General features: G+C 56.8%; 44 protein-coding genes and 1 tRNA gene. 23 read left to right on the forward strand and 22 right to left on the reverse strand.

The annotated features are described in order from the left end of the window. Positions 1-80 precede the first annotated feature (80 nt). On the forward strand, positions 81-1,037 hold the full coding sequence (locus tag Q0K10_RS08790; RefSeq protein ID WP_294505991.1) for an NAD(P)H-quinone oxidoreductase: 957 nt from the start codon (positions 81-83) through the stop codon (positions 1,035-1,037). A gap of 36 nt (positions 1,038-1,073) precedes the next feature. Here Q0K10_RS08790 and Q0K10_RS08795 read toward each other — a convergent pair whose 3' ends face one another. Beyond that, a complete protein-coding gene (locus Q0K10_RS08795) occupies positions 1,074-2,147 on the reverse strand; it encodes a substrate-binding domain-containing protein (protein WP_294505993.1) in 1,074 nt (357 codons plus the stop codon). Positions 2,148-2,323: 176 nt separating this feature from the next. On the opposite strand from Q0K10_RS08795, the gene Q0K10_RS08800 reads away from it, so the two are divergent. The 5 genes from Q0K10_RS08800 to Q0K10_RS08820 all read left to right on the forward strand — a co-directional run bounded on the left by Q0K10_RS08800 (position 2,324) and on the right by Q0K10_RS08820 (position 11,832). Continuing rightward, positions 2,324-3,043 (forward strand): prepilin-type N-terminal cleavage/methylation domain-containing protein, encoded by a 720-nt coding sequence (locus Q0K10_RS08800; RefSeq protein WP_294505995.1) that lies wholly within the window; start codon positions 2,324-2,326, stop codon positions 3,041-3,043. 18 nt (positions 3,044-3,061) lie between these two features. After that, the gene (locus Q0K10_RS08805; RefSeq protein ID WP_294505996.1) at positions 3,062-5,461 is read left to right on the forward strand and encodes a hypothetical protein; all 2,400 of its coding nucleotides are present in this window, start codon (positions 3,062-3,064) and stop codon (positions 5,459-5,461) included. 329 nt (positions 5,462-5,790) lie between these two features. Then, complete coding sequence (locus tag Q0K10_RS08810; RefSeq protein ID WP_294505998.1) at positions 5,791-6,921, forward strand: LacI family DNA-binding transcriptional regulator; 1,131 nt, start codon at positions 5,791-5,793, stop codon at positions 6,919-6,921. Positions 6,922-6,936: 15 nt separating this feature from the next. Then, positions 6,937-7,668, forward strand: coding sequence for a DUF1559 domain-containing protein (locus tag Q0K10_RS08815; RefSeq protein WP_294506000.1), 732 nt, complete (start codon positions 6,937-6,939; stop codon positions 7,666-7,668). Positions 7,669-7,725: 57 nt separating this feature from the next. Next, positions 7,726-11,832, forward strand: coding sequence for a glycoside hydrolase family 2 protein (locus Q0K10_RS08820; protein ID WP_294506002.1), 4,107 nt, complete (start codon positions 7,726-7,728; stop codon positions 11,830-11,832). Between the two features lie 73 nt (positions 11,833-11,905). On the opposite strand, the gene Q0K10_RS08825 is transcribed toward Q0K10_RS08820, so the two are convergent. Genes Q0K10_RS08825 through panD form a run of 3 tightly spaced genes read right to left on the reverse strand, consistent with a single transcriptional unit; the run spans position 11,906 to position 12,757 of the window. Further along, positions 11,906-12,154 carry a hypothetical protein gene (locus tag Q0K10_RS08825; RefSeq protein WP_294506003.1) on the reverse strand — a complete coding sequence of 83 codons (249 nt, stop codon included), beginning with the start codon at positions 12,152-12,154 and terminating at the stop codon, positions 11,906-11,908. Between the two features lie 45 nt (positions 12,155-12,199). Beyond that, a complete protein-coding gene (locus Q0K10_RS08830) occupies positions 12,200-12,370 on the reverse strand; it encodes a hypothetical protein (RefSeq protein WP_294506005.1) in 171 nt (56 codons plus the stop codon). Between the two features lie 18 nt (positions 12,371-12,388). Continuing rightward, the gene (gene panD, locus Q0K10_RS08835) at positions 12,389-12,757 is read right to left on the reverse strand and encodes an aspartate 1-decarboxylase (RefSeq protein WP_294506007.1); all 369 of its coding nucleotides are present in this window, start codon (positions 12,755-12,757) and stop codon (positions 12,389-12,391) included. Positions 12,758-12,988: 231 nt separating this feature from the next. Here panD and Q0K10_RS08840 point away from each other — a divergent pair, with 231 nt between their 5' ends. Continuing rightward, positions 12,989-13,609, forward strand: a complete 621-nt coding sequence (locus Q0K10_RS08840; RefSeq protein ID WP_294506009.1) for a MarC family protein — start codon at positions 12,989-12,991, stop codon at positions 13,607-13,609. 8 nt (positions 13,610-13,617) lie between these two features. Here Q0K10_RS08840 and Q0K10_RS08845 read toward each other — a convergent pair whose 3' ends face one another. Then, positions 13,618-14,373, reverse strand: a complete 756-nt coding sequence (locus Q0K10_RS08845) for an HD domain-containing protein (protein WP_294506011.1) — start codon at positions 14,371-14,373, stop codon at positions 13,618-13,620. 124 nt (positions 14,374-14,497) lie between these two features. On the opposite strand from Q0K10_RS08845, the gene lpxK reads away from it, so the two are divergent. The 4 genes from lpxK to trpS are packed head-to-tail and all read left to right on the forward strand — an operon-like array spanning position 14,498 to position 18,358. After that, positions 14,498-15,676, forward strand: coding sequence for a tetraacyldisaccharide 4'-kinase (gene lpxK / locus Q0K10_RS08850; protein WP_294506014.1), 1,179 nt, complete (start codon positions 14,498-14,500; stop codon positions 15,674-15,676). Between the two features lie 25 nt (positions 15,677-15,701). Beyond that, a complete protein-coding gene (gene galK, locus Q0K10_RS08855; protein ID WP_294506016.1) occupies positions 15,702-16,856 on the forward strand; it encodes a galactokinase in 1,155 nt (384 codons plus the stop codon). 42 nt (positions 16,857-16,898) lie between these two features. Beyond that, positions 16,899-17,348, forward strand: a complete 450-nt coding sequence (locus Q0K10_RS08860) for a hypothetical protein (RefSeq protein ID WP_294506019.1) — start codon at positions 16,899-16,901, stop codon at positions 17,346-17,348. Between the two features lie 44 nt (positions 17,349-17,392). Beyond that, complete coding sequence (trpS, locus tag Q0K10_RS08865) at positions 17,393-18,358, forward strand: tryptophan--tRNA ligase (RefSeq protein WP_294506021.1); 966 nt, start codon at positions 17,393-17,395, stop codon at positions 18,356-18,358. A gap of 89 nt (positions 18,359-18,447) precedes the next feature. Here the strand turns inward: trpS and Q0K10_RS08870 are convergent, their stop codons facing one another. The 4 genes from Q0K10_RS08870 to Q0K10_RS08885 form a co-directional block, all read right to left on the reverse strand. After that, complete coding sequence (locus Q0K10_RS08870; protein ID WP_294506023.1) at positions 18,448-19,299, reverse strand: sugar phosphate isomerase/epimerase; 852 nt, start codon at positions 19,297-19,299, stop codon at positions 18,448-18,450. 132 nt (positions 19,300-19,431) lie between these two features. Continuing rightward, positions 19,432-20,217: a hypothetical protein gene (locus Q0K10_RS08875; RefSeq protein ID WP_294506026.1), complete on the reverse strand. Its 786-nt coding sequence runs from the start codon at positions 20,215-20,217 to the stop codon at positions 19,432-19,434. A 101-nt stretch (positions 20,218-20,318) separates the two neighbouring features. After that, the gene (locus Q0K10_RS08880) at positions 20,319-21,797 is read right to left on the reverse strand and encodes an alpha-amylase family glycosyl hydrolase (protein ID WP_294506028.1); all 1,479 of its coding nucleotides are present in this window, start codon (positions 21,795-21,797) and stop codon (positions 20,319-20,321) included. A 23-nt stretch (positions 21,798-21,820) separates the two neighbouring features. Continuing rightward, positions 21,821-22,846, reverse strand: a complete 1,026-nt coding sequence (locus Q0K10_RS08885) for a prepilin-type N-terminal cleavage/methylation domain-containing protein (RefSeq protein WP_294506031.1) — start codon at positions 22,844-22,846, stop codon at positions 21,821-21,823. Between the two features lie 469 nt (positions 22,847-23,315). On the opposite strand from Q0K10_RS08885, the gene Q0K10_RS08890 reads away from it, so the two are divergent. Then, entirely contained in the window at positions 23,316-24,341 is a 1,026-nt protein-coding gene (locus tag Q0K10_RS08890; protein WP_294506034.1) for a LacI family DNA-binding transcriptional regulator, read from the forward strand. Between the two features lie 17 nt (positions 24,342-24,358). Here Q0K10_RS08890 and Q0K10_RS08895 read toward each other — a convergent pair whose 3' ends face one another. From Q0K10_RS08895 to Q0K10_RS08905, 3 genes are all read right to left on the reverse strand, one after another. Next, positions 24,359-25,252 (reverse strand): EamA family transporter, encoded by an 894-nt coding sequence (locus Q0K10_RS08895; protein ID WP_294506037.1) that lies wholly within the window; start codon positions 25,250-25,252, stop codon positions 24,359-24,361. Between the two features lie 72 nt (positions 25,253-25,324). Continuing rightward, positions 25,325-26,110 (reverse strand): sugar phosphate isomerase/epimerase, encoded by a 786-nt coding sequence (locus Q0K10_RS08900; protein WP_294506039.1) that lies wholly within the window; start codon positions 26,108-26,110, stop codon positions 25,325-25,327. A 33-nt stretch (positions 26,111-26,143) separates the two neighbouring features. Then, on the reverse strand, positions 26,144-27,202 hold the full coding sequence (locus Q0K10_RS08905) for a Gfo/Idh/MocA family oxidoreductase (protein ID WP_294506041.1): 1,059 nt from the start codon (positions 27,200-27,202) through the stop codon (positions 26,144-26,146). Between the two features lie 219 nt (positions 27,203-27,421). Here Q0K10_RS08905 and Q0K10_RS08910 point away from each other — a divergent pair, with 219 nt between their 5' ends. From Q0K10_RS08910 to Q0K10_RS08925, 4 genes are all read left to right on the forward strand, one after another. Continuing rightward, positions 27,422-28,522 (forward strand): LacI family DNA-binding transcriptional regulator, encoded by a 1,101-nt coding sequence (locus Q0K10_RS08910; protein ID WP_294506042.1) that lies wholly within the window; start codon positions 27,422-27,424, stop codon positions 28,520-28,522. Between the two features lie 255 nt (positions 28,523-28,777). Beyond that, positions 28,778-29,458, forward strand: coding sequence for a type II secretion system protein (locus tag Q0K10_RS08915; protein ID WP_294506044.1), 681 nt, complete (start codon positions 28,778-28,780; stop codon positions 29,456-29,458). A 27-nt stretch (positions 29,459-29,485) separates the two neighbouring features. Continuing rightward, entirely contained in the window at positions 29,486-30,580 is a 1,095-nt protein-coding gene (locus Q0K10_RS08920; RefSeq protein ID WP_294506045.1) for a LacI family DNA-binding transcriptional regulator, read from the forward strand. Positions 30,581-30,602: 22 nt separating this feature from the next. Next, a complete protein-coding gene (locus Q0K10_RS08925; RefSeq protein WP_294506047.1) occupies positions 30,603-34,289 on the forward strand; it encodes a hypothetical protein in 3,687 nt (1,228 codons plus the stop codon). A gap of 77 nt (positions 34,290-34,366) precedes the next feature. Here Q0K10_RS08925 and Q0K10_RS08930 read toward each other — a convergent pair whose 3' ends face one another. The 3 genes from Q0K10_RS08930 to Q0K10_RS08940 all read right to left on the reverse strand — a co-directional run bounded on the left by Q0K10_RS08930 (position 34,367) and on the right by Q0K10_RS08940 (position 37,954). Next, positions 34,367-35,494, reverse strand: a complete 1,128-nt coding sequence (locus Q0K10_RS08930; protein ID WP_294506049.1) for a glycoside hydrolase family 99-like domain-containing protein — start codon at positions 35,492-35,494, stop codon at positions 34,367-34,369. Between the two features lie 251 nt (positions 35,495-35,745). Next, on the reverse strand, positions 35,746-36,345 hold the full coding sequence (locus Q0K10_RS08935) for a sigma-70 family RNA polymerase sigma factor (RefSeq protein WP_294506052.1): 600 nt from the start codon (positions 36,343-36,345) through the stop codon (positions 35,746-35,748). A gap of 61 nt (positions 36,346-36,406) precedes the next feature. Next, positions 36,407-37,954 carry a protein kinase gene (locus Q0K10_RS08940; protein ID WP_294506054.1) on the reverse strand — a complete coding sequence of 516 codons (1,548 nt, stop codon included), beginning with the start codon at positions 37,952-37,954 and terminating at the stop codon, positions 36,407-36,409. Positions 37,955-39,028: 1,074 nt separating this feature from the next. On the opposite strand from Q0K10_RS08940, the gene Q0K10_RS08945 reads away from it, so the two are divergent. After that, the gene (locus tag Q0K10_RS08945) at positions 39,029-39,952 is read left to right on the forward strand and encodes a hypothetical protein (RefSeq protein WP_294506056.1); all 924 of its coding nucleotides are present in this window, start codon (positions 39,029-39,031) and stop codon (positions 39,950-39,952) included. On the opposite strand, the gene Q0K10_RS08950 is transcribed toward Q0K10_RS08945, so the two are convergent. Beyond that, a complete protein-coding gene (locus Q0K10_RS08950; protein WP_294506081.1) occupies positions 39,949-40,173 on the reverse strand; it encodes a hypothetical protein in 225 nt (74 codons plus the stop codon). The genes Q0K10_RS08945 and Q0K10_RS08950 overlap by 4 nt on opposite strands. Between Q0K10_RS08950 and Q0K10_RS08955 the strand changes: the two genes are divergently transcribed. Further along, positions 40,136-41,803 (forward strand): ABC transporter ATP-binding protein, encoded by a 1,668-nt coding sequence (locus Q0K10_RS08955; protein WP_294506058.1) that lies wholly within the window; start codon positions 40,136-40,138, stop codon positions 41,801-41,803. The genes Q0K10_RS08950 and Q0K10_RS08955 overlap by 38 nt on opposite strands. Then, positions 41,797-42,483 (forward strand): hypothetical protein, encoded by a 687-nt coding sequence (locus tag Q0K10_RS08960; protein WP_294506060.1) that lies wholly within the window; start codon positions 41,797-41,799, stop codon positions 42,481-42,483. Before Q0K10_RS08955 ends, Q0K10_RS08960 begins: the two co-directional genes overlap by 7 nt. A 351-nt stretch (positions 42,484-42,834) precedes the next feature. On the opposite strand, the gene Q0K10_RS08965 is transcribed toward Q0K10_RS08960, so the two are convergent. Next, positions 42,835-42,911, reverse strand: a tRNA-Thr gene (locus tag Q0K10_RS08965). Positions 42,912-43,157: 246 nt separating this feature from the next. On the opposite strand from Q0K10_RS08965, the gene Q0K10_RS08970 reads away from it, so the two are divergent. Then, positions 43,158-43,856 carry a type II secretion system protein gene (locus Q0K10_RS08970; protein WP_294506062.1) on the forward strand — a complete coding sequence of 233 codons (699 nt, stop codon included), beginning with the start codon at positions 43,158-43,160 and terminating at the stop codon, positions 43,854-43,856. A gap of 88 nt (positions 43,857-43,944) precedes the next feature. Here Q0K10_RS08970 and Q0K10_RS08975 read toward each other — a convergent pair whose 3' ends face one another. Beyond that, positions 43,945-45,243, reverse strand: a complete 1,299-nt coding sequence (locus Q0K10_RS08975; RefSeq protein ID WP_294506064.1) for an FAD-dependent oxidoreductase — start codon at positions 45,241-45,243, stop codon at positions 43,945-43,947. A gap of 12 nt (positions 45,244-45,255) precedes the next feature. Then, entirely contained in the window at positions 45,256-46,557 is a 1,302-nt protein-coding gene (locus tag Q0K10_RS08980) for an FAD-dependent oxidoreductase (RefSeq protein ID WP_294506065.1), read from the reverse strand. Between the two features lie 133 nt (positions 46,558-46,690). Between Q0K10_RS08980 and Q0K10_RS08985 the strand changes: the two genes are divergently transcribed. From Q0K10_RS08985 to Q0K10_RS08995, 3 genes are all read left to right on the forward strand, one after another. Then, on the forward strand, positions 46,691-47,551 hold the full coding sequence (locus Q0K10_RS08985) for a helix-turn-helix domain-containing protein (RefSeq protein WP_294506066.1): 861 nt from the start codon (positions 46,691-46,693) through the stop codon (positions 47,549-47,551). Positions 47,552-47,627: 76 nt separating this feature from the next. After that, positions 47,628-48,032, forward strand: a complete 405-nt coding sequence (locus tag Q0K10_RS08990) for a VOC family protein (protein WP_294506069.1) — start codon at positions 47,628-47,630, stop codon at positions 48,030-48,032. Between the two features lie 100 nt (positions 48,033-48,132). Next, positions 48,133-48,513, forward strand: a complete 381-nt coding sequence (locus Q0K10_RS08995) for a hypothetical protein (protein WP_294506071.1) — start codon at positions 48,133-48,135, stop codon at positions 48,511-48,513. A 290-nt stretch (positions 48,514-48,803) separates the two neighbouring features. Here the strand turns inward: Q0K10_RS08995 and Q0K10_RS09000 are convergent, their stop codons facing one another. The 3 genes from Q0K10_RS09000 to Q0K10_RS09010 form a co-directional block, all read right to left on the reverse strand. After that, positions 48,804-50,783, reverse strand: coding sequence for a polysaccharide lyase family 8 super-sandwich domain-containing protein (locus tag Q0K10_RS09000; protein ID WP_294506074.1), 1,980 nt, complete (start codon positions 50,781-50,783; stop codon positions 48,804-48,806). Positions 50,784-51,050: 267 nt separating this feature from the next. After that, positions 51,051-51,434, reverse strand: a complete 384-nt coding sequence (locus tag Q0K10_RS09005) for a hypothetical protein (protein WP_294506077.1) — start codon at positions 51,432-51,434, stop codon at positions 51,051-51,053. 49 nt (positions 51,435-51,483) lie between these two features. Further along, entirely contained in the window at positions 51,484-52,017 is a 534-nt protein-coding gene (locus tag Q0K10_RS09010; protein ID WP_294506079.1) for a hypothetical protein, read from the reverse strand. Between the last annotated feature and the right edge of the window lie 316 nt (positions 52,018-52,333).

Consider the following 52,333-nt stretch of genomic DNA (forward strand, 5'->3'; position numbering starts at 1 on the left):
GGATTTTACTCAATTCAAACTCGTAAAAAATTGAGTTTTTCCCGGCATCGAAGTGGAATTTTATCATAGGAGATGAATGAATGCATGCGATGGTTTTGAATGAGAAGCGGGAATTTGTCTGGAGCGAAGTTGCCGATCCGGTTCCGGGTGCGAACGATGTGGTGATCCGCATTCACGCGGCGGCGCTGAACCGGGCGGATCTGCTGCAGCGGGACGGGAACTACCCGCCGCCCCCGGGATGGCCGGAGTGGCCGGGGCTCGAAGTCGCCGGTGTGATCGAATCGGCGCCGGCGGTCTCCCGCTGGAAAAAAGGGGAACGGGTCTGCGCGCTGCTCGGCGGCGGCGGCTATGCGGAGAAGGTCGCGGTTCCGCAGGACATGGTTCTGCCGGTGCCGGAACATGTTTCCCTGGAAGAGGCGGCCGGAATTCCGGAAGTGTTTGCGACAGCGTTCCTGAATCTCACACTGATTGCGGAGATGAAGTCGGGGGATACGGTGTTCATCCAGGCCGGAGCGAGCGGACTCGGACTTGCGGCGATTCAGCTTGCAAAACGGTGTGGAGCGAAAGTCATCACGACCGTCGGCAGCGATGAGAAAGGGGAATTCGTCCGCAAACTCGGAGCGGACTGGATCGTGAACCGCCGGAAGGAGTCGCTCCCCGCGGTGCTCGAAGCGAATCCGCCGGACATCGCGCTCGACTGCGTGGCGGGACCGGGACTGGGCGAGTGCGTGGTCAAGATGGCGCGCGGCGGCCGCTGGATCGTGCTGGCGACACTCGGAGGAAAGCTGACGCAGATCGACATGGATCTCTTCTTCAAACGCGGAGTCCGGCTCATCGGCAGCACGCTGCGGAGCCGTTCGTCGGAAGAGAAGGCGCGGATTCTGGGGGAACTCGAACGGACGCTCTGGCCGGAATTTTCGGCGGGCCGCGTGAAATCGATTCTGCACAAGGTTCTGCCGATCTCGCAGGTCGAGGAGGCGCACCGGATCCTGCGCGATGGGGAAAACATCGGGAAAGTCGTCCTCACCGTGGAGTGAGGTTCCGTTCCGTCCCGGCTCTCACTGCCGCGGCGACTAAGTGCAAGTGAGAGCCGGAGGCTGAACCGAATTACGTTCATAGAGCCTCGGCGTCAGATTGACGTGGAAAACCCGGTTGGGATTCTCGATCATGTCGAGCAAAGTTTCCGAGACTGCCGCCGCCATTTCCGTGCTGCTGATGCCCACGGTGGTCAGCGGAGTCGGAAACTCCGCGTCGTCCGGGAGTTCCCCGCTGCACAGCAGACTCAGATCCTCCGGGATCGACCAGTTGGTTTCCCGGCACGCACGCAGCACGCCCGGAGCCGCCGTGTCATTGATGACGAAAAGCGCCGTGAATTCCAGTTTCGGCCGATCCAAATGGGGAAGCAACGTCTCGAACGCCATCTGCGGAGAAAATTCGCCACACTCCATCCGGCTGTCGATTATAACACAGGAAGCCCCGGCATTTTCAACGACGTGAACGAAGGAGTCGGCAATCATGGCAATCCCGTTCAGGCACGGTTCGCAAATCAATACGCCGAACCGGCGATGCCCCCTGTTCAACAGATATTCCGCGGCATACACTCCGCACATATGGTCATTCATGACGATCGAACTCAGCGGGAGTGACTCAAAATTTTTGGAAATGAAGAGCAATGGACGTGAATAATCCAGAAGGCCGCGAAACTCTTCCCTGGTGATATTTCTCGAAGGCGCCAAAATGGCGGCGGCATCACAATCGGCCTTCAACGCGCTGATGATGGAATTTGTCTCATAATGATACATCCGTTTCTGAAAATGCACTCCCCCCCGCCGACGGGAAAAATCCTCCATCCCCTGAATAAAAGCGGAAAGCCACTTGGACGGATACTCCGGAAGGCAGAGATGAACCAGTGCTCCCCGGCTGCGGCATAAAGTTCCGGTACTGTACACACCCCCCCGGGGAACAATCCGGATCAGATTTTCCTTCTCCAAACGATGCAGCGCGGCAAACACCACCCGGCGATTGACCGAATACTCCTCCTGGATCCGTCTCGTGGAGGGGAACAGCGAATCCTCCGGCATGTTTTCCAGAAGCGGGATCAATTTTCCGCAAAGCCGTTTCGCCTGAATCTCAATCTTTTCACGCATGACTTCCCCCTCTCTCGAACAACATAAGATAATCCGACAACGGGGATCTGTCAACTCGGAGCCGGACAGAAAAAAAGATTTATGTAACCAGGGATTGCTCCATCTGGTCACATATGGTATAATTACAGTACAGCGCAAGAAAACGGCTGCGGGCAAATATCAGGAAAGGGTTCGTTATGCACAGAAAATTTACATTAATCGAGCTTCTTGTTGTAATTGCGATCATCACAATTCTTGCTGCGATGCTGTTGCCGGCACTGCAACAGGCACGGGAAAGAGGATACGATGCCAATTGCCGGGGACAACTTCGGCAATGCATACTGGCTATGCAGCTTTATGCGGATCAGTACAACGACTGGATGTTCAGTCATATGAGTTACGGGAGCCAGACCATGCCGTGGGCGTATTTTCTGGTGCTGCAGGAAAAGTTTGCGCAGAAGAAGAATTTCGTCTGTCCCAGCCGCAAAGCCGGTCTGGAGGAGTCGAGCTGGTGGTTTTACAGTTACGGCTTTTACCGGAATGATGACAACTTTCAGAACGGACATTACTCCAGCTGGACCCCGCGCTGGGCTGCGCCGGGAACGGATCGTGGAGATTTCTGCGTAAAAGACATCGCCGGCGACAGCTGCTTCTACTCGATACGCAAGATGAAGCGGCTCTCTCAGATTGGCATGATTGCTGACAGCGGAAAGGAGAACCCGCTGTATTCCACCTGGGATTTTGTCGCCTGCGAATCCCCCGGAACCGTGGGGCACGTGTCCTTGACCCACAACTCCCGCTGCAACATGGCTTACGTCGACGGGCATGTTGGAAGCAACACCCTGACGGATTTGCGGAAGGATCATTTCACCTGGTTTTCCATCGACGGACGCCGGTGCTGGTTTTCATCACTTTAAGAGGAACAGGACACGACAATGCAGATCAACAGATGGCTTATTTTCATAATCGCAATTTCCGCGTTGATTGTTGAAACCAATGCGGCAACCATCACGGCAGAAGCGCCGGGAACCGTTTTCACCAACCGTGAGCCTCTCCGCTTTCAGCTGAATCAGAGACCTCCGGCTCCTCTCCGGTACGAAGTCAGGAATTTTCGGGGGAGGATTGTAACTGCCGGAGAATGGAGCGGAGAAGGTCATCTGGAGCTTGCGCCGCTTCCGCCGGGCTATTACGTTCTATCCACAGGAGAGAAAAACCGGGAATGCAGTTTCGTTGTAACCGTGGATCCGGCCGAACGAAAACCATCCGGAGAGAGCCCGTTTGCGCTCGATTCGGCTCAGAGCTGGCACGGAGGGGGCGTAAAAGGATACCCGCTCACGGCAGAACTCATGCGGCGCACCGGAACGTCAATGGCCCGGGAGCGCCTGAGCTGGGCCTCGGTGGGAAAAGATCCTCGAAGTGCAGACGGGAAGATCGGCAACTTCAACTGGTGGAGCTATGACATCAGCATTTCCGAGCAGGCAAAACGCGGCGTCAGAATCTGCAATGTATTTCATGACGCTCCGGCATGGAGCCGGACCGCTGGAGAGAGACTGCCGAACGACCTGCTTGCCCTCTACCGGTTCGGGAAAGCCGCTGCGACAAAATTCAAAGGACAGGTTCATGCGTGGGAATTCTGGAATGAACAGGACGCGGCACTGCTGCCGGCCTGGGATTACGCTTCCGGCTTGAAGGCGTTTTACTGCGGAGTCAAGGCCGCTGATCCGGAATTGCCGGTTTTACCCGGAGGTCTCGCGCACGTGCCTCCGATTCCAAGCAGCGAAGTTGTTTTGCAGAATGATGCCGGAGCCTATTTCGATATCTATAACATCCACGTTTACAAAGGGATTTCGGAATATCCGTCGGTCATAGGCGGTGTCCGCAGCATACTGGAAAAATATAACAGTGTGAAACCGATCTGGGTCACGGAAAACGGGACGAACATCGAAGGCGTGAGTGAAGCTGCCAGTTCCGTTCCCGGCTTTCGAGCCCATTCTCCGAGGCAGGAACTGCTCATTGCGGAGTTTATTCCGAAAACCAATCTGGCACTGCTGGCCGCCGGGGTTGCACGCAACTTTTTCTTTGTTCTGCCCCCTTATGAGGAACGCGAAGGCTCGAAGGACTGGGGGCTGCTGCGACGCGATTGGACGGCCAAACCGGGATATGCAGCATTCGCAAACCTGACCGCGCAACTTTCGGCCGCCCGGTTTCTCGGGGAATATTCCGCCGGATCCGGGATCCGGGCCTTTCTGTTCGAGCAGCCGGATGGCGGCAGAACGCTCGTTTACTGGAGCCTCTCGGAAGTGGATGACGGAAAATCCACTGGAGAATCGCGCGACTTCACTCTGCCCGTCACCGGCGGGGAAACGCTTTCTCAGTGCGACATTTTCGGAACACCGATGGAAATCCGGAAAACGCAGAGGAAACTCGAACTGACGGCAAAACGATATCCGGTCTATCTCTCCGGGCTGAAGGGAATCGAACCGACCATTCCGGTACCGGACAGGAAAATCCAGCCGGGCCCGGAAGTCGGTGACAAAAACATCGTGCTTCAGGTGCGTCTCTCGGATGATTTCACTGTTGCGGCCGGAGGCAGTTCCGTAGACCTCAAAACCACCCCTGCCCGCTTGACACTGGTGGCCTTCAATCTTTCCGACCGTGAAAAGAGCGGAATTCTCACGCTCACAGGCGGTGAGGTCTCAGGTCTGGAACAGAGGGTCCGTATTCCCGCATTTGGAAAATGTGAACTGCCGATTGCAATTACCCCCCGGATTCCGGAAGGGGCAAGCGGAGTTGATCTTGTTTTCTCCGGAACATTCGAGGACAGAGCAATCAGCCGTCTGACACTGCCGGTTCGCTCATTCAAAAAAATCATTGACACAGCCATGACCCGCTTGATGCCGCAGACGGGAGATCCGAGTTACTGGCGAGCCAACGCTTCGGCTCCCATGAAAATCACGCGCGACAAGAAGGAGGGAGCGGTCCGGTTCGAAACCCGTTTCCCCCATAAAACGGACTACTGGATCTATCCGGAATATCTCCTGAAATTGCCGGAAGAGTCCCTTGCCGGAGCGTACGCCATCGCGTTTGAGATCAAGGCTGACCCTGACGTGAAAATCAGCCAGTCTCTGTTGATGGTCGTTCCGCATGTGGAAAAGGAGGGAAATGCCGGAACCGTTTATCTGCCGTATTCTCCTCCGACCGCCGACTGGAAGGAGGTCATCGTTCCGCTGGAGGCAGTCGATCCGGCCGACATCAGGATGATCCGGCTCGGGATGAATACCGATGGCGACGCCACTTACTGGGTCCGGAACATGCGGATTTTATTCCTCAAATAAACCGTTTCCAGAGGCGATCAGGATTTCCCGGAGTTTACAGGGCTCTCCGGGGAAAAGCCATGAATCTTATCGAAATACGCGCTTCTCCTGCTGCGGGAAGCGCGTTCTTTTTCGTCGATACAAATGGATGAGGTCGGCTCGTTTCTGTCGCAGCGGCGGGAAACAAGCCGGTTCCGGGTTTTTCGTTCCTCCGGATATCTCATTGAGGAAACCTGTTTCCTGCGATGTGACTTTATTTTGTTTTTTTTGAATCCGCCTCTTGACATTGGATTTGATTTTTGGTATAATATATCAGGAAACAAGTTTCCGAAACGAGTGAAAGAGAGATTATGATAGCCAGAAAAAGTACGATTCGAGACGTTTCGCAGCTGGCGGGAGTGTCGATCAGCACCGTCTCGCGTGTACTGAACAACCGGGAGAAGGCGCGGACGATTCCTGCCGAGGTCCGCAAGCGCGTCCTTGTCTGCGCCGAGCAGCTGAACTATGTGCCGAACGCGAATGCGCGCCGGGTCTTCACCCATCGCGCCGGAATCATCGGGCTTCTCGTGCCGTCGCATACCCGGATGAACATGCACATCTTCGAGGACGGCCACCTGACCCGACTGATCAGCGGCGTTGAGGCCGGCATCGAAAACAGCGACTTCCGGCTGCTGCTGATCTTCAACGACAAGCGTTTCATGGACGACCGCGAATACATGTCGCTCATCCAGTCGCAGAACATCGACGGGCTGCTGGTGTGGGGCGCCCAGCCGAGCGAAACTTTCTGGCAGGAGCCGGTCGAGGCCGGGCTGCCGATCATGTTCGCCGTCACCGTTCCGGGACCGCTTGAACAGTACAACTACACCATCAACGCGACCCGGGCCGGAACCCGCAAGGCGCTGGAGCTTCTCGCGTCGCACGGACACCGCCGCATCCTGCAGCTGCATGAGACGCACAATGCGTTTCTCGAGCGGCAGATGGATGCGGGAATCGCGGATTTCCTGCGGGAGAGGCCCGGCATCACGATCGACGTGCAGGACATCCGGAGTTCCGGCGATGAGATCGCCGTGCCGCTGTTCCGGCGGCCGGGAGCTCCCACTGCGGTGCTCGCCTACAACTACTCCATGGGAGTTGAGGCGTACGGGCGGCTGGCGGAAGCCGGGATCAGGGTCCCGGATGAGATCGAAATCGTCTCCTGTTACAGTTATCAGAGCAGGAAAAGCTGGGTGTCCACCGTCGTGGTGGACGATTATGAGATCGGCCGCACGGCCGTGAAGAACCTGCAGAAGCTGATCGAATCGCCCGACCGCAGGCTTCAGGCGGAGATTCCATTTTCTTTTTTTTTCGGCCAGACCACCCGGAATGCCGCTGACGTACCGACCCCCGAACGCATCGGAGAAAAACAGCGCGGGAGCGTGACGGAATCCTCCGTCCCGCAACCGCTTCAAAGACCGTATTGTGCCCGAACATCCGAATCATAAAGAAAGGAACGGATCATGAGAAAACACACTTTCACCCTGATCGAACTGCTGGTCGTCATTGCGATCATCGCCATTCTCGCCGCCATGCTGCTGCCCGCGCTGAACCAGGCGCGCGAACGGGCCCGCAATGCGAGCTGCATGAACAACCTGAAGCAGTTGGGACAGGCCGGAATGCTTTACGCTTCGGACTACAACGATACGATCGTCCCGTCAATCGCCCCGGCCGACCAGGGCGACACCCCCAGATGGAAGAAGCCGAATTACTGGACCGCGCTGCTCGCTCCCTACATCAACGGCAGGCAGCCCAGACTGGGCGAAGATACATTCGAGGATATGAATGAACTCAAGGTCGCAATCTGCCCGTCCATGCCGACCCGGTTCGGCTACGGCCACAACAGCTGGTTTTTGAGCATCAAAGCCACGGCACACGCCGCGGTCGGTGCCGACAACAACAACAAATACGTCAAGTACGGCAGATTCAGCAAGGCCTCCTCTGTCGTGTTTCTCGCCGACAACCAGCTCAACTGCATGAAGGATTACGACTACAACGCCAAACCCGAGAACTGGAGCGCGCTCCTTGTCTGCGGGAGTATGGGATTCGTAGACTGGTGGCCGACGCTCGATTTCCGTCACAACATGACCGCCAACATCGTCTGGCTCGATGGCCACGTCGCTCCGATGCACAAGAATTCCGGCATCATCAATGGGACCGACTGTGACAGACTCTACTGGGGCAAACTGGACTGAAGCGGCTCCGCCGCGCAGCTTTCCGGCCGTTTCACTCATAACTTGCAGGGAGTATCCATGAATATCAGACAGATCCTGCCCGCTCTCGCGGGAATCGCCGTACTCTGCGGCCCGGTCCGTGCGGACATCGCTCCGTATCTTCCCCCGCCGCATGACTTCAGGCGGGCCGAAACCGTCAAGCCCGATCAAATCGAATTCAAGCTCGGCGGCGAGACCGTCAGGCCGGCCGATTTCGTCCGCAGCCGTTCCCTGAACGGCGAGTGGCGTTTCTCCGGCGTGACCAACTCCGCGACGCCGTTCCCGGCGGACGCCGATCTGAACACCGGCTTCATGAAGCCGGAATTCGACGCCTCCGGCTGGAGCACGATCAGGGTTCCGCTCGACTGGTTTGTGAAGTATCCGCAGGCCCGCAAGGAGTCCGAGCCGTATACGAAGGGCCTCTACCGCACCGAATTCGAGCTGACTCCCGCCGAACTTGAGAACCGCCGGGTCATCCTGAAATTCGACTGCGTCGGCTACGATGCGAAGGTGTTCCTGAACGGGAAGGAGATCGGCAGCCACCACGGCGATTTCACGCCGTTCGAAATCGACGCGACCGATGCCGCGAAGCCGGGCCGGAATGTTCTCGCGCTCCGCGTCTTCTCCGACTTCGGCCCCGCTTTCGGGAAAAAGACGAAAGCGACGCACGCTTACGGTGCCCAGTGGTGGATCGGCAACATCAAGGGCGGCATCTGGCAGAATGTCACGCTCTCGCTCGAGCCCGAGCTGCGGATCGCGAAGATCTTCATCACTCCCAGTCTCGCGATGGGCGGCATCGAGGCCGATTACACGATCATCAACCACACCGGAAAGGCCTGGGCCGGCACTCTCGACGGCATCGTCACCGATGCGATGAAAGAGTCCGCCAACGCCGTCGCCGGGAGCGTCTCCGGACGCCTCTCCCTGAAACCCGGCGTCAATACCGGGCGTATCGCCTTGAAACTCAACAACCCGCAGAAGTGGTCGGTGGAGCGCCCGTACCTCTATTTTCTGACGCTCGCGCTGCATGGCGGGAAAGGGGAGGCCGTTTCCGCCGCGAGCGCCCGCTTCGGTTACCGCGAATTCCATACGAAGAACGGCAGGTTCTATCTGAACGGCGAGGAGATCTATCTTTTCGGCGAGAACATCCCCTCCTGCAACTACGGCGGCTTCAACCGCACCGCCGAGGCGGAGGAGAAATCGCTGACCGATTTCATTCTCGGCTGCCGCAATCTCGGTTACGTCATTTTGCGCACCGCGCATATGCCGATCGTCCCGGTCGCGCTTGAGATCGCCGACGAGTGCGGCATGATGATCTTCAACGAGTGGGCCTGGAGCTTCACGACCCACCTCGACGTTCCGGAATTCGAAAAGCACAACATTCCGGAGCTGCGGGAATTCGTGGAGGCGACTTACAACCATCCGTCGGTCGCCATGTGGTCGCTCGGCAACGAGGTCGTCCACTCGAACCGGCCCGAAATCGCGCGGCAGATGGATCTTCAGGTCGAAACCGTCCGCGCCATGGACCGCCAGAAGCGGCCGATCAGCACATTTTCCGGACAGGCCGGCTGGGGCTCCTACGGCCGGACGAAGCTCGATACCGACGTCTGCGACCTGCACACCTATGTCGCCCTTTCGCGCCCGTGGACCGAGCGCGACAAGGAGGCTGATTTCATCTATAAGGGACTGCTCGAAATCTTCGGCGGCAAAAACGGCCGGCTCGAAAAACCGCTGATCGCCTGGGAAAACGTCGGTTTCTCGTGGGGCTTCCACGACGCTTCGAACAAGAATGCGAATTTCAAGCGCAACGACATCGATGAATATATGAAGTATGTGAACCGAGAATACAATTGGGGTCAGCCGTGCGGAATCGGCTTCACCGGCTGCATGAGCCTCGCCGAAGCGGTCGACCCAGCCGTGCGGTCGGATGTCCCGAAGTCGCGCTACGGACGGCGCATCTTCGAGCTCTACCGGCTCGATCGCCGCTTCATCGGTTTTGCGCCGTGGTTCAGCGACCCGACGCTCAAGACCGCAACGCTCTGGAACCAGCCGGTTCTGCCGACGCTGCACAATGAGATCGATCTGCCGCCGCGCAATCTGTTCGCGGGAGAAAGCCGGAAGTGGACGATGGAGATCGTCAACAATTCGAACCGCGCATACCGCAGCCTGACCCTTGAGGTCGCCCTCGCCGGGCCCGACGGCAAAACCGTTCCGGTCGCCTCGCTTCCGGCCGGAGAGCTCCCGGCCCAGCGGAACGCGAAACGCGAAGTCCAACTGACCATGCCTGAAACCGGAACCGGCTTTTACCAGCTCCGGCTCACATTGCTCGACAACGGCAAAGAGCTGGCCCGCAACTATTACGATCTCTATATCGACACTCCGGCATTGAGGAGCGAAAAGATCGAAGCGGTCCGCCCCGTGCTGGTTTATGACACCGGCGCGCCGAAAAACGTTGCCCGGCTCGCGGAGCAGCTGAAGGCGTTCGGCATGCCGTACACCGTCGTGCGCGACCTTAAAACGCTGAAGGCCCCGGCAACCCTCGTCATCCCGCCGGAAACCGAGACGCCGCAGCGTCTCGCACTCAGGAACGATCCGTACCTTTCGGCGTTCCTGAATGCGGGCGGGGTCGTGCTCCTTCTCGAGCAGAAGAACCTGTCGAGCGAGTTGCCGCTGGGGCTGCAGCTGTTCACCGACGAGAAGAGCTTCTGCGACCCGGTGATTCTGACCCATCCGGTTTTCGAAGGGCTTTCCGCCCGGAATTTCGACACCTGGAACAATCCGGATTTCGGCTATGTCGTTTCGAGTTGTTTCCTGCCGTTCACCGAAAATGCGCTCGCCGCCAAGGGGCCGAATCTCGGCAGCCGGAACGTCGGCATGGCGCTGCTCGAAGGCACAGTCGGCAAAGGGCGTCTGATCGCCTCTCAGCTGAATGCGTTCGCCGCGGCACAGCGCGACAGTTCCGCCGCCCGTTACCTGCGCAACCTCTTCCGTTACGCCGCCGGAACCGCGGAATTCCGGAAACAGACGCGGCCGCTGGTCGTCCCGGAGGGATTTTCCGCCAGCACCGCGCGGCTCGTGCCGATCGACCTGGCGCCGTACGCGAACCGCGGGTTCGCCGACGAGATTGAGAACGACGGCAAAGGGGGATGGTTCGATCAGGGCAGGAACGATTTCCGCACGATGCCGACGGGAAACGTGACGGCCGCCGGAATCCTGTTCCGGATCGTCGACCCCGCGAAGAACAACGGGAAAGGATGTCTCATCACGGCCGGATCGGCGCGCCCGGATTTCCCGCATGCGATCAAGGGGATCAAAGTGAACGGCAAATTTTCACGGCTCTTTTTCCTGCACACCGCCGCCTGGGGAGGCGCGGCCGACGCCGGACGTTACCGGATCAATTACGCCGACGGCAGCTCGGTTGAACTGCCTCTCGTCGGCAATCGGAACATCGGCGACTGGTGGAATCCCGCTCCTCTGGCCGAGGCCAGGGTCGGCGTCATGCGCAAGAACGCCGCCGGGAATAATATCGGAGCCTATGTCATGGAGTGGGAGAATCCGCATCCGGATGCGGTGATCGCGTCGATCGACTTTCTCTCTCCGCTCTATCGGGAACAGAATCACATCGACTGGCTGCCCGCCAATACGGCGTTTCCGGCGCTGATCGCCGTCACGGGCGAAACTGCGCATCCGTCTCCGGTCGATATCACCGGACGCGATTTTGTGAAATGCAGTCCCGCGAAAGAGAGCGGCTCGAAGATTCCCGGAAAAGTACAAAAACTGCGCGATGGATGGAACATCAAATTCCGTTCATCGCCGCCGGGAGAGGTCCCCGCCGCTTTCTTCGTCTTCTCCGAAAAGGCGATGTCCGGCCCCTACGATACGCTTGTTCTGCAAGTCCGGAGCCGCTGGGACGGGGAGGTCGAAGTCGTTCTGCCCGAGAAAGAGTGGCGGGGGCGTTACAGCGGCCGCATCGAGCTGTCCGGCGACGGCGAGCTGCACACCTGGCGGCTGCGGCTCGGCCGGGAGCTCAAAAAGTCCGGGCGGATCGCTCCCGATCAACTGCGTAACGAACTCTTCTTCTTCTACCGCGGCTCGACCGCACGCCCGGCTCAGGAGTTCACCGTCGAGGGGGCGAAACTCGAATAAGACGGTCGATCGGACACACAGAAACCGCGCACTCCCGCAAGGGGAATGCGCGGCTTTTTTTCCGGTGGAGCTGTCAGTTGTTGGTGCCGTAGTCGGCGCCGGTCTGGTCGAGCTCCTGGACGATTTCGATGCTCGACTTGCTCATCGAGTCGTCTTCCTGACCGCCGAGCGTAACCGTCACCCCCGTCACCATGCTGCGAAGCCGGTCGCTGAAGTTGGCCAGTACAAAAAGTGCCGCCAGCGCCACCACGACGATCAGAATCACATACTCGAGAACCGCCTGTCCGCGCTGTCTGCGCCGCCTGCCGCGAATGATATTCATTGCCCGCCTCCCTCTGGTTGTGGACGATTGCACACTCAACTTCTGTTACGGAAAATCGGCGCTCACAAGCTCGATCATCCGGCTGCCCTGATTCGAAAACGCCCCGACGAGCGCCAGCAGCGACAACGACAGGAACGTCAACAGCACGAGCATGATGACATATTCCAGAACCACCTGCCCCGTCTGCCTCGTCTGCCGTCCCCGCCGCAGCCGCATCGGACACCTCCGAAACGTTTATCTGCGCACCCCTTTGCGCATGATGATGTCGTTCTTTTCGTTCAGCACGATCACGGGGGGATCGATCTCCCGCGCCTCCTCCTCCGACATGAGCGAGAAGGCCATGACCGTGATCACGTCGCCGACCTTGCCATGATGCGCCGCCGGCCCGTTCAGGCAGAACGCCCGTTCCCCCGGGACGCCCGGAATCGCGTAGGTCTCCAGACGCGACCCGTTCGTGCGGTTCACCACTAAAATTTTCTCGTACGGCAGGATGCCCGCTTCGGCCAGATACTCCGGATCGATTTCGAGACTCCCCTCGTAATCGAGTTCACAGGCCGTCACCCGGGCAAAGTGAATTTTGCCGCTCAACATCAATTTCTGCATAATCAATAACCGGGTTTTTTATTTCTCATCCATCGTCACCCGGTTATTAATATACCACATTTCCGGAAATAATCACCCTGAAAACCGATTATTTCCGGTTTTTTACACAACTTCTCCGAACAAAACCGTCGAAAAAAATCCATTCCGGAGGTAAATTAAGCATGGAATCCCGAAGTTGTCAAATCAAATCGCCCAAAAAAACGGCACTTTGTCTGTGAGGAGGAATGCGCAATGGAGTGGACGAAAATTTTTGAAAACACACTTTATCTTCTCGCTTTGCTGAACCCCGCGAGCAAGGTGCTGTTTTTGTCGACCTACGAGCCGCCGCTGAATTCAAAACAGGTGTTCGAACTCTCCTGGAAATCCTCGCTGGCGGCGCTCGGAATCCTCGCGGCTTTCGCGATCATCGGGCAGTTTGTGCTCAAGGAGATCTTCCGGATCGACATGTATTCGTTGAAGATCACGGGGGGATTCGTGCTTTTCTTCGTCGGATGGACGGCGATTCAGCAGGGACGTTTCTTCCAGAAGCGGGACCATGATCTGCGCGAGGATTTCAACGAACTTTCGATCGTGCCATTGGCCGCGCCGCTGATCGCCGGACCCGGCACGATCACGGTGGCGATTTCGTTCGCGGCGGAGTATGGACACATCCCCTGCCTGACCGCGCTTGTGCTGGCGCTGACGGTGAATTTTGTTTTGATGCTCTTCTCGCTGCCGCTCGGGAGAGTGCTGCGATTTCTGCATCTTGTCGGTCCGCTGATCCGGATTACAGGCCTGATCGTCTCAGCGGTGGCGGTGCAGATGATCCTCGCCGGAGGGGCGGAGTGGCTGAAGTCGACCGGCTGTTTCTGACGCACGTTTCAGGCGGAGGTGAGGCGGCGGCGCGCATCGTCATGGAGCTGCCGGAACACTGGAGTCTGAGGAAGATGCGCCATGATCCGGTCGAGATAGCCGCGGCGCAGGAATTCTTCCCGGCTCCAGTTGAAATTCAGATCGTTCACCCACAGGAACTTCGACGCCACGAAGTCGCAGACGGTCCGCATATCGCGATGGCGCGGGCACTCCCCCCGCCGGATCGACTCAAGCACCAGCGCGGAGAGTTCCGGCTTTTCGGAGAGCCCGAAGACGATCGACTCATTCTCCGGATCCTCCAGATAGCCGAGCAGGATCGGGATGATGTCGAGTTTGTCGGCGTCCCGGATTGCGCGGGCGAGAAGATCGGTCCGCTCCGCCAGCCCCGGCGGAACCGCGAGCTTGTTGTGAATGCGGATCGCGGTCAGAATGGCGTCGCGCGCCTCCGGAGCAAATCCCTCCAGCCAGTCGCCGGAGGCGGCGAGTTCGGCAGACCGGTCGCCGTGGTCGAAACTCTCCGCATCGTTGAACGTCTGAAAACGCTGAAACTGCTCGAACCGGCTCAGGTCGTGCAGCAGCGCCGTGCGCAGGGCTTCGCACATCGCCTCCGGGGAGAACGACTCCGCCTCCGCGAGGCGGCGCATTTCGTTGCGAACCCGGAAGCTGTGCGCGAGTTTCAGCCGCAGATTGCGGTCGACCGCCTCTTCGCCGGTATAAAAACTCTGTGCATACGTCGCAAACTCCCGTTCCAACTTCGACAACATCTTCTTTTCCCCGCTTTCTGATGAATTCCCATTAATATAATTCAGGAAAGTGGAAGTGCCAGCTTGCATGCGGGGCAATTGTGCATTAATTTATAGAGCATAACTGTTTTTTTCAGGAGAGCGGATGCATTCCCGTTTCAAATTCAAGGGCGAGGATTTCGAGCAGTATTTTCTCGAACTCATGGACGGGCGGCGGAAAGCGTGGTACGATCGGGTGATGATCGACATTCTTTTCATCGCCTCGCGTTTCTATCGCATGGCCATTCAGTTCCGGATCTGGATGTACGACAAGCGCGTGATCCGGAATCATGCGCTGGGCTGCCTCGTTGTGAGCATCGGCAACCTCTCCTGCGGCGGCACGGGCAAAACGCCGGTGGTCGAGGTGTTCGCCAGAACCCTGAGCGAAAAGGGGCGCAAAGTCGCGATTCTGTCGCGCGGATACCGCAGCAAGAAGCGGTCGTTCCTCTTCCGGCTCATGCAGCGGTTCCGGTCACAGAAGATCGAGCTGCCGCCGAAGGTCGTCTCGGACGGCCACAATCTCCTGCTCGAATCGGACTACGCCGGGGACGAGCCGTTCATGCTCGCCTCGAATCTGAGCAAAGTTGCGGTGCTCGTCGACAAGGACCGGGTCAAATCAGGCCTCTACGCGGTCGAACAGTATCAGAGCGACGTCATCATCCTCGACGACGGCTTTCAGTACCTCATGCTCAAGCCGCACATCAACATCGTACTTGTCGACTCGACCGACCCGTTCGGGAACGGCAACACACTCCCGCGCGGAATCCTGCGTGAACCGATCAAGAACATCCGGAGGGCGGACTACATCTTTCTCACGAAATCCGACGGCAGTCACAAGATCAATCATCTGAAGAACTTCCTGCGGCGCCACACGCGCCGGGCCGAGATCATCGAGTGCTGTCACAAGCCGAAGCACCTCGTGAAGATGTTTTCCGGCAACCAGCAGGAGCCGCTCGAGAAACTGCGCGGAGCGAAGGTCGCGGCGCTCTCGGCCATCGCCAAGCCGGAGAGTTTCGAAAACTTCCTCCGCCAGCTCGGCGCGGAGCTCGTGCTCAAGGATCACTACGCCGATCACCACCGCTACACGCAGCAGGAGATCATCGACTTCATCAACCAGGCGAAGGCGGCGGGCGCGGATTTCATCGTGACCACCGAGAAGGACGCCGTGCGCATTCCGAAGATCGGCCGCTGTGACGTGCCGCTCTACTATCTGCGCATCGAGATCGACATCCTGAGCGGGCAGGAGAGCTTCGACCAGTGCATTTCCAGAATTTGTTTTCTATAAACCACAACCAACAGGAAATTTCATCATGCAGACTCTGATTGAGAAATTCGAGAAGTTCTACGGGAAGAAACCGACCGTCGCGGCGCAGGCGCCCGGGCGGCTCGAGATCCTCGGCAACCACACCGACTACAACCAGGGATTCGTGCTCTCCTGCGCGGTCGAGCAGAACACGAAGTTCGTGCTCGCCCCGGTCGACGGGAAACACTGCCGGATCAAGGACTTCCGCGACAACAGCGTACGGGAGTTCGACCTCGACAACATCGCGACCGCGATTCCGAAGGACTGGAGCAACTACATCAAGGGCGTGATCGTCGAACTCGAAAACCGCGGCATCAAGGTCGGCGCATTCGACGCGGGCATGGAGAGCACGGTTCCGCTCTCGGCGGGCATGTCGAGCTCGGCGGCGCTTGAGACCTCGGCCGGATTCGCGTTCGCGGAGGCGTTCGGCATCGAGCTCTCGAAAGCGGACTGGGCGCGGGTCGGACAGGGCGTTGAAAACAACTACATGGGGCTCAAGAGCGGGCTGCTCGACCAGTTCAGCTCGATCTTCGGCAAGAAGGATTCGATGATCCTCTCGGATTTCCGCACGGTCGAAGTGTTGCGCACAGTCGCGCTGCCGGCGGGATATTCGATCGTGGTCATCAACTCGATGGCGAAACACAACCTCGTCGACTCGGAGTACAACGTTCGCCGCCAGGATTGTGAATCGGCCGCGCACAAGCTCGCAGGAATGTACCCGGATGTGAAGACGCTGCGCGACGTCTCGCTCGAACAGCTCGAAGTCGCAAGACCGGTGCTGACCGAGCGGGAGTACCGCCGTGCGCTGCACGTGGTCGGGGAGTGCACGCGGGTCATGGAGGCGATCCGGCTGCTTGAGAAGAACGACGTCGTCGGATTCGGCCGTCTCTGGTTTGAGTCGCACGAGTCGAGCCGCGTGAATTTCGAGAACAGCACCGAGGAGCTCGATTATCTGGTCGAACTTGCGAAGTCGATTCCGGGCGGCCTCGGCGCGCGTCTCTCCGGCGGCGGCTTCGGCGGAATCACGATTCACCTCGTCAAAAGCGACGACGCCGAAGAGTACGCGAAGCGGGTCGTCGCCGGGTACAAGGCACGTACCGGCATCGACGCCGAGTACATCATCTGCGCGATCGGCGACGGAGCGAGCGCGCAGAAACTGTAATACAGAAACAAGGGAATACCACTGGAACCCGGGAGGAACCACATGATGAAAAACGTTGACTTCAATGCGATCGTATTCAAATTTGCGATTCCTCTGTTGCTCCTCCAACTGCCGGGAAGTTTGACATGGCTGAGAGATGGAGAGTGGAGAGTCATCGGCTGGATTTCATTTGCGCTGCTGGTGCTGCTGATTCCGGTCTGCGGCTTTTTCACAGTGCGAAAAGGGCCTGAAACGGAGGAGACTCGGAAAGTATCGGAGTTTCTCTTCCGGCTGTTCGGGCTCTACCAGACGATTCTGGCGCTGGGGAGTTTCCCGTGGATCATCCAGTTCCTGATGGATCCTCCGCCTGCGGAAATCGTATGGGCGCAGGCGTTTCCGCCCGAACCGGCGTGGTATGTCCTCCATCTGCTGTTCGCCGTCACGCTGCTGACGATTCCGAATGTGTGGAATCGCCTGATCGTGCTGGTCGGCAGGTTTCTGCGGAGATATTAACCGGATGATCCGGATTCGTTTACGATTGAAAAGCGAGTGAACCAATGAGAATTTTAACAGGGATTCAGCCTTCGGGCACGCCGCATATCGGCAACTATTTCGGCGCGATGCGCCAGATCATCAACATTCAGGAGAAGGGCGAAACGTTCGTCTTTCTGGCGGACTACCATTCGCTGACGACCTCGCCGGAACCGGCGCAGCTGCGCGCAAACGTGCTTGAGCTGGCGCTGAACTTTCTCGCATGCGGCGTGAACACCGAGAAGTCGACCGTGCTGTTCCGGCAGTCGGACGTTCCGGAGGTGTGCGAACTGACCTGGATTCTGAACAACGTGACGCCGGTCGGGCTGCTCGAACGCGCCCACAGCTACAAGGACAAGATTGCGAAGGGATTCTCCCCGAACAACGGTCTCTTCTCCTACCCGGTGCTGATGGCGTCGGACATCCTGCTCTACCAGAGCAACCTCGTGCCGGTCGGCAAGGACCAGAAGCAGCATCTCGAAATCACGCGCGACATCGCGATCAAATTCAACAACCAGTACGGCGAAGTGTTCACGATTCCGGACGAGCTCATTCCGGAGGAGGTCGCGATCGTTCCCGGCACCGACGGGCAGAAGATGTCCAAGAGCTATCACAATACGATTCCGATCTTCGGCAAGGAGAAGGAGATCAAGAAGGCGATCATGAACGTCGTCACCGACTGCAAACAGCTCGAGGAGCCGAAAGATCCCGACACCTGCAACGTCGTCGCGCTCTACAAACTCGTCGCCACACCGGAGGAGCTCGAGGAGATGAAAGCGAAGTACCGCGCCGGCGGCTACGGCTACGGCCACGCGAAACTCGCGCTCTTCGACAAACTCTGGGCCTACTTCGAGCCGATGCGCAAACGGCGCGCGGAACTCGAACAGAATCTCGACTACGTCTGGGAAGTCCTGCGCAAAGGGGCGGAAAGAGCGCGCGCCGAAGCCACCGTGACCATGGCGAAAGTCCGGGAGGCGGTCGGCCTGCGTTGACGCACTTTAAAGGGAATGGGACTGAACCTGGATAGTACTTTTTGTCCGTTTTGTCCCACTCCCTTGACGCACTTAAGAGGGAATGGGACTTATCTCTGCGATCCGACAAGTTCTTCTGCGACGAAGGACATGAGCCTCTTAAACCGGTTGACGGCCTCTCCCGGCGAAATCCCGTATGTTGACATGTTCGCTTCGTTCTGGAAAGAACGAAGCCGGGGAGCATCTGTCCTGAGCCGCCGGAGAAGCCTCGACCAATCAATGGTCCCTTCTCCGGCAAGCAGATGTTCATCATCGAAGCCGTGGTTGTCGTGAAGATGGCAGGTGACGACATGCGGCAGCAACCGGGACAGCGTATCGTTCTGAAAATGGACCGAGTTTTCCCAACGCCTCCGGATCCATTCCACCATCATCCCCGGTTGCTTTCCGGGAGATGCATCCATGAGATTCGCATGCCCGGAATCGAAACAAATTCCCAGGGAAGGTCGATCGAACTCGGCAAGAAACGCCAGAAGTTCTTCCGGAGTATCGGTGGGGAAAAGCGTATTCTCGACGGCGATAATGAGTCCGAACGTCTCGGCTTCCGGCAGAAGTTCCGCAAGAGATTCCCGAACCCGGCTGCGTAATTCGAAAAGAGGTCGACCACTGTCGTTGGTTCCGATATGCATGGTAATGCTTTCCAGCCCGAACGAAGCACAAAGTTCAAATCTCCGCTTATGCTCCTCCGGGAGAACGGTGCGTCGTATCGGATCGGAACAATTCAGATCCCACTGTTCGCCATAGGGGGCGTGGGCATTCAAAAAACGGATTCCGCTTGCACGGGAAGCACATTGCAGCGCTTTGCATCGCTCCGGGTCCTGTGGTAACAGCTCAAGTTCTTCCGAGGTCAACGACAGATGGCGAACTCCATCTTTCGCGCAGTGCTCGAAAAAAGGACCAAGCATGGAAGTCGGAATCCCCCTGGTACGGAGGAAATGGGATACGGGAATGTCGTTTGATTTCATAATTCTTTTTTTCACCAGATTATTCTTTTTAATCTCTTCGAAATGACCGTCTACAACGGTTCTTTCTGAAATTCAGCTCTCTTCCGGATATACGCAAAGCCGCCAATTCCACTCCTGTACCATACCGGGAGCAACATCCACAGGAAGAAACGGTTCGAGAGCAAAACAGTTCCGACTGTTGTGCCAGATTTGAACAAACTCAAAGGACTCATCGGAACCGATGGTCACCACATACCGCAGATCGGTTCGAAACACGGCGGAAAGCGTTCGAGCGGAATCGCCCTCCGTGTATGTGTGGGAAGTGGATTCCGGCAGGTCAAACACCCTTCCGACAAATCCTCCGGGCAGGCGAAAATAACAACTCTGCAACTCGTGAACATTGAAAAACGGATGAAGATAAACCTGCCCGCGAATAGGGCGCAAACCGAGATTCTGTATTTTCTGCCACATAACGATTTCCGGGGAGCCGTCAGTAACGGTTACCCTCACGATAAGTTCATACGCGTAACCGGCATGAAATCCAGAATTCTGGCGTGCCTCCATCACGACCCGATCCTCTGTCCGGGTTACACACGTCACCCAGGGAAAAAGTTCAACTGGAACTGCCCGAAAACGGTTCTCTGCATTCGGTTCAATAATGCCTACGCCGAGCTTCAACTGCCGATTTGGAGAGAGCTCCAGTTCCGGCACAATCTCCTGAGTACAGCCAAAAGCCGGATGATATCCGTAAAGAGAACGAATATGGAAAAGTTCTTCCGTACTGCCGGCAGGACGCAGCGAAACTATCCAGCCGGCCCGTAAAAAACGACATCCGAACTTTCCTGCACGATCCGGTACGGAAGGATCATCCAACTTCAACGCAAAACAACCATTGTCGACCAGGCAGCTGCGCGGAACCGCGGCGCACCCCGAAAGAAAAAGGGCTGCGGCCGCCATACCGAATGCGACAAGTTTTCTCCTCATTTTCCCGGCTCTAACAGGTAAATACCGAGCATATCAGGCGGGATGGTTACCTGAAGAGTCTCCGGACGACCGGAAGCGAACTCCCGGTCTGCCATCAGATCGGTTACAACCAGGTTTCCGGCCCCGATTCCTGCCGCCTCATACGGAAGTGAAATCCGAATCGTTGCATCGTTTTTCCCATTGTTCGGCACGATCAGAACCGCACGTCCGTTTCGATACCGTGCATAGGATTGCAGAAGCTCCGGACGATCGGTCTCCACCTTGCAGATGTTGGCCTCTTTGCGCAGAACAGCCGGAAAATACTCGAAGATATCCGGATAGCTCCGCCGGATGCGGATCATCTTTTTCACGATTTCGAAAAAGCGGCGATTCTCCTTTTGTTCAAGCAAATCCCATTGTACCGGGTTGGACCATGACCAATGGTTGGTGACGGTACGCGGATTGTTCCACTCCTCCCCCAGATACCAAAGCGGAATGAATGGAGAAAAGAGCGCCTGATATCCGAACGCAATCGGGCTGCCGTGCGCGGCAAATTCCACACTGTCATGACTCGTAAGCTGATAAGCGTAAAAGCGCTGTTCCCCGGGAGCAATCTCCGCATCGCGGGCGATAAGTTCGTCACCGCTGCGAATAAGATCCACAATGTTTTTTTCGAGAAAAACCGTGCAGGTCGTGCGCGGCGCTCTCGGATCGCCGTCCCGACAGAAAGCGATCTGGTCAAAATCGAAAACTCCCTGTCGACAACTGCCGCTCTCGGCAATAAAAACAACCTTACGGCCGAAATCCAGCAACCGCTTCCGCGCTTCCGCATAAGGAGCATATCCCGCAAAAAACGGGGCACAATCACAACGGAATCCGTCGGCGCCAGTCACCAGAATCATCTCAACCAGGCGGGATGTGAACCACTCACGCAGTTCCGGGTTTTTCCAGTTCCAGCGCTGCCCGTGCCATTGCTCGATGGGACCGGTAAACCACTCCGGCTTCTCTCGGAGAAGCGGAGCTCCGCCATACAAAACCGTCACGCCCCACGAAACGACGTCAAAGAAAACCCGGATGTTGCGCCGATGAGCCGCGTCAACGAAATCTTTCACCCGTTTCCACTGTTCTGAAATTTCCGTTTCTCCGGTCAAATTCGGATTCAGAGTGTGAATACCGAAGTTGCCGTAATGATTTCCATCGTTGATGGGCGTGATCCAGATGCCGTTCACACCCATCTCCGCAAGATGATCGAGCGTTTTCTCCATGCCGCGAAACGTTCCATCAGTTGAGGCGGTTTGAACATTGGCCTCAACAATAATCAGGCTTTTGACCCAGTCCGGTGTTGCGGTCGTCCCCGGAGACACAGTCTCGAGTTTCACTTCCGCATCGGGACGAATGGCCGGAATCAGAGCGGAATTGTCCATGGGGATTTCGGCGGAGAATCCCGCTGCCACCGCCAGCAACGCACACCCAAGCACTATTTTTTTGACCAGCATGACACCACTCCCTGTATTTGGTTTCAGTCTCGAGCTTCCGATCCCCAGAAATATCCTTCATCCGATGTGTAATCCTGTGGAATGCTCTCCTTGGTCCGCTGTTCAACATGGCCGTCAGCAAAACAGAAGTTCATCGCGTGTCCTCCTCCATGTCGATACTCTCCGATTCCGTTCGCATTCGAGACAACCAGACCGTCCTTGGTGGAACTGTCGCGTTTACAGGCCTGTGGATCCGGAGAGGAATCCCATTGATCGGTATCGAATAGGGCTGCCCGTCGACTCGGGATCCGGATCCGACCGATCTTCATGTCACAGGAACCGTCACGGTTTGACGCGAACCCCCGACCGTCATTGACGGCTCGTGGATCGTTAATGCCGTAATGCCGCGTACTCGTCGCAAGGTTATAGGCAAAAGAGGAAGGACAGGCAAACGGACCGATCGGCATCCGCAAATTTCCCTCGGCCCGGAGATAGGCATTGTTTTCGATCTGCGTGTTCGGCGAATAAAGACTCATAAGCATATCCTGCCACTTGCCGCTCCAGTTCGCGTTGATATTGCAATTCCCCGCCGGAATCACACCATTGTTTTCATCAATATACATCGTCATGTAAGTTCCAATTTGCTTCAGATTTGAAGTACACTGAATGTCTTTCGCCCGGGCTCGTGCCTGGTTCAACGCAGGAAGCAGCATCGACGCCAAAATTGCGATGATTGCAATCACTACGAGGAGCTCTATCAAGGTAAACGCCGCTTTGACCGTTGCATGGCTGTGGGAGGCAGGGGGTGTTTCCGCCGCCCCCCGCACCCCCTGCGTCCGGCAAGGTGCCGGTGCCGCGTACGGGGCGGTCACGGACTCGGCTGCGGTCGGCCGGCGCGAGGGGAAAGAGCCGCAAAAACGCGAACGGCTCTTCCCGCTTTTCTGCGGAAAGACCCATTCGCGTTTTTGCTCCACTTCGCCGCTTGCCGAGCGGAGACTTTGTTGCGGGGCGATGACTGGCCGATGGGGAGTTTGATGGTTGTTCGGTACGGGGAGAGACGCGGCTGCCATAGCCGCTTTCTCTCCCCCGAACCCCTCTCTTGACTGCCCGGTGCAGACAAGGAAAGAATGGTATATTTGACAAGTTTTCACCACGAGAAGCTCGATCAATGTAAATGCCGCCTTGACCGTTGCAGGACCGTGGGAGACAGCCGCGTTCATCCTCCCGTTTTCCTCTCTTGACTGTGGAACAAGAAAAACGAAACGCTTGCGGATATGTAAAATTTCCCCTATGGAGAGTCCAGACATCATGGAAAATTTAACTTTCATTCTCTTTACCTCCTTCGTTGAATATTATTACCCACATTAAATCCCGTAATATATAACGGTTTATTTCTGGTTTTAATTATACTTCAAATAGAATTGAATGTCAAGAGAATTTATTAAAATTGAGAAAATTAAATATGTTTTTTATATATGATTTGAAATATCCATATATTTGTGTATGGTATTAATAATAACATAGAAAGGATGAAACATCATGTTCACCTCTTGTCAGGAGGGACTGCTCACAGAGTTAAGGTGCCGAATCCTGCGTGGTCGTCCAGGAGAGATACTGCCGCCCGCGGCGAAGTTGGCAAAGGAGTTTGGAGTCAACATCAAAACTGTGAACAAGGCATTGAACCGCCTTGCCACGGCCGGCCTGGTAGAGCGCCGCCGCCGCATCGGTACTGTGATCCGCTCAATTCCGGGCGGAACGCCGGATGGAATAAGGATGATCGAAATTATTTTCTCCGGATTCACGGCGCCGTTTCTCCACCCGTTCTGGAGCGAAGTTCTGGAAGGGGCCCACGAGGTATTCAATACTTTCGGCTGTCGGATCATTCTGAACCACATCAAAGCAGATCCGGAAACACACCAGTTCAACTTCAACGCAATGTCTCTCTCCGATGCGATCGGCCGGGTAATTGTCGGCCCCGGCGAAAAATGGCTGCTGGATCGTATCGCAGCTTCTGGCCGCCCAATGGTCTGCGCAGGCGACGAGATTCACGATCCGAATATGCCGCAGGTGTACTTCGACTTCTCTCGCGGAATCAATGACGCGGTAAACTATCTCGCACGTCAGCGAAAATGTCAAAAAATCGGATTCATCGGCCACATCGAAGCCTGGATCAATCCTGCCCTGCTGCAAAAATTCAACGCATACATCTTTGCCGTTCAAAGATTCATGAAACTGGATCGCAAGCTGATGGAGGGATGCTGGCCCCGGCCCGGAGAAGGCGAAGCCGCAATTCTCCGACTGCTGGAACGCACCACCCCCGATGCTCTGATCGTGGGAACAGATCTCATGGTGCCGGAAATCGACGCGATCCTTTCCGGGCGCGGATTGAAAATTCCTGTCATCGGTTGCGATGGAATCCGGCTTGATAAGCCACCCGTGGATTATCATGCGATTGTTGCACCGCGGCGTGAATGTGGTAAACTTGCCGCGGAATTACTGCTCAAAGCCATCAACCAGGGCGAGACGATCGGTCGCCATGGGCTGGAAGCCGAATTCCTGCTCTAGCATCCGAACCGGGACCCTTATTTGGCGAGCGCGAGCAGCACGACGCCCGCGAGGATCGCGGCGAGTGCCGCCGCCTTGACCTTCACGTTCCGGTCGTGGAAACAGGCGCAGCCCGCGGTGAAAGTCACCACGCAGCTGCAGCGGCGCAGCAGCGAGAGAATCGAGACCTGCGTATCCGGCAGACTCAAAGCGTAGAAGTAGAGCCAGTCCGCCACGATCAGCAGAATCCCCGTCGCCGGGATGCTCCAGCGCCAGTGGAATGGGCGCGTGGAGTGTCCGAATTTCCAGTTCAGCAGCCAGGCGATGCCGAGAATCACGACAAGGTCGACCGAAAAGTGGAACTGCATCATCTCGCGCGGAATCGCGAGCGTCCCGAGCAGGAACTTGTCGTAGAGCGCCGAAACCGAACCGAGCAGCGTCCCGAGCACAATCATGTGTGCGCCCCGGTTTTGCCGGAAATTGATTCCCTCGTGTTTCCCGATCACGGAAAAGAGGTAGTACCCCGCGAAGATCACCAGCATCGCGACGCCCTGCCAGATCGTCGGAATCTCCCGGAAGAGGATCAAACTGCCGAGGAACGTCCAGAGCGGCGCGGTCGCGCGGATGGGCGCTGCGATCGAGATCGGCAATTCACGCATCGCATAGTAGACACAGCTCCAGCTCGCCGCCACCAGCAGCGATTTCGCAAAAACAAACAGCCAGATGCGCGTTCCGCAGAAAAATACATCATTGAGTTTTCCGGCGGCGACGGTTCCGAGAACAAAAAATGTGCTGCCGCAGAGCGTCGCAAAGAACAACACCGGCATGATCGGATTCTCCCGGACGGCGTGCTTTTTGCAGAGATCATAAACCCCCAGCCCAAGCGCGGAGAGGAGAATCAGCGGGAACCAGCCTGGCAAAGTCTGCATCATTCCAAATCACCGTAAAAAAAGAGGCGGCCCGGCGGAGAGCATCCCCCCCCGCAGGCCGCTCTGCATCAACCATTACTTCACGCCCATCGCCTTCAGATTGTCGAAGGAGATTTTGATCGACTCGAAGATATCCCGGTCGCGGAAGAGCGCGTCCTGTTCGATCGAGTACCAGCGAACCCCCTCCTCACGACACGCCTGGATGATCGCGGGCCAGTCGAGGTTGCCCTCGCCGATCTCGCAGAAAACCGGAGTGCCGCCGTCGATGATCGCGAAATCCTTGAAGTGGATCACCGGCATGCGCTTGCCGACCTTGTGAATCCAGTTCACGGGATTCTGGCCGCCGCGCGTGACCCAGTGAACGTCGATCTCGGCCGCGACCAGATCGGGATTGCTGTTCCGGTAGAAGTAGTCCAGCACGATCTCGCGGGTTCCCGGCAGCCGCTCAAATTCGAAGTGGTGATTGTGATAACCGAGGCGGATCCCCTTCTCCAGCAGCTTCGCGCCCATCGTTTCGAAGATACGGATCAACTCGTTCACTCCTTCGACGCTGCTGCGGTATTCCTCCGGGGGCGCACCGAGCGCCGTGAAGTCGCATTCGAGCGTCTGAAGCCGGTCGATAAGCGGGGCCGCGTCGCCTTTGAGCGTGTCGATCCCCTCATGGGTCGCACAGCAGAAGAGGTTGTGACGGTCGAGCTGCCGCTTGATGACGTCGGCGGCGAGCGGCGTGCCGGAGACCTGAACGGCCTGATAGCCGATTTCACAGACTTTGTCGAGGGTTTTGTCGAGGTCGCTTTCCGTCTGGCAAAAGTCGCGCAGATTGTAGAGCGTGACCGCGATCTGGGAGTCGGGAGCTTTCATTTGATTGCCTTCCTTGGTTTCGTTTCATGGAGTTCAGCGGACGTCGCGAATCGGGGTTTTCTTGACCTGATCGATGACCCGGACCACTTCCACGGCCTGAGCCATCGTGATCGGATACGGTTCGCCGCAGCGGATCGCCCGGTAGAGATAGTTCCAGATCTTGTGGGGTTCGTCGCCGTTGGAGGGGGCTACGCCGAGGTCGTCTTCGACCCAGACCGGACTGATCTGCCCGCCGAAACCACCGTCGAGCGGGGGATTTTCCGGCGAAGCAGGGGAGTTGCACTCGGGGTATCCGGGGGCGAGATACTTGAGTTTCAGCCGCTTTTCATCCCAGCTCATGAGCGTGCCGCGGCTGCCGCGGACCGCGTAGATCGGATCGCTGAGCGCGGCGCCGCCGGAGATCTCGACATCGACGACCCGGCCGTTTTCGCCCTTGAACACAATCTTGACGTGATCCTCCGCGTCCCCGCGGGAGGCGACGATCGCCAGATCGCTCCAGAGCTCCTTGACCGGACTCTCCAGAAATTGCAACGCATGGTCGACAAGGTGCGGTCCCCAGTTCAACAGCTGACCGCCGCCGCACTCAAGAATCGTCTGCCAGTCCGCGCGCCACTGGTAGCCGTGGCGGCAGAGTTTGATCTCGAAAATTTCACCCAGTTTGCCGGATTTGATGATTTCGCGGATGTGCGAAAAGGCCGCCTCGAACCGGCGGTTGTGACGCACGAACACCCTGCCGGGATTCGCGTCGGAAACTTTCTGAAGTTCGAGAGCGTCCCCGATGCAACACGCCATCGGTTTTTCCACCATGACCATTTTCCCGGCATTGACCGCCGCGATCGCATGTTTCACGTGATCGGGGGAGCGGGTCGCGACCGAAACAAGTTCGACGTTCGGATCTTTCAGCAGCTCCTCTCCGTTCGCGTAGATCGGTCTGCCGGGAAGTTTCTGTGCCGCGGCTTCGCGCCGTGAAGCGTCCCAGTCGCAGCCGGCGACGATTTCGAACATTTCCGGAAACAATCCGAGTTCATGGATGTGCATATTGTTGCCGGCCCGCCCGAGCCCCCAGATTCCGACCCGAATTTTCTCTGCCATAACTCCGTCCTGTGTTGGATGATCGATAAGAAACGGTTTCACCCGTCCTGACGGTAATATACCTTTTATTCCGCAGGTTTGCAATTGTCACCGGAAAAAATTGCGGTGAAAACATGGCCGGCCGGACACAAAATCGATTTCCGGGTTGCAAAAAACCGAAACGCCGGGTATACTTAATACAAGGTGATATACGTTAACTGTGAAACGGCGGGGAGTCCGATGGAGCCACCGGCAGAAAAGGTCAATATCAATACGATTGCGAAAACGGCAAAGGTTTCGACCACGACGGTGTCGAACTTCATCAACGGTACGGAGGTGTTTCCGATTTCTGCGGAGACGCGCGGACGAATCCGGGCGGCGATGCGAAAACTGAATTACCGCCCGCATATCGGCGGCGTGCTGATCCGCCGCCAGGCGACCCGGCCGGGCAAGGTCGGTTTCGTCATGGGCGAGGATTGTACGCAGCCGGTGCTTTTTTCAGCGGGGATCCCGCTTGTGCAACGGTTTCTGCTCGAACTCGAACAGGTGCTTTTCCAAAAATTGGGCATGTCGCTCGAAATCCTGCGCGTTGGCGATGAAGATTCACGCACCGACTGGAACGAACGTCTGCTGGGGCTTGACTGCCTCATCAACTTCGGACAGATCAATGCGCTCATGTGCGACACGCTCTCCCGGCGCAATCTTCCGATGATCGAAGTCTCCTCGACCGAACGGTTCCGGCGACACGGCGACTTCTCCGGCGTCGAGGATGAGTTCGACCTCCTTTACTGGCGGAACGACCGGCAGATCGAGATGGCGTTCGAACACTTTTACGCGAAAGGAGCAAGGCGCTTCCTCTACATGTCAAGTTTCAACGTCAGATCGCAGCGGCCGGAGTTTTACGGGTATGACGCGCAGGCGAAACTCGACGGATTTCTGCGCGCTCTCGCGGCCCATCCCGACTGTACCGGCACGGTTCTCACGCCGCCGATGAGCGGAGACTTCAACATGTTCCGGGAGTTCGCGCAGGTGCGGGAGCTTCTTGCCTCGCGTCCCGGAGCGCTCGACGACGTCGAGGCGGTGATCTGCCACAACGACATCGTCGCGCACGGCGTCGCCTCCTGCGCGCTCGAACGCGGCCGCATCCCGGGCCGCAATCTGCTGCTCTCGGGAGAAGGCAACTTCCGCGAACTGCAATACTGGTATCCGGTCATCACCACCAGCAGTGTCGACTACCCGGCTCTCACCCGGAGGATTTGCGAATTGATCCGGTTGCGCGCCGAAGGAAGCACCGACGCATTCCGCCGCGAGGAGATTCCCACCCTGCTCGTGAATCCGTAGACCGCGGCGCCCCCCCCCCGTTGCACACGGGGGGACCGGATTCCCGTCGAAACTTTCCGGAAATGCATGATTCCGATGATCTTCCCAGACACTATTTTTTTGAATTTTTTTTGTTTTCCTCTTGACAATCGCCGGAGAATTGGGTATAATTATAGCAGGATATACAATTCACGTGTAACTTAAACCAAGAAGTTTCAGCGAATGATTCCAATTCCCGGTTCCAGCTGTATTCAACCAAAGAGAGGAAAGAATATCATGAGAAAAAGCGAATTCACATTGATCGAGCTTCTGGTCGTGATTGCGATCATCGCAATACTCGCCTCGATGCTGCTGCCGGCGCTGAACCAGGCACGGGAGCGGGCACGGGAAAGCAGCTGCAAGAATAATCTGCGGCAGATCGGGCTTCAAATTCAGATGTACGCCGACAACAACAAAGACCGGTTGCCGGAAGCAACCGCAGACTCCAACGGCAAGAGCTGGGAACATTGTTTGGTGAACTCCCTGAATCAATACGACGGCCGGGTGACAAAACTTTTCAAATGCCCGAGTGATCAGATTCAACGCACTGATGCGGCGCTGGCGGTCAACGGCAATCCGAAGAGTTATCGGTGCAATGGTTATCTCTGGGGAAATGCGGACGCCTCCTGCATCAAGGGGGCGTATCTGCAAACGAAAAACCGTCCATCCCAGTTGATCTCTCTGGTCTGCCAGCCGCATGAGGGAATGGTTTTTTACAGCGGAACCGCCGCATTTCAGTATGGATTTCAGGTTCCGAGCGGAAATTCGCAGGAACAGTGGACACATGGCAGCGCCAAGGGAACGTTCCTGTTCCTCGGCGGCAACGTCGGAAACGTCCAGTTCAACACGGCTACTGTCTCCGACCAGGCTCTTTTCAAGCGGCACTGGCGGGCAAACAAAGCGGAGAGCGAAAACTGACCGCGGCTCCGGATATTCGAAAACAGCATGGATACGAAAGTCAACATCAACACCATCGCGAAAACCGCGAAGGTATCGACCACCACGGTGTCGAATTTCATCAACGGCACCGAGGTGTTCCCGCTTTCGCGCGACACACGCGGCCGGGTCAAAGCGGCGATGCGCCAGCTGAACTACCGTCCGCATATCGGTGGGATTCTCATGCGCCGCAACCAGTCGCGGCGCGGACGGGTGGGATTCGTCATGGGGGAGGATTGCAGTTCTCCGGTGCTGTACACCTCCGGAATTCCACTTGTACAGCGATTTCTGCGCGAACTCGAAGTCGCGCTGGATGAGCGTCTTGACATGGCTCTTGAGATCATCCGGGTGACCGACGAGGACTCGCGCGAACAGTGGAACACCCGGCTGCTCGACCTCGACTGCGTCATCAACTTCGGGCAGCTCCACAGTCTGCTGTGCGACACCTTGTCGCGCCGCAACCTGCCGATGATCGAAGTCTACTCAACCGGGGATTTCCGGCGGCACGGCGATTTCACCGGAGTGGAGGAGGAGTTTGATTTTCTCTATTGGCGGAACGACCGGCAGATCGAAATGCTGTTCGATCATTTTTACGAACTCGGCAGACGCCGTTTTCTTTTCGTCTCAAGCTGCAACGTCAAGGCGCTCCGCCCCGACTACTACGGCTACGACGCCGAGATGAAGCTCGAAGGATTCAAGCGCGCACTCGCGGCGCACCCGGACTGCACGGGGGTGATTCTTTCTCCGCGCAATGCGGGGGATTTCAACATGTTCCGCGAATTCAGCCTGACCCGTGAATTGTTGATCCGCGAACGGGACGTTCTGGCCCGGTCCGATGCGGTGATCTGTCACAACGACATCGTCGCGCAGGGAGCGGCGGCAACCGCGTTCGAACTGGGATTTCATCCCGGCAGGGAGATTCTTTTCTCCGGCGAGGGCGATTTCCACGAATTCCAGCACTGGCATCCCGCGATTCTGACCAGCAGTGTCGATTACGCCCAGCTGACCGACCGGGTCTGTGAACTGATCCGGAAACGGGAGACGGATCGTACCGAAGCCCCCTGCCGGATAGAAATTCCAACCATTCTGATTCAGCACGAATAAAACATAACCCGGAGGTAACAATATGATGAAACAACTCCTCGCCGCCGTCGCCACCGGCATTTCGCTGGCGCTGGCGGGCTCCGCAATCCCGTCCGGATTCTGGTTCGAACGAACCGACCACTTTCTGACCCCTTCCGAGTCGCTCTACTTCACCTATGAATTCAACGGAGAACCCCGGGAAATCCCGGGCGGAGTGGAATTCCGCATCGTCGATCTGTCGAATCAAGTTGTCACCGAAGGGAAAGTGGAAACATTCGAAGAGCACAACAACCTCGCGGTTTTCCGGCTTCTCGCGCCGGAACAGGTCAAAACCCTGCGCACCGGCTGGCACACGCTTGAGATCCGGCCGGCAAAACCGGGGAATGAGGAGTTCTTCCGCCAGAAATTCTACGTGCGCGGCGGAGAATTCGCCCGGCGGGTCGTTTATCTGCTCGACAGCGTAACCCCCGAGGGATTCGCCTTCTGGCTGAACGGTGAGGAGAATCTCATCGAGCCGCTGCGCAATTTCCCGGAGACGGGCAAGCCGGACTGCGTGGTCGTCTCGAGCTACTCTCCGCTGCCGGAGGAGACGCTCAAAGCGCTCGAAACCTACGTGCGCAACGGCGGAACCGCCCTCTTCTTCGGCGTGAACAACGCACAGCTCGACAAAATGAATCCGCTCGCGCTGAATCGTGCCGACCTCTACCCGGAAACGGCCAAACGCGACCGTGACGGAAAACCCGCCTATCTGCTGAACGTAAAACTCGCCGACGGCGCAAAACTGCTGCATGCCTCCGCCGACGGAGCACCTGAAATCGCGGAAAAACCGTACGGTTCAGGACGGGTGATCGCCTACGCGGGAGCGTTGAAACCGGGCTCCGCCGATCTCATCTTCGCCTATGGACTCGGTCTTTCCGTCGAGCCGCGCGAACGGCCGGTTTTCCGTGCGGCCGCCCCGGATGCGGATGGATTCCGCGAAGGAATCAGCCGCAAAAATTTCGGACGGTTCGGCTGGCTGAACGACGACCGCGTGAACGCGTTGAGCATCCGCCCGGAACAGACGTTCCGGATGTGGGACGTGGAACAGGATTATTTCGGGGTGAGTTTCTCCGGCATCCACACTCCGGGCAGGCTCGCGGCATTGAACACGAACTGGCTCGGGAAAAGCATGGTCGGAACCGGCGGCCGCTGGGGAGCATCGACCGAGATCGTCTGGGGACTCGGAACACCGGGCGTGCTGCTGCGCAATCCGGATGTGAACCGTGTCTCGATCGAAAGTCCGATGCTCGGGTACCTCGCATTCCCGGTCGACGGCAGGACCCGCACGATTGAGCTCAAGCCCGGGTCGGCAGTCGATCTCGGCGGACTCGCCTCCAACTGGTTCCTCGTCTGGAACCGGGAGGGGAACTACAACGCGTGGCCGCTGCTCTTCTCCTTCAATCGCCGGATCGCGGCGGCGAAGATGGAGGGGAAACGGCTCGAACTCACCTTTGAAAAACGCGGGATCGACCTCTCGGCCATGCCGCTGGCGGGCGTCCGCCATTACACTCCCGCCGAGACGGCCGCGTGGCGCAAATCGCTGCCGGACGAAATCGCGGAAAAGTGCGCCCGCTGGAATCGGCGGCTCGCGGCCAGAACCATTGACTGCAAGGAGAGTTACAAACTCGACAAGGAAGCCGGTACGGCCACGGTTCGCAACGACTTCGAATATCTGACCATTTCGAACGACTGGGGCGTGGAGCCGGAATTCATCGCGCCAGTTCCGTCGCTGCTGCCGCTCTACGCCGAGGTCGCGGCTGTTGGAATCGGCGATGCCGAAGACGTCGATTTTGCGACGCTTTACGGGCCGATGTGGGCCGCCCCGGGGACGCGGTCCGAATACACGCTTCCCATCCCGGACATGGAGTACCGGTTGCCCGTGACGGCGACCGATCCGCGGCTCGACCTCGCGGCGAACAAGGCGCTTTTCGACCGGATCGTCGAACACCTCAACGTGGTTAAACAGGTTTATATCGCCCCCGATTACAGCATAGTGGAACGGCAGAAGGGGCGCATCTACCCCGAACGCGAACTGCGCGAAGCGACCTCCTCGAAATCCGGAAACGAAGCGGCGAAATGGAACTACATCGATCTGCACCGCACACTCGGCGGCGTGACCGGCAACCTCATGTTCAAGCCCTACCTCGACGGCGTAAAGGGATATGACGAAGCGCGCGAACAGCTCAATGCGAAAATTCTCCGCAACATCCGGCGCGACATCGAATTCTTCCAGTACAAGACCTTTCTGCGCTACCGGCCGGAGCCGTTCACCGGCGCCTGGTATCTGATGGCGTTTATCGCGCCGGTGCGATACAACGACGGTTACTGGATGTTCCATGACATGAATGAAACGGCGGGAATCTTCCTCCAGACGCTCGGCCTTTACAGCCGTATGTTCGAAGATCCGGCCTTCTTCGAATCGAACGAGCCGTACATCGACCTCTTCATGAGCAACTACCTCTCCGCCAACGACTGGGCGTGGATGGCGTCAGTCGCGGTCGAATGGGGCATGGGCAACAACATCGACATGCTGAACGCCGAACTTGCCGGCTGGTGCGGCATGACGCGGATCAAGGAGGCGCTCGGGCGACCGGACGAGGCCGATTTCGGCCGATACATGGCCGCGAAAGCCGCCGTTGCGACCGGCGCGCGGCTGAATCAGGCGGAGTTCTACAATTCGCTGAACTTCCCGATTCCGCCGCACCTCGCCCCGGTCATTCACGAAATGGCCGAAACCGGTCAGGAGGGATACCGGGGACGTTATCTGCCGCTCGGCGTCTCGCAGGGATACGGTGAAGGCTGGCCGTCGCTGTGGCCGACCGCCATTTCAAAAGGACTGCTGCAGCACTTCATCGACGGCAAGGATTTTTACAGTACGAGCAAGGGAGTACCGTTCGAACTGCTGAACTTCTACCATTCGAACGAAAAACTCTCCGCTCCGCTGCGCAACTATGAAGCGAAATACCGCGATCTGGCTTACCGGACGGGAGCACCCTATTTGTACAGCCGGATCGCGGGCAATGCCGCGATGCAGCATCCGTATGACCGCGCGGACATTGAACGCATGCTCTTCCGGACGCTCTCGATGCCGGGCTGTGCAGGTCAGGTTCTCGGAGCCGGCCTTGCGGACTGGGAAATCTCCGCGATGGTGAACCTCCTCGCGATACTGATCGAAACCGCGGCGGACGACGACTCCGCGCAGTTCGTCCCGGCCGGTGACGAGCGCACCGGCGCAATCCGGTGGGAAACCGCCGGAAACGGGGCGAAATACGCGGTGGTTCGCATCGACGCGGAACCGGAAAACGTCGCGGATGGAGCGGCGGCGGTTCGTTTCGACTTCGCCGCTCCGGCGGCAACGGGCTCCGCGGCACCGGCCATCTTCACCCGGTTCGACCGGGATGCGGTTCGAACGAAACGGTGCACGGCGGTGAGTTTCCTCGTGAAATCGGAGACTCCGGGCGCACTGCAGCTTGTGCTGCCGAACCATGACTGGAGCCGGCGCGGCTCCGCGTCGATCCCGCTCGGCGAAGAGACGAAGCAGTGGAAGCGCATCCGCCTCGAATTCAACCGCGACCTGAATATGGCAAAGAATCGGATGACCGCCGCCGACCTGCGCGGAGAGCTCTTCTTCTACAATGGCGGCAACACCGCGGTAAAGGCGTACATCGACGACCTCCGGTTCGAACCGTAAACGGGGAAACCGATTCATTCATGCCGCCGGAGGAGCCGCATTCCCCTCCCCGGCGGCATCGATTATTCCCGCGGGCCTCATCGGCCGGGACCGGGCAAGGAGCGCGGCGAGCCGGCCTCCTCAGACTCCACGGCATGCTTCAACGCTTCCAGATAGCCGCGTCCGAACCGCAGATCCGGTTCCATGTAGTTCCCCTCGCCCCACTCATTCCAGGATTTGATGAAGATCAACCGGTGATCGGGCTGTTTGGCTTCCACCGCGTTCAGGGCGTCCCGGACATTCCGCCCGAAAAGCTGCGGAGACGAACCGTGAATGATGCTGCCGCCCCGCCCGGAACGGGGGGAGTGATCCCAGTTCGGCAGCACCGACGGGAAAACATTTTCCCGTCGATCCTCCCCGGCGATGAAAAAGCGCGAAACATCTTTGTAGTTGACGATCTTCGGGTATGGAGACAAATTCCACCACAGACGTTTCAACGCATACTTCACCGGATTCCACCTGCGCCGGTAGTCGTGCATGCGCAAGGTGTTGACGCCATCGACCCCGGTCTCCAGAATGGGGGCGAGTTCCCGGTCGGCGTTGGGCGTCTGGCCGATGAAGAAAATTCCTTCCAGACCATTTTCGCGAGCCAGGCGCCGCCAGTGTTCCATGAACGCGGCGGGATCCGGCAGTTCCAGCGGGCGGTAGATCATGAAGAGCGGTTTCCCGTCCACCCGGATATAACGGGGATCCCGGAATGCCGGCAGGCAGGCTTCAAAATGAGCCCGTTCATCCTCCGGGCCGGGATAGCGCTGCTCCTGGAGAATTTTCGCGTCGATGACCGCGTCCTTGTTCCACATTTTCATCTTCCAGGTCTGATTCGCCCAGCAGAGGCAGAACGGGAAATCCGGCTTGCCGGAGTGCAGAACTTCATGGAAAGGCCGCTCCAGTTCGCGAACTCCGTTGCCGAACCAGTAGTGGTAGTAGCAGAACCCTTCGATACCATACTCGCGGGCCAGATTCGCCTGAGCCTCGCGGGTTTCAGGCAGGCGCAGGTCGTAATATCCGAGTTCACCCGGCACGTGGGGAAAATCATGGCCGGGATAGCATTTTCTGGCTTTTCCGAGATTGGTCCATTCCGTAAACCCCGCTCCGTACCAGCGGTCGTTGTTCGGAGTCGGATGGTATTGAGGCAGATAAAAGGCGATAAAACGAAACTTACCCATTCACAAACGACTCCCTTGCCGATCCGAAAATGTCCCCACAACCCGGACGATTGAATTGTTGATCTCATAGTTTACACGTCCAAACCGTTTTTTTCAAACGCGGCGGCGGGTTTCGCACCGATTTTTATTCGGCTCCGGCAGATTTGCGCAGTTCTTTCGAGTCGGTCTCGCGGCGGCAGAACTCCCGGAGGGTCCGGAATGCGGAACGAACCGCAGGCGGAGTTCATCCCGGCAGAGGTGCGGGGCGGAATTCAATTCTCCTCAAGTTCGTCGATGATGGTTCTGAGCATGGAGACGCAGCGGCTTCTGGCTGTGTAAACCGTTGACACGGAAACATTCAGAAATTCCGCGACCTCTTCTGCCGGACGATTCTGAAGGGCATACATCTCGAACGCCAGCCAGGTGACGGATTTGACCCGTTTCTTCAGCTCCGTGCACGCCATGGAGAACACGTGTTTCTCCCACTCCTCGTCCCAGGTCCGCTCCCACGCCTCGTCGGAAATGATGTCCGGAAGCTGTTCCCGCAGTTCGAAGCGGGGGCGGTTGTGGTAGATGCGGATCGCATGATTCCGGATGATGCCGCGCAGAAAATGGCGGAAGCGGCCGTGGGCCGGATCGTAACGGAACATCACATGATCGGGAACGCGGTCGATCTCATATTTTCCGAGGATGTTCTTCCGGAAGATTTCGGTCATGACCTGCTGAACGAGCTCCCGGCACTCATCGCCGGTCAGGCCGCAGTCGCGGCCGCACAACAGAATCAGCGGTTTGTATGCGGCGTAGAATTCGTTCCAGGAGAGTTCGTCGCCGGAGCGAACCTTGCGCAGCAGGGATTTTCTGGTCGTAAACATGGCGCCTCCATGATGCTGTTTCATAAACTTACTATGGAACAACATCGCGGATCTTGCAGAGTCATTGAAAATTTTTTCCGAATTTCACCGTCCCGATCACCTGCTCGAACTGCTCACGCAACTCCGGAAACGTATTCACTGTTGCAGTCAGAGCGATGGACACGGAATTTTTTCCCGTGGGGAGCACGTAGTTCAGAATCCGATATTTATCCGGTTCGTGGGAGAGATAGATTCTGATACCCGGCCGTCCATTGACTTCGACGCGGGAGATCTCGTAAATCTCCGTCTTGAAAGCAAGTTCTCCCTGATACAGACTCTTTATCCCGATTCGCATATCATCATCGGACATGGCCATAAGCTCCTGTCCGGGAAACGGCATGGACTGGATTGCGATGCTGTTGATAAAACCACCATCTGCGCTGGTGAGAATATAATCCGCCCCCATTTCGAGCAGGGCTTTGAGGAATTCGATCCGTTTCCGCTCCTGTTCACTCATCTCCTTTTGACTAATATCTTCAACGATTTGATTCACCGTTTCTTCGGTGATGGGGTCCCAGTTGAAAGGGATGGTCATGGAAAAGTCTGCCTGTTTGCTCTGGAACGTTTTGGTCTTTTCGTCCGCGAGATCGTACGGTTTCTCCGGCAGGAGCAGCCAGACGATCCCGCCGAACATGCAGAGGATCAGAAGTGCCGGAAGCCAGTGCCGACGCAGTTGCTTCCCCTGTCGCCTGAGAGAGCGGAACGCAAAGTCTCCGACACGGCGCATCGTGTCGAAAAACCGATCTTTGCGGCTTTCTCCGTGCAGGATGATCCGCTCGGCGCGGTCGAGCAGCTGACGGATCTGCTGCGGGGAACTGCAGCGCTCGGCCGGATCGGTTTCACACAGCGCGAGGCAGAGATGAACGAGCTGCTTCGAGCCGCTGTCCATCGGCATGTCCACGGGGAGCGAGGGAAACTCCTCCGGCGATTTCCCGGTGAACGCGCAGTAGATCACTTTGCCGAGCGCATAGAAGTCCCCGCGGGAGACGACGGGGGCTTCCGCAGTGAAATTGTCCGACCGCATCTCCGGCGGCAGAAACGCCAGCGTTCCGGCCATGTGGGTGAGCATGGTCTGTTCGGAAGCCATCAGCCCCATGTCGCCGATGCGGGCTTTTCCGTTCACAAAGAGGATGTTTTCGGGTTTGATGTCGCGGTGGAAGAGGCCGGCGGCGTGGATGACGGACAACCCTTCGAGGATGTCGCGCGCGATCCGGATGAGGGAGAGCGGCGGAATCCGTCCGGCGCGAAGACGGTACGCGAGCGTATCCGGCACGTAGGAATCGCCGTCGAGCACGGCGTTGTCCGCAGCGTCCATGGTATAGAAAAAATTTTCGTCATCCTCCCCGACATGGTGGATTTGCAGCAGTTCTGAACTGGTTTCGGTCAAGGAGCGGTAATAGGAGACGCCTTTGAGTTCACGCTTCCACTCTCCGCCGAGCTTCTGTTTCGGGATGATCTTGACTGCGATGATTTTGCCGGAGAGGTCGCGGCAGCGGTAAACCTCGCCCAGCGCACCGCAGCCGCAAAAAGTCAGCAATTCAAGCCCATGAAAATCGGTCCCGGTCCTCATTGAATTTCTCCTCCTTCTGTTTTGAACCATTCCGGTTTAATCTAACATAAAAGTGTTTTATTTCCAGAACAGAAGCGGAAATTCCGGGAAAAATACCGGATGAGACTTTGACAAACGAAGACGTTGGGAATATATTGTTTACATGTCGGATTTTCCGGCAGTGTTGATGAAAATCATAGATCAGTCATCGGACTTGTACGATAAAACTTGCAACTCTTATCAGCCATTCAAGGATCCGAAAACTGAGCGTGCTTGGAATGATTGTGCCCGGACAATGGGTACGATTCTTTTTGCGCGTTCTGCTTTTTCGTTGAGTGGCGGGCTTGCAAGTGCCTTTTCGTGCAGCGGAAGAGTGGAGCGTGCTTTTTTTTGCTCTTTTTTTTGCCTTCCGTGTAAGATCGGCCTTTCGACAAGTCAGTAAGACACAGTAGAGAGGCGTTCCGGTCGGGAGCAGATTTCCGTCCGCACGAAGAAACTTGCAAGTACCACTCACTCGGCGGAAACCACCTGCCCGGCCGCTTCTCCATGAATAAGATCGGACGATAACTTCTCAGCAGAGCGGAATTTCGGGAACCGCATGGGCCTGTCAATCCGCTGTTGCCGACAAAATGAGGAGGGGCGCGAGAAAACACCCGCGAATAATGAACCGAAAGAAGGGAGGTGATCCGCCTGGACATATGAAAAATGCCTTGTCAGCCCAGACACGTACAAACCAACGTTATGGTAGTTTCTCATTTGGTCAAATAACAGATTGGGTATCCGGAAAATCAGGATACGGAAATGGAGAGTTGTCATGAAAAAAATAATTCGACCGATTGACCTTCAGGCCAAAACGACCCCGCTGGATATCTCCGGCAAGTATAACTGGGAAAAACAGGTCTACGAGTATGATTCCTGCAAATTCGGAACGAACAATATGACCTCCATGGGAACCCGCTCAAGTACTATCAATATACAGGATGACAATACTACGGACAGTTATACTGACTGATCCACTTTACCGAAACGAAGTGAACGCCAGTTCTTCGTTCACTTCGTTTTTCATCAACCTTTCAAGGCAGGATACATGGGAAAATGATTTTTTTGCTCAGCAGCAAAATATCCGGTTCGAGCAACATGCTGATGGAGGTTTTTGCTGAACGCAAACTCCCGGCATTTCGTTTCAATCTGGACATGTTCGACAATTACAGCCTCAACTGGAACAAGGATGAATTTGAAATATCCGATCCCGCTGGACGACATTGCCGATCGTCGGAAATTACGGCGATGGTTTTTTACAAGGGCTTGATTCCAATGTGGCAGTCATTTGACAACCGCCAGGAGTATCATGCTGAAAAAGATTGGTTGATCTCCTGGCTGAACAGGCTGTACGACTGCTTTATGTGCTATGGGGCGGAACATAACTTGATCCGCTTATGGCGTCCGCACGGATTTGGATACGCCAAAACGTGGCAGATGAAGGTTGCAGAAAAATATTTTCACGTACCAGATTTCAAACTGCACTGGGGGTTCTCACTCCCATCCAAGCCGGTGATTGCCAAACCATTGACGCAACGCCCCTTTTCCAACGGCGAAATGGCTTATGCAAAAATCGTCGATCAGGCGGCTCTCGATCCGTCGTGGCCGTGGTTCACCCAGGAAATAGCCGAAGGAAACCGCGACGCCACCGTTCTTTACATCAACGGTAACGTTCATTGTTATCAATTTGCCACACCCAGAGGGAGCTTGACAGACTGGCGGGTCACGCAGGGGACTCCGGACAATCGATGGATTCCGTGGTCCGCGGGCAGGGATTTTGAACGTAAAATCGACCTGTACATGCGGGATCTGAAGCTGAAATATGGGCGACTGGATTTTATCATCGGAGGAAGCGAACCGCAGTTCCTTGAAGTCAATCCGGAAGGACAATTCGGCTGGCTCGATGATGAAGACGGACTCCCCCTGCACAATGAAGTGGCGGATGCCATTCTGGATCCGACATCAGTTGTCACACTTTAAAAAAGCCGAACCCGGGCTTCCGGGGAGATAGACACTGCAGAAAAGGCGGAATGGGTGATTTTTGCAGAATGACGGAAGAATTCCCCCGCATTGCTCAAAACTCCACCTTCTCCGACCGTCTGAAGCCCCGTTTTTTCAGAAGAAAACAGAAGATCACATCCTGCTTTTAAGAGGCTGGTCGAAATGAAAATCAGCAAAGTGAAAGACTCCTTTTTCTGCATACTTCCCTTGCTGAATGTACCGGGGATAGTTCGATACAGTCTCCTCCTGGTGTTGCATTCCGCACTGGTTGTGACGATACCTTTTCTTTCCGGAGCCTTTATCGACGCGCTGGTTTATGGCGGAACGGCGCTCGGGGTCTTTCTCTGTCTTGCCGGTTCTGCATTCACGGCATTGTTGCTGAACGTCTGGACAAGGGGTATGATTCAGAATATTGCCCGCCGGAAGGAACAGGATTTACAGTTGAGCCTCCTTCTGGCATTCCAGTCCCTGAAGCCCGGCGTGACGAATGGCTGCAAAACCGGAGAAGTTGCCATGAAGTTTTTCCGGGATACGGGAGTGGCGTCTATTTTTTTGAGCACGTACTATCCGATGCTGCTGGGCACAAGTACGAGCATTCTTCTGGCACTGGTGATGGTGCTCTGTAAAAATCCGCTGATCGCGCTGCTGTACCTTGTATTTCTGCCGTTGATGCTGGCGGCATTCCTGCCGTATACCGAACGTTTTCGACGTTTGAACCGAACGATACGCACACTTTACGATAACTCGATGAACAAAGTTTTCGAATTCATGCTGATATTCCCTTTTCTCAAGTCGATGGATGCCGGAGAGCGGTATGTCAGCATTCCCGGGGCGAGATTCCGGGCGCTCCGGAAAATGAACCTTGAAAACGACCGCTGTGCAGTTCAGTTTGAAGGGACGAACAAACTCATTCTGTTTCTTGGAGAATATTCCGTCCTCGGAGTTGCGGGATGGCTGGCCTGGAAAAAACACATTCCCGTGGGAGACATTGTCACATTTCAAATGCTTTTTCTTTCTGTGCTCAATGCCTTTTCCGGTCTGTTCCAACTTCTCCCATCCGTCGAGACGACTGCGGAAAGCGTGCGTTCCATGAATGAACTCTTGAAATCGAAAGATGTTGAAGATGTTTTGTCCGGCGAAATAATTCCTTCCGCCGGCGGAGATATATCCATCCGGCATCTTTCATTCCGCTATCCCCGGGCGGAGCGAAGGATATTCGAGGATTTCTCCTGTGAGATAAAAGGAGGCAGCGTCGTCGCCGTCACCGGAGCAAACGGAACCGGAAAAACAACTTTTCTTCATCTCATCACAGGGGATATCGAGCCGCAGTCCGGCAGCATCGTCATTGCGGGAAAAAAACTTGCACACTGGCAGAAGAGATCGTTCCGGCGCAAAACCGCTTCGGTATTTCAGGATTCCCTGCTGATTACGGGAACCATCCGGGATAACATTACACTGAAAAATCAGAATTATTCAGAAGCTGAAATCGCAGACGCGCTCAGGCTCTCCGGAGCCGATTCGATTGTCAAACGCATGCCGGACGGGCTGGATCACCCGATCGGCGGAGAAGGCGGCGGACTCTCCGGCGGGGAACGGCAGAAGATCGCCATTGCCAGGGCTTTGATTCGCAGACCGGACATCTTGATATTCGATGAAGTCGTCAACCATCTGGACTATCAATCCCGCATGAAAATCAGGCAGCTGATTGTTCAGATGCGCGGAAAAATGACGATATTTCTTGCCACACACGATCCTGATATGAGAAAACTCTGCGACCAGGAGATCTGTTTGAAGGAGACCAGCATCAACGGGAAGCCTCGAAAATGTTAAGTGTTATCATAATCTTTTTTCTGATGACAACAACCGGATTGGCGGTCTGTTTCCTTCTGGCAAAACGCCGCTCGAATCCGGAAAAAAAACTGTCAGATCCGTCCATGCGGATTCTGACGGAATGGGATTTGCGGTGCATGGCATTTCACGAGTCCGGACATGCGGTGTGCTCCTGTTATCTTCCCGAACGAGAATTGCTCGTGAAGATCACCATCAATCCGTCTGAAGAATCGTTTGGTATGATAAGTACAGAGAGACGTCCTCATCATAACGAAACGGAAACCTCCCTGCGCAGCCGGATCTCAACGCTTTTAGCCGGTTCTCTTGCGGAAGAGCTTTTTTTGAATACCCGCACCACCGGCGGAATTCATGACTTTGCCGATGCGCGTTCCATAGCGGTTGATATGGTGACCAAGTTCGGCATGGGGAGGCGGCTCGGGAAAGTGGCGCCGGTTTCCGTTTACGATAACTCCTACCGCCTGTTCAGCGAGGAATACCGGAGAAGAGCAGATGAAGACGCCATTGAGATCATCAGAGAAGCAGAGCTTGCCAGCCGGAATGTTCTCGTCTCGCATTCCAGTCTTGTTGTCGATCTGGCAGAATTGTTGCTTGAAAAACAAACTTTGAACAAAGATGAAATCATATCGTTCTTTCACTCTAAAGACAGGAGCAAACGATGAAGTTCAAAGAGATTTCCGGCTGGATTCAAGCGGTTCTGGTACTCATCCTGCTCATGGAATTGTCATGGATGACGCTGGTAGGGATTTTGTTGTGCTTGAAAGAAGAATTGGATTAAGATTCAGTTGTACAATCCGTTTATCTCTGTATCCCGGATGAAATCGGCACTCCAGACAAATCCCCTCCCCGGAGAGATTGCGTCCCTCCGCGCTCCCGGAATTGCGAAAGTAAGCGAGCGGCAACCTGGCGTCAGGAAGCGTCGTAGTGGAAAACACGTTTTGAATCCTGTTCCGAAAACGGGTTTCACTGTTTTGCCGCCTGTGACCAGGAACATTCCCCCGGACGGGAAAAGATGGAGCCGGCTGTCGGAATCGAACCGACGACCTGCTGATTACAAGTCAACCGCTCTAGCCAACTGAGCTAAGCCGGCAAATCCATTTGGTATAATATAATCCCTCCATGCCGGTTGTGCAAATCATTCCAACCCGTTTTCCGTTGTTTTCCGACTCTCCCGAAATTTTGAAACCTTATCAATGCAAAAATTGCATAAAAACAGAAAAAATTGTTTATTCTCTATTGACATTTGCATATTTTTTGGTATAATATATGGGTAACAGAAGGGAACAACACGATCTCCAAACATTTTGGTTCGTTTAAAATGCAAAGGGACGAAACTATGAAACAGAGATTTACACTCATCGAGCTCCTCGTGGTCATTGCGATCATCGCAATTCTCGCGTCGATGCTGCTGCCCGCTTTGAATCAGGCGCGGGCACGCGCAAAAGACATCTCCTGCCTCTCTAATCTGAAGCAGATTGGAAATCTCTCTCAGATGTACATCGACAGCAACAATGGAATGTTTCCGAAGTATGCCGGTCTGGAAGCTGCCGGGACAGCCTGCTGGCAATGTCACGGGAAGTGGCAGGATGGGCTCTATGTCGTTCAAAATGGAGGCAGTCCTACCGACTGGAGACATTGGGACTCCAACAAAGGCCGCCCGAAAAGCATCTTCGGCTGCCCGGCTCAGAGTGTCACCGGTTCCAATCAGAAAGTCGGAGCCAGACATTATGGCATGAATGAATGGCACGGAAATTACGACCCGAAAAATCATCCCGTCAACAAGGCTACCAGAGTCAAATATCCCAGCGGCCGCATGCTGTATATGGATATCGATAAAGTGAATGGCGACTGGGCCGAGATGTGTGCAGCCAAAATCAGCTGGGCGTATGAAGGTGCAGAAGCGTATTACCGCCATCAGAACGGTCAGGGCGTCAATGTCAGTTACGTTGATGGACACGCCAACGCCAGAACCCGCAACAACATTCCATTTGACTATACCTACAACGGCGGAAAAGAGTTCTGGAAAGACTGGTAATTCCGCTCTTCCCTGCAAAATGGAAAAAGCCGCAATCTCAAATCGGGATTGCGGCTTTTGTTATATCCACGGAAAATCTGCCGGCACACTACAGATTCGCGCCGAACGCCTTGAGCGCCTCCCGGACTTTTGTGCCTTCGAGCTCGGCGGGGGAGCAGCCGGCTTTCAGCGCCATCGCGGCGGCCATTCCGGCGGCCTGACCGATCGAGCAGACCGGCGGCATCACCCGCATACTGCTGTGCAGCGCATGATCAACCGAAATCGCCCGGCAGCCCATCAGGAGATTATCCAGCGAGGGAGGCACGATGCAGCCGTACGGAATTTCATAAAACTCCTCCGGCCCGAGCATCCGCAGATCGGTACCTGTTCCGCTCGGATTGTGGATGTCGATCGGATAATTGACCCGGGCAATCGCATCGGCAAACCGCGCACGCCGCACAAAAGCATCGACCGTAAGGTACTCAAGACCGAGAATCCTGCGCGATTCCCGCACCCCGATCTGCGAAGCGACCGAGTGGATTTCCGCCTGCTCATACCCCGGCACGGAACTGCGCAGAAAGGCGAGAAACTCGCGCATCTGCTTCCGCGCGATGATCTCCGCCTCGGAGAGCTCCTCGGCATTCGTCGCATCGTGGCGGATCACCCGGGTCGTATTGAAGTGAACCACATCCCCGTCGAAGTCGCTGAAGAACAACACGTCTTCCCGCGGGCAGTCGATCTTCCCCTCCTCCTTCGCCCGGCAGTAGAGTTCCGAAATCGTGCCGCGATCCGGCGTCCGGGAACGGTCGATGTGCGACAGTTTGAAACACAGCGTCATCGGCTGACAGAATCCGTCGGCATTCCCGAATTCATAATCGCAACCCGCAACCGCAGCCACATCGCCATCGCCGGTCGAGTCGATCACCATCTTCGCCCGGATCGCCGACAACCCCGATTTTCCCGTGAAAATCACGGCGGAGATCCGCCGACCTTCCTTGACCACATCGAAAAATGTGTGGTGATAAAAGAGTTTCACTCCGGCTTCCAGCAGCATGTCCTCGGTCGCCAGCATCGCATAATAGCGCGGAATGCTCCGGTCATCACCGCGTTTCACCTCAGTCGGCGGCGGCGGGGAGGCCAGATAACTGCGCATCCGGTTCACCCACTCGACATAGAGCGGACGGTCGAGCGTTTCGCTGCCGCAGTGGTTCGGCATGAACGGAGAAATCTCCCCGACATTCGCCATGCCGCCCGGGCTGCCGTAATGCTCGGCCGCCGCCACCGTCAACCCCTTGCGCGCGGCCGTGACCGCCGCGCAAAGTCCGCCCGGTCCCATGCCGACCACAAGCAGATCGACATCCGCCAGAACCGGGACCTCCTTTTCCAGACGATACTTGAGTGTTTCCATCTTACTGATCCTTTATTTGAAATAAGCCCCCATCTCCCGGAGGCGGGAACGCAGGACGACCGTGTCGACTTCGCGGAAATCCGTTCCGGCAAGCGTCGCGGCAACTCCGGCGGCCTGCCCCGTGACGAAGCACGGCGGCATGACCCGCAGACTCGACTGAATCGCCCGATCCGCCGAAAGCGCCCGTCCCGGCACAAGCAGATTCGCGAGTTTCTCCGGAATCATCGCACGGTACGGAATGCCGTAACTTTCTCCCCGCTTGAATCTTGTCCGATTCAGAACCTCTTCGACCCGTTTCTGCTCTTCCGCGTCGGTGGAGCCGGAATGGATGTCGATCGGATAGCAGCAGCGGCCGATTTCATCCTCGAAAACGGCCCGGGCTTCATAATCCGCAACGGTCATGCGATACTCTCCGATGATTCGGCGGGTTTCGCGCACACCGAGCAGCGACGCGGTCGCAAGCAGCTCCGCTTTCTGGAATCCCGGAACGTGGTTGCGGTAGAAATCCTCCAGCATTTTCGCGATTTTCCGTCCTTCGACATAGCCGCGGGTCAACTCAAATTCATCGAGAGTGTCGATGCCGTAAACATGGCCGAGATTTCCCGAAGCGGACGCCTTCGAAACCGGCTTCATGCAGACGAAATGATACTCCTGAAACGGAGCGGTCCCGGCCTCGGTCATCTTCCGCCAGATTTCACGGTCGGACGCCCCGGCCCGGCCCGCGACGGCCGCAGCTTCGAAATCGATGTTGGAAAACTGCGTACAGAGCGTCGGGCTCATCGTGTGTCCCCCCTCGTCGCCGAATTCAAATCCGGCGCCGGCCAGAGCCGCGAGCAGAGCATCGCCCGTTCCGTCGATAAAACGGCGGCCCGTGACCCGTTTGAGCCCCATCGAAGTGGCGACGAGGACCGCGTTGATCCGCCCGTTCTCCACCTCAGCCTCACACACCTTCGCACCGAAAACAAAGCGGATTCCGGCCGCTTCGGCCATCTCGTCGAGCAGCCGCTTCAGGATCTCCGGATTGATTGCCTGCCAGTGATCCTGCCAGGGCTCGATTCCCATGCGGCGGCACATTTCAAGATTGATCTCCTCGAAGATTCCGCCGTAAATCATCCGTTCGCCGTCCGACACCGGTGCAAACATCGGAACAAGTCCGGCGGTGCCGAGTCCGCCGAGCATGGTCGTCTGTTCGAGCAGCAGCACCTCTCCGCCGTTCCGCGCCGCGGCCAGCGCCGCAGCAAATCCGGAGGGTCCGCCCCCCACCACCACGATTTCCGCATCCGCCAGAAGCGGAAGAGCCAGCGTCTGAATCATGTTTTCCTCCTGATCGTGTTTGGGAACAATGACGTTTCCTTACTCAATATACCCCGGAAAACTGGTTTTTATATCGTAATCATGCTATATTTTATAGAAAAACCGCTGTTTAGCAATAAAACATGGGCGTTTCATGAAGGAATCGGAAGATATTTTTCTGGATCTGCAGCAGAAACTCGAAGGATTTTCCGCGCTCGCCGGTACCGGCTGCATCTGGAAGGTGTCGAACTATCTTGTGCCGGAACCGGATCTGCCGTGTCGCTGCGGCCAGCACACCTGCGAATTCTGCACGGCGGTGAAGAGCCGCAACAGCGGACGCGGCGAGACGCGCTGCGTTTATCACGACACGCGGGAGATCACCGGGCGGCTCTCGCAACATCCGACGCCATTTGTGAGCAGCTGTCACGCCGGGGCGGTCGAAGTGGTCGTTCCCCTGCCGCCGGAAACGGCGGAATACGCCGGGGCGGTTCTGCTCGGACCATTCCGGCCTGAGGGCGGGAGCTGTCGTTACCCGGAACTCGAACCGCTTTTCCGGAAGCTGCCGGTTCTGCCGGAAAGCGCAGCCGGAAAATATGGAGAATTCGTTACAACGGTATTCGCCCCGGCGGTGCAGCAGGCGTATTCGGATTCGGGAAGTCTGCTGCCGCGCCGTCCGCGCGACCGGCGGATCGCCGAAGCGCTTGCGATCCTCCGGCAGCATGCGCAGGAGAATCCCTCCGCGGCGAACGTTGCCGAGCGGCTGTTTCTGAGTCCCTCGCGGCTGCTGCATCTGTTTCAGGCCGAATGCGGCATCGGGTTCGGGGAGTATCTGCGGAAACTCCGGTTGCGCAGAGCGCGCCGCTTTCTGCTTGCGGCGGACTGGCCGATCGGGCGTGTGGCCGAAGCGAGCGGATTTCCGGACCAGAGTCATTTCACGGCGATGTTCCGCAGGGAATTCGGAATGCCGCCGCTGCAGTACCGGAAAAAATTCGGACGCGGCGGACATACGGCCTGAAAAAAGGCTTGCAATTTTCCGCTCCACGTGGTATTCTTTGAAATCACAGCTCTGGTTAACGGGAAGGAAAATCACCATGATTCAGGGAATCGCACACATCTGCATCCGCGTGGCCGACCTCGACAAGACCCTCCGCTTCTACCGGGAGGGACTCGGCCTTGAAAAGGCATTCGACTTCGTGCGCGACGGAGAAGTCATCGGCTTCTATCTGAAGGTCGGCAGCCACAACTACCTCGAATTCTTCCGCAGAGAAGAGATGAAAACCGGCCCGAATCCGATCGATCACTTCTGCCTCGAAACCGATTCGATCGATGCCGTCAACGTCCGGCTGGCCGAAGCCGGATACGCCGTCGGCGAAAAGAAGATGGGAGCCGATCATGCGTGGCAGGCGTGGATCACGGATCCGGACGGGGTGCGCATCGAGCTGCACGAATACACCGCCGACAGCTGCCAGAAAACGGGTTCACCTTGCATACTTTGAGCGAAATCCGAGTCGAGAGCCTTGACTTTCCGCAAAAAAGTGATACTTTAGCGGCGGCGGCGAATCCGCTGTTTTGAGCCAACCAACAAGGAATGACAAGATGAAATTCAATCATTTTCTGATCGGATGCTTCGCCGGCGCGGTTCTGCTCGCGGTTGCGGGCTGCAGTTCGCCGCGACTGCCGGAGGGGCGGTACTCCTCGACCGGACGGGAAGATTATGTGCTCGTGAACAACGACCTGATTTTCCTGCACATTTCAACGCCGCAGGAAAATCCGGATGTATTCGCGTTCTGGGACTGGGCGGGCGGCTACTCGCTCTCGAACAACGGGTATCTGACGCCGGACATGGACGCTGAACTCTGGAAGAAGTGGAATTTCTATTACAGCTTCCTCTATGAAAAAGGTGCGCTCAAGGTCATCGACAAGGGGGATGGCCGTCCGCTAATGACGCTGATCCTCGAACAGCCGCGCCGCCGCTGACTCCGTTTCGAAACAAGAGGCTGCTCTTCTCCGCCGTTTACCGGGCTTCTGCCGGGGGAACGGCGGTTTTGTTTTCTGCCGGAGATGCAGACACAGGAGTATGACGGGATGTGCAGGAAAAAAATCAATGGATGATTCCTGTCCTCCACCAATCGACAGAACAGATGAAAACGGTATCCCGGCCAAATCGCCGGAAGAGCGTACACCCATCCGACAGCTCCGGGCCAGTCCAGTGGAAGGCGCCATTTCGTCGCCGACACCTCTGCCCGCAAAGGCGGCGTGATGGCCAGTCATTTGTCGCGTTGAGCGGCAGCTGGTGCAAGCGGGAGGAATGCGCTCCGGCCCGCTTCGCGTCCCTGCGGCAGCGGGAGGTGGAACGTCTTTCCCCCGAGGAGGAAGTCGCAACTCTCCCGCTTCCGACCGGGATCAGCCGCATAAAATCTGCCGTTCCGGAGCATGACCAGAGCGGGCTGTTTCGCTTCAAGCGTGCTTCCGTCCGGCAGCGTGACGGTGCCGGCTTCAAAGAAGGCCGCCATAACCGTGCCCCCTCGCGCAACGGCATGAATCGCATCCGAACCGGTCTTCAGGAGCCGCACATCCGATTCCGGCTCGGAGTGGAATGTCACACAATAGGCGTAGGAGCCGTTTTCCGGACGCACGCCGTGATAGATCGTCAAGGTGAAAAGTTCTCCCTTTACCGGGTCGGCGGACAAGGCTGCGGTCACGCGTTTCCAATTGCCCGTTCGTTCCCCCGTCTCGGCCCACGCGCCGCGGTCGGAGTCGAGCAGCCGGTAGACGAAATTGCCGTTCCGGAACACATTCCCGGCCTCGTTCCGCACGGTTTCACCCGCGCTGCGGAGCTGGGAGACCGTAGTCAGGACCGGAGCGTCGAGTTCACTGCGGATACGGCTGCCGACAGCAACCATCTCGCCTCCGAAGAAGAAACAACTCTTTTTCGCCTCCACCTCGCTGTTGTCATAATCCATCGCGCAGAATCCGACCGTGCCGTCGGAGAGACCGCCGACCCATTCCTTCCGGTTCCGGAGCGCGGGCCCGTCACAGAGAAGACTTGAACCGTTCTGCACGGAGGTTATGCCCGGAATTTTACGCCAGTCCCAGATTCCGCCGATGTCGCACAATTCGTTGTTTCCGCTCATGAAGAGCGTTGCGCCGTGACCGGTCAGACGGCCAAGCTGGTTCTCGGAATTGACCGTTTCGCTCGAAACCGTGCGCGGAGAGGCCATCTTCACCGACCAGTAACACTCCGGCGTCCGCTGGACGTAAAAATCGCTGTCCGGAAAAAAACGGCTGCCGGAAAAACGGAAATCCCTGTCGTCAACGGTGTTCCTCCAACCGGTCGAAATTGCCGCAAGCCGGTTTGCCCCTGCGACTGCGCTGCGATATTTCGCCTGCGGATCTCCGGGGGTGATCTGCCGCCCGCAGGCGCTGAAATCCATCTGCCGGTTGAACAACACCCAGCAAATGCCTTGGTCAAAATAGTTCCGGAGGATTTCCACCTTCCCGTCCGGCAACGCGAAACGGGTTCCGCGCAGTACGGTCGCCCACTTCGTCATTTCATTGAAAAACGACAGTCCGTAATTGCCGAACTGCAACTGTGCCCCGTGCTGGTGGAAACTCCAGTCCGGCTGAATCCCTTCAGCATTTTCCGGAGCGCAGCGCAACTCCTCGGCAATCGCATCGGCGCCCTCCCGAACCAACTCCGGCTTGCCGTAAATGACCCCCTTGAACAGGTGAACCCCGGCAAGCCATACCCGGTTCTGCGCGGTCATGCCCGGTTCGGAACGGTCGAGAATCGGCGTCAAATCCCGCAGCAGTTCCGGCGGCAGTTCGTCCCCGAGCAGCAGAATGATCGTACAGAGCAGTTGCGGCGTCCCGATGCTCTGATACCACCAGTTGGGGCTGGTCGGATCGCGCCTCGCCCAGAACTCAAGTCCGCGAACCACCGCATCCCGCGCCTCCCGCTGCTGAAAAAAAACACTCCCCGGGCAGCGATATCCGGCAGCAATCTCCCGCAGCCGGACCAGGTGCGTCCGGGGCGGCCAGTGCCCACGTTGTTGATTCCCGTAATCGACATCGCACCAGGAGCCATCCGGTTGCTGGGACTCAAGAATCTTCCGGTTCAACGTCCCGGATCCGGCCTGCGCAAAATAATTCGCCGCCTGTTCCCAGATCTTCCCGAGATCGGCATCCAGCGCATACAAATTCAACAACGAGATCATCGTCACAACCACCGCCCCCGCAATCTTCATTGTTCATCTCCTTTCCGGACTAAGATAACATCTCCAATTCCAGGATGCAAATCAAATCAGAAGGAAAATATTTCAAGATTCAATACAATAAGGAATACCGAATTTACGTTATAGGATCAGGATCGATCCAATCGATACAACAACCATAAAACAGAAGGAGAAGAAAAATGAATCGGACAGTCAAATCCCTGTTGCTGACCGTGATTCTGGTTGCCGGAGCGTCCTGCGTGCAGGCCGGCGACCATGGACCGAGCGATGGAGTCGAAATCACGCGGACGATCGTGAACGGGATCTCCTGGATTCTGAGGCCATATCCGCCGCCACCGCCGCCACCGCCGCGCTGGTGTCCGCCCCCGCCCCCGCCGCGCTGGTGTCCGCCACCGCCACCGCCGCGCTGGTGTCCGCCGCCACCGCGCTGGAATCCGCCGCCGCGACCGCCGCATCACATGCGGCCCGGCCGCCCGGGCGGTCCAGATCGACGTCCTCCCGCCGCCCGGCCGCCGAAACGGTAACGGAACAACGCCTCATCGAAGCCGGTTGACGGCCTCCATTCAGCCCGGTACTCCCAGAGCTGAGAATGACCAGGGAGATCGTTTCACCGGTTTCGATCGGCGATTCGGCGCAGCAGAGGAAACGTGCAGAGCAGCGCACGCAGAAAAATTCCTCCCGGCGCTTCAATCGCACCAGGAAGAAAATTCTGCTATTGCGGTTTATTTCCAAACTCGGAGGAACGGTTCACCTTTGCGGTTCCGCTCTTTTGAAGCCGGCTGCGAACCAGGAAGACCAGATAAACCGCCAATGCGAAGACAAAGAGGAAATGAATGATCAAACCGAGCGCAGAAACGGTATAATCCGGCAGAATCTCCCGCTTTCCGGCCAGATGCAGCGCCGACAGAAAAATCGCAGCAAATCCGACACACAACGTCGTGCAAATCCCATAAAAAAGCCCCGAGCGCAGATAGAAGTTTCCGGGGGATTTCTCCGTCGTCAACAGATTGCAGAGCAGGTATGTGACAAATACGATGCCGAAGAGTTCCAGATAGGTGGGATAGAGCGGGAAACGCCCCGGCGCGGAGAGAGTCCGCAGAAAAAAATCAGGAACCATGCCGATCGGCTCCTGCGAATCCCGCAGCTTTTCCGCCGCCGTCGCACGGAGAATCTCCACGATACATCCGCACAGGAAAGCGTGAATTCCCACCAGCAGAACGATCCCGATTTTTCTCCATGCGCTCAAGCCGCCTCTCCCATCGTCATCCCTTCTCCACGAAATGCGGGGAAAATCCCGATGGGGTCCCGCATTGTCCCGATTCTTCCGGAACTCCAGATACAATAGCATCGGCGAAACATCTTTTCAACTTTCATTCCCGAACCGGCAAAAAAACAAGAATATTTCTGATTTCAATATAATAAGGCAATCCGAAATTACGTTATATGGTCAGGATCGATCCGGAGAAGACACCCACCTCATCACATAAGGAGATGGTATGATAAATAGCTGACGTTCGCGGTTTCTGCTTGTGGCGTGTAATTTATGGCGATTAACTTACACG

Origin of the sequence: uncultured Victivallis sp. (assembly GCF_944391105.1) — a bacterium.
Classification (GTDB): Bacteria; Verrucomicrobiota; Lentisphaeria; order Victivallales; family Victivallaceae; genus Victivallis.

Bases quoted from the DNA above. Each gene is read 5' to 3' on its own strand.
- Q0K10_RS08940 (WP_294506054.1), bottom strand. From the start codon at position 37,954: ATGAGGACCGGGACCGATTTTCATGGGCTTGAATTGCTGACTTTTTGC.
- Q0K10_RS08885 (WP_294506031.1), bottom strand. From the start codon at position 22,846: ATGGCAGCCGCGTCTCTCCCCGTACCGAACAACCATCAAACTCCCCAT.
- Q0K10_RS08920 (WP_294506045.1), top strand. From the start codon at position 29,486: ATGGATACGAAAGTCAACATCAACACCATCGCGAAAACCGCGAAGGTA.
- Q0K10_RS08995 (WP_294506071.1), top strand. From the start codon at position 48,133: ATGAAATTCAATCATTTTCTGATCGGATGCTTCGCCGGCGCGGTTCTG.
- Q0K10_RS08895 (WP_294506037.1), bottom strand. From the start codon at position 25,252: ATGATGCAGACTTTGCCAGGCTGGTTCCCGCTGATTCTCCTCTCCGCG.
- trpS (WP_294506021.1), top strand. From the start codon at position 17,393: ATGAGAATTTTAACAGGGATTCAGCCTTCGGGCACGCCGCATATCGGC.
- Q0K10_RS08980 (WP_294506065.1), bottom strand. From the start codon at position 46,557: ATGATTCAGACGCTGGCTCTTCCGCTTCTGGCGGATGCGGAAATCGTG.
- Q0K10_RS08860 (WP_294506019.1), top strand. From the start codon at position 16,899: ATGATGAAAAACGTTGACTTCAATGCGATCGTATTCAAATTTGCGATT.
- Q0K10_RS08870 (WP_294506023.1), bottom strand. From the start codon at position 19,299: ATGCTTGGTCCTTTTTTCGAGCACTGCGCGAAAGATGGAGTTCGCCAT.
- panD (WP_294506007.1), bottom strand. From the start codon at position 12,757: ATGCAGAAATTGATGTTGAGCGGCAAAATTCACTTTGCCCGGGTGACG.
- Q0K10_RS08960 (WP_294506060.1), top strand. From the start codon at position 41,797: ATGTTAAGTGTTATCATAATCTTTTTTCTGATGACAACAACCGGATTG.
- Q0K10_RS08790 (WP_294505991.1), top strand. From the start codon at position 81: ATGCATGCGATGGTTTTGAATGAGAAGCGGGAATTTGTCTGGAGCGAA.
- Q0K10_RS08820 (WP_294506002.1), top strand. From the start codon at position 7,726: ATGAATATCAGACAGATCCTGCCCGCTCTCGCGGGAATCGCCGTACTC.
- galK (WP_294506016.1), top strand. From the start codon at position 15,702: ATGCAGACTCTGATTGAGAAATTCGAGAAGTTCTACGGGAAGAAACCG.
- Q0K10_RS08935 (WP_294506052.1), bottom strand. From the start codon at position 36,345: ATGTTTACGACCAGAAAATCCCTGCTGCGCAAGGTTCGCTCCGGCGAC.
- Q0K10_RS08815 (WP_294506000.1), top strand. From the start codon at position 6,937: ATGAGAAAACACACTTTCACCCTGATCGAACTGCTGGTCGTCATTGCG.
- Q0K10_RS08955 (WP_294506058.1), top strand. From the start codon at position 40,136: ATGAAAATCAGCAAAGTGAAAGACTCCTTTTTCTGCATACTTCCCTTG.
- Q0K10_RS08840 (WP_294506009.1), top strand. From the start codon at position 12,989: ATGGAGTGGACGAAAATTTTTGAAAACACACTTTATCTTCTCGCTTTG.
- Q0K10_RS08900 (WP_294506039.1), bottom strand. From the start codon at position 26,110: ATGAAAGCTCCCGACTCCCAGATCGCGGTCACGCTCTACAATCTGCGC.
- Q0K10_RS08990 (WP_294506069.1), top strand. From the start codon at position 47,628: ATGATTCAGGGAATCGCACACATCTGCATCCGCGTGGCCGACCTCGAC.
- Q0K10_RS08945 (WP_294506056.1), top strand. From the start codon at position 39,029: ATGATTTTTTTGCTCAGCAGCAAAATATCCGGTTCGAGCAACATGCTG.
- Q0K10_RS08985 (WP_294506066.1), top strand. From the start codon at position 46,691: ATGAAGGAATCGGAAGATATTTTTCTGGATCTGCAGCAGAAACTCGAA.
- Q0K10_RS08800 (WP_294505995.1), top strand. From the start codon at position 2,324: ATGCACAGAAAATTTACATTAATCGAGCTTCTTGTTGTAATTGCGATC.
- Q0K10_RS08950 (WP_294506081.1), bottom strand. From the start codon at position 40,173: ATGCAGAAAAAGGAGTCTTTCACTTTGCTGATTTTCATTTCGACCAGC.
- Q0K10_RS08975 (WP_294506064.1), bottom strand. From the start codon at position 45,243: ATGGAAACACTCAAGTATCGTCTGGAAAAGGAGGTCCCGGTTCTGGCG.
- Q0K10_RS08805 (WP_294505996.1), top strand. From the start codon at position 3,062: ATGCAGATCAACAGATGGCTTATTTTCATAATCGCAATTTCCGCGTTG.
- Q0K10_RS08910 (WP_294506042.1), top strand. From the start codon at position 27,422: ATGGAGCCACCGGCAGAAAAGGTCAATATCAATACGATTGCGAAAACG.
- Q0K10_RS08845 (WP_294506011.1), bottom strand. From the start codon at position 14,373: ATGTTGTCGAAGTTGGAACGGGAGTTTGCGACGTATGCACAGAGTTTT.
- Q0K10_RS08830 (WP_294506005.1), bottom strand. From the start codon at position 12,370: ATGCGGCTGCGGCGGGGACGGCAGACGAGGCAGACGGGGCAGGTGGTT.
- Q0K10_RS08890 (WP_294506034.1), top strand. From the start codon at position 23,316: ATGTTCACCTCTTGTCAGGAGGGACTGCTCACAGAGTTAAGGTGCCGA.
- Q0K10_RS08905 (WP_294506041.1), bottom strand. From the start codon at position 27,202: ATGGCAGAGAAAATTCGGGTCGGAATCTGGGGGCTCGGGCGGGCCGGC.
- Q0K10_RS08915 (WP_294506044.1), top strand. From the start codon at position 28,778: ATGAGAAAAAGCGAATTCACATTGATCGAGCTTCTGGTCGTGATTGCG.
- Q0K10_RS08825 (WP_294506003.1), bottom strand. From the start codon at position 12,154: ATGAATATCATTCGCGGCAGGCGGCGCAGACAGCGCGGACAGGCGGTT.
- Q0K10_RS08930 (WP_294506049.1), bottom strand. From the start codon at position 35,494: ATGGGTAAGTTTCGTTTTATCGCCTTTTATCTGCCTCAATACCATCCG.
- Q0K10_RS08795 (WP_294505993.1), bottom strand. From the start codon at position 2,147: ATGCGTGAAAAGATTGAGATTCAGGCGAAACGGCTTTGCGGAAAATTG.
- Q0K10_RS08925 (WP_294506047.1), top strand. From the start codon at position 30,603: ATGATGAAACAACTCCTCGCCGCCGTCGCCACCGGCATTTCGCTGGCG.
- lpxK (WP_294506014.1), top strand. From the start codon at position 14,498: ATGCATTCCCGTTTCAAATTCAAGGGCGAGGATTTCGAGCAGTATTTT.
- Q0K10_RS09000 (WP_294506074.1), bottom strand. From the start codon at position 50,783: ATGAAGATTGCGGGGGCGGTGGTTGTGACGATGATCTCGTTGTTGAAT.
- Q0K10_RS08880 (WP_294506028.1), bottom strand. From the start codon at position 21,797: ATGCTGGTCAAAAAAATAGTGCTTGGGTGTGCGTTGCTGGCGGTGGCA.
- Q0K10_RS08810 (WP_294505998.1), top strand. From the start codon at position 5,791: ATGATAGCCAGAAAAAGTACGATTCGAGACGTTTCGCAGCTGGCGGGA.
- Q0K10_RS08970 (WP_294506062.1), top strand. From the start codon at position 43,158: ATGAAACAGAGATTTACACTCATCGAGCTCCTCGTGGTCATTGCGATC.